This window comes from Paenibacillus residui, assembly GCF_042677205.1.
Taxonomy (GTDB): domain Bacteria; phylum Bacillota; class Bacilli; order Paenibacillales; family NBRC-103111; genus Paenibacillus_L; species Paenibacillus_L residui.
This window is the reverse complement of sequence record NZ_JBHTIU010000074.1, coordinates 1-57,671: the sequence shown is the minus strand read 5'-3', so window position 1 is coordinate 57,671 and position 57,671 is coordinate 1. Positions and strand designations below refer to the sequence as shown.

General features: G+C 53.1%; 41 protein-coding genes (1 of these 41 running past the window's edge). 32 read left to right on the top strand and 9 right to left on the bottom strand.

Features of this window, described 5'->3' with window-relative positions; genetic code table 11:
- Window positions 1-494, top strand: the 3' portion of a protein-coding gene (locus ACFQ03_RS18535; protein WP_150959177.1) for a sugar phosphate isomerase/epimerase family protein. It extends 334 nt beyond the left edge of the window; the window shows 494 of its 828 coding nt (coding positions 335-828); the start codon falls outside the window, past its left edge; its stop codon occupies window positions 492-494.
- A 194-nt stretch (window positions 495-688) separates the two neighbouring features.
- Here ACFQ03_RS18535 and ACFQ03_RS18530 read toward each other — a convergent pair whose 3' ends face one another.
- Window positions 689-1,540: a L,D-transpeptidase family protein gene (locus tag ACFQ03_RS18530; RefSeq protein WP_379290059.1), complete on the bottom strand. Its 852-nt coding sequence runs from the start codon at window positions 1,538-1,540 to the stop codon at window positions 689-691.
- 19 nt (window positions 1,541-1,559) lie between these two features.
- Window positions 1,560-2,339, bottom strand: a complete 780-nt coding sequence (locus ACFQ03_RS18525) for a polysaccharide deacetylase family protein (protein WP_379290057.1) — start codon at window positions 2,337-2,339, stop codon at window positions 1,560-1,562.
- A gap of 193 nt (window positions 2,340-2,532) precedes the next feature.
- Here ACFQ03_RS18525 and ACFQ03_RS18520 point away from each other — a divergent pair, with 193 nt between their 5' ends.
- Entirely contained in the window at window positions 2,533-3,687 is a 1,155-nt protein-coding gene (locus ACFQ03_RS18520; RefSeq protein WP_379290055.1) for a hypothetical protein, read from the top strand.
- 5 nt (window positions 3,688-3,692) lie between these two features.
- Window positions 3,693-4,493: a divergent polysaccharide deacetylase family protein gene (locus tag ACFQ03_RS18515; RefSeq protein ID WP_379290053.1), complete on the top strand. Its 801-nt coding sequence runs from the start codon at window positions 3,693-3,695 to the stop codon at window positions 4,491-4,493.
- Window positions 4,494-4,533: 40 nt separating this feature from the next.
- On the opposite strand, the gene ACFQ03_RS18510 is transcribed toward ACFQ03_RS18515, so the two are convergent.
- Window positions 4,534-5,544 carry a LacI family DNA-binding transcriptional regulator gene (locus ACFQ03_RS18510; RefSeq protein ID WP_379290051.1) on the bottom strand — a complete coding sequence of 337 codons (1,011 nt, stop codon included), beginning with the start codon at window positions 5,542-5,544 and terminating at the stop codon, window positions 4,534-4,536.
- Window positions 5,545-5,783: 239 nt separating this feature from the next.
- On the opposite strand from ACFQ03_RS18510, the gene ACFQ03_RS18505 reads away from it, so the two are divergent.
- The 11 genes from ACFQ03_RS18505 (at window position 5,784) to ACFQ03_RS18455 (ending at window position 22,470) form a co-directional block, all read left to right on the top strand.
- Window positions 5,784-8,201 (top strand): glycoside hydrolase family 95 protein, encoded by a 2,418-nt coding sequence (locus ACFQ03_RS18505; protein WP_379290049.1) that lies wholly within the window; start codon window positions 5,784-5,786, stop codon window positions 8,199-8,201.
- Window positions 8,202-8,303: 102 nt separating this feature from the next.
- Window positions 8,304-11,459, top strand: coding sequence for an alpha-mannosidase (locus ACFQ03_RS18500; protein ID WP_379290047.1), 3,156 nt, complete (start codon window positions 8,304-8,306; stop codon window positions 11,457-11,459).
- A gap of 99 nt (window positions 11,460-11,558) precedes the next feature.
- Complete coding sequence (locus ACFQ03_RS18495) at window positions 11,559-13,766, top strand: helix-turn-helix domain-containing protein (protein ID WP_379290045.1); 2,208 nt, start codon at window positions 11,559-11,561, stop codon at window positions 13,764-13,766.
- Between the two features lie 266 nt (window positions 13,767-14,032).
- Entirely contained in the window at window positions 14,033-14,887 is an 855-nt protein-coding gene (locus ACFQ03_RS18490) for an ABC transporter permease (protein WP_379290181.1), read from the top strand.
- 41 nt (window positions 14,888-14,928) lie between these two features.
- Complete coding sequence (locus ACFQ03_RS18485) at window positions 14,929-15,798, top strand: carbohydrate ABC transporter permease (protein ID WP_379290043.1); 870 nt, start codon at window positions 14,929-14,931, stop codon at window positions 15,796-15,798.
- Window positions 15,799-16,020: 222 nt separating this feature from the next.
- Window positions 16,021-17,637 carry an extracellular solute-binding protein gene (locus ACFQ03_RS18480; protein WP_144933914.1) on the top strand — a complete coding sequence of 539 codons (1,617 nt, stop codon included), beginning with the start codon at window positions 16,021-16,023 and terminating at the stop codon, window positions 17,635-17,637.
- Entirely contained in the window at window positions 17,624-18,784 is a 1,161-nt protein-coding gene (locus tag ACFQ03_RS18475; RefSeq protein WP_379290041.1) for an alpha/beta hydrolase family protein, read from the top strand. Before ACFQ03_RS18480 ends, ACFQ03_RS18475 begins: the two co-directional genes overlap by 14 nt.
- Window positions 18,785-18,882: 98 nt before the next feature.
- Window positions 18,883-19,833, top strand: a complete 951-nt coding sequence (locus tag ACFQ03_RS18470) for an aldo/keto reductase family protein (RefSeq protein WP_379290039.1) — start codon at window positions 18,883-18,885, stop codon at window positions 19,831-19,833.
- A 274-nt stretch (window positions 19,834-20,107) separates the two neighbouring features.
- On the top strand, window positions 20,108-21,388 hold the full coding sequence (locus ACFQ03_RS18465; RefSeq protein ID WP_379290037.1) for a DegT/DnrJ/EryC1/StrS family aminotransferase: 1,281 nt from the start codon (window positions 20,108-20,110) through the stop codon (window positions 21,386-21,388).
- A 442-nt stretch (window positions 21,389-21,830) separates the two neighbouring features.
- Window positions 21,831-22,262, top strand: a complete 432-nt coding sequence (locus tag ACFQ03_RS18460) for a universal stress protein (protein WP_379290035.1) — start codon at window positions 21,831-21,833, stop codon at window positions 22,260-22,262.
- Window positions 22,263-22,317: 55 nt separating this feature from the next.
- Window positions 22,318-22,470, top strand: coding sequence for a hypothetical protein (locus ACFQ03_RS18455; protein ID WP_186328244.1), 153 nt, complete (start codon window positions 22,318-22,320; stop codon window positions 22,468-22,470).
- A gap of 49 nt (window positions 22,471-22,519) precedes the next feature.
- Here ACFQ03_RS18455 and ACFQ03_RS18450 read toward each other — a convergent pair whose 3' ends face one another.
- Window positions 22,520-23,692: an NAD(P)H-dependent flavin oxidoreductase gene (locus tag ACFQ03_RS18450; RefSeq protein WP_379290033.1), complete on the bottom strand. Its 1,173-nt coding sequence runs from the start codon at window positions 23,690-23,692 to the stop codon at window positions 22,520-22,522.
- 1,437 nt (window positions 23,693-25,129) lie between these two features.
- Between ACFQ03_RS18450 and ACFQ03_RS18445 the strand changes: the two genes are divergently transcribed.
- The 4 genes from ACFQ03_RS18445 (at window position 25,130) to ACFQ03_RS18430 (ending at window position 29,402) form a co-directional block, all read left to right on the top strand.
- Window positions 25,130-25,912 carry an alpha/beta fold hydrolase gene (locus tag ACFQ03_RS18445; RefSeq protein WP_379290031.1) on the top strand — a complete coding sequence of 261 codons (783 nt, stop codon included), beginning with the start codon at window positions 25,130-25,132 and terminating at the stop codon, window positions 25,910-25,912.
- An 870-nt stretch (window positions 25,913-26,782) separates the two neighbouring features.
- On the top strand, window positions 26,783-28,204 hold the full coding sequence (locus tag ACFQ03_RS18440) for an NAD-dependent malic enzyme (RefSeq protein WP_144933925.1): 1,422 nt from the start codon (window positions 26,783-26,785) through the stop codon (window positions 28,202-28,204).
- A 153-nt stretch (window positions 28,205-28,357) separates the two neighbouring features.
- Window positions 28,358-28,708, top strand: coding sequence for an MmcQ/YjbR family DNA-binding protein (locus tag ACFQ03_RS18435; protein WP_144933927.1), 351 nt, complete (start codon window positions 28,358-28,360; stop codon window positions 28,706-28,708).
- A gap of 313 nt (window positions 28,709-29,021) precedes the next feature.
- A complete protein-coding gene (locus ACFQ03_RS18430) occupies window positions 29,022-29,402 on the top strand; it encodes a DUF3889 domain-containing protein (RefSeq protein ID WP_379290028.1) in 381 nt (126 codons plus the stop codon).
- Between the two features lie 2 nt (window positions 29,403-29,404).
- On the opposite strand, the gene ACFQ03_RS18425 is transcribed toward ACFQ03_RS18430, so the two are convergent.
- Both ACFQ03_RS18425 and ACFQ03_RS18420 read right to left on the bottom strand, forming a co-directional pair.
- The gene (locus tag ACFQ03_RS18425; protein ID WP_379290026.1) at window positions 29,405-30,631 is read right to left on the bottom strand and encodes a CynX/NimT family MFS transporter; all 1,227 of its coding nucleotides are present in this window, start codon (window positions 30,629-30,631) and stop codon (window positions 29,405-29,407) included.
- Window positions 30,597-31,331: a FadR/GntR family transcriptional regulator gene (locus ACFQ03_RS18420; RefSeq protein WP_186328246.1), complete on the bottom strand. Its 735-nt coding sequence runs from the start codon at window positions 31,329-31,331 to the stop codon at window positions 30,597-30,599. Before ACFQ03_RS18420 ends, ACFQ03_RS18425 begins: the two co-directional genes overlap by 35 nt.
- A 371-nt stretch (window positions 31,332-31,702) precedes the next feature.
- On the opposite strand from ACFQ03_RS18420, the gene ACFQ03_RS18415 reads away from it, so the two are divergent.
- The 3 genes from ACFQ03_RS18415 (at window position 31,703) to ACFQ03_RS18405 (ending at window position 36,289) form a co-directional block, all read left to right on the top strand.
- The gene (locus ACFQ03_RS18415) at window positions 31,703-32,845 is read left to right on the top strand and encodes an FtsW/RodA/SpoVE family cell cycle protein (protein WP_379290023.1); all 1,143 of its coding nucleotides are present in this window, start codon (window positions 31,703-31,705) and stop codon (window positions 32,843-32,845) included.
- Between the two features lie 223 nt (window positions 32,846-33,068).
- Window positions 33,069-34,931 carry an LTA synthase family protein gene (locus ACFQ03_RS18410; RefSeq protein ID WP_379290021.1) on the top strand — a complete coding sequence of 621 codons (1,863 nt, stop codon included), beginning with the start codon at window positions 33,069-33,071 and terminating at the stop codon, window positions 34,929-34,931.
- Window positions 34,932-35,044: 113 nt separating this feature from the next.
- Window positions 35,045-36,289: a CapA family protein gene (locus ACFQ03_RS18405; protein WP_379290019.1), complete on the top strand. Its 1,245-nt coding sequence runs from the start codon at window positions 35,045-35,047 to the stop codon at window positions 36,287-36,289.
- Between the two features lie 69 nt (window positions 36,290-36,358).
- Here the strand turns inward: ACFQ03_RS18405 and ACFQ03_RS18400 are convergent, their stop codons facing one another.
- Window positions 36,359-37,201: a helix-turn-helix domain-containing protein gene (locus ACFQ03_RS18400; RefSeq protein WP_379290017.1), complete on the bottom strand. Its 843-nt coding sequence runs from the start codon at window positions 37,199-37,201 to the stop codon at window positions 36,359-36,361.
- A 167-nt stretch (window positions 37,202-37,368) separates the two neighbouring features.
- Between ACFQ03_RS18400 and ACFQ03_RS18395 the strand changes: the two genes are divergently transcribed.
- The 9 genes from ACFQ03_RS18395 to ACFQ03_RS18355 all read left to right on the top strand — a co-directional run bounded on the left by ACFQ03_RS18395 (window position 37,369) and on the right by ACFQ03_RS18355 (window position 53,103).
- The gene (locus tag ACFQ03_RS18395) at window positions 37,369-38,655 is read left to right on the top strand and encodes a Gfo/Idh/MocA family protein (RefSeq protein ID WP_379290015.1); all 1,287 of its coding nucleotides are present in this window, start codon (window positions 37,369-37,371) and stop codon (window positions 38,653-38,655) included.
- A 121-nt stretch (window positions 38,656-38,776) separates the two neighbouring features.
- Window positions 38,777-40,315 (top strand): tagaturonate epimerase family protein, encoded by a 1,539-nt coding sequence (locus ACFQ03_RS18390; protein WP_313960568.1) that lies wholly within the window; start codon window positions 38,777-38,779, stop codon window positions 40,313-40,315.
- 102 nt (window positions 40,316-40,417) lie between these two features.
- Complete coding sequence (locus ACFQ03_RS18385) at window positions 40,418-41,686, top strand: glucuronate isomerase (RefSeq protein WP_379290013.1); 1,269 nt, start codon at window positions 40,418-40,420, stop codon at window positions 41,684-41,686.
- 300 nt (window positions 41,687-41,986) lie between these two features.
- Entirely contained in the window at window positions 41,987-42,562 is a 576-nt protein-coding gene (locus ACFQ03_RS18380) for a hypothetical protein (RefSeq protein WP_379290011.1), read from the top strand.
- A gap of 218 nt (window positions 42,563-42,780) precedes the next feature.
- Complete coding sequence (locus ACFQ03_RS18375; protein WP_379290009.1) at window positions 42,781-51,345, top strand: GH36-type glycosyl hydrolase domain-containing protein; 8,565 nt, start codon at window positions 42,781-42,783, stop codon at window positions 51,343-51,345.
- Window positions 51,346-51,672: 327 nt separating this feature from the next.
- Complete coding sequence (locus tag ACFQ03_RS18370) at window positions 51,673-51,951, top strand: hypothetical protein (RefSeq protein WP_379290007.1); 279 nt, start codon at window positions 51,673-51,675, stop codon at window positions 51,949-51,951.
- 142 nt (window positions 51,952-52,093) lie between these two features.
- On the top strand, window positions 52,094-52,246 hold the full coding sequence (locus ACFQ03_RS18365) for a hypothetical protein (RefSeq protein ID WP_191964277.1): 153 nt from the start codon (window positions 52,094-52,096) through the stop codon (window positions 52,244-52,246).
- 81 nt (window positions 52,247-52,327) lie between these two features.
- Window positions 52,328-52,771 (top strand): phosphatase PAP2 family protein, encoded by a 444-nt coding sequence (locus tag ACFQ03_RS18360; protein ID WP_186328248.1) that lies wholly within the window; start codon window positions 52,328-52,330, stop codon window positions 52,769-52,771.
- A 170-nt stretch (window positions 52,772-52,941) separates the two neighbouring features.
- Window positions 52,942-53,103, top strand: a complete 162-nt coding sequence (locus ACFQ03_RS18355; protein ID WP_186328249.1) for a hypothetical protein — start codon at window positions 52,942-52,944, stop codon at window positions 53,101-53,103.
- An 86-nt stretch (window positions 53,104-53,189) separates the two neighbouring features.
- Here ACFQ03_RS18355 and ACFQ03_RS18350 read toward each other — a convergent pair whose 3' ends face one another.
- Window positions 53,190-54,086, bottom strand: coding sequence for an AraC family transcriptional regulator (locus ACFQ03_RS18350; RefSeq protein WP_379290004.1), 897 nt, complete (start codon window positions 54,084-54,086; stop codon window positions 53,190-53,192).
- A gap of 161 nt (window positions 54,087-54,247) precedes the next feature.
- Here ACFQ03_RS18350 and ACFQ03_RS18345 point away from each other — a divergent pair, with 161 nt between their 5' ends.
- Window positions 54,248-55,009, top strand: a complete 762-nt coding sequence (locus ACFQ03_RS18345; protein ID WP_150959184.1) for a sugar phosphate isomerase/epimerase family protein — start codon at window positions 54,248-54,250, stop codon at window positions 55,007-55,009.
- Between the two features lie 21 nt (window positions 55,010-55,030).
- Complete coding sequence (locus ACFQ03_RS18340; RefSeq protein ID WP_144933955.1) at window positions 55,031-56,116, top strand: Gfo/Idh/MocA family protein; 1,086 nt, start codon at window positions 55,031-55,033, stop codon at window positions 56,114-56,116.
- Window positions 56,117-56,521: 405 nt separating this feature from the next.
- Here ACFQ03_RS18340 and ACFQ03_RS18335 read toward each other — a convergent pair whose 3' ends face one another.
- A complete protein-coding gene (locus ACFQ03_RS18335; RefSeq protein ID WP_379290001.1) occupies window positions 56,522-57,478 on the bottom strand; it encodes an AraC family transcriptional regulator in 957 nt (318 codons plus the stop codon).
- Window positions 57,479-57,671: the final 193 nt, after the last annotated feature.

Genomic DNA, 57,671 nt, shown 5'->3' with positions numbered 1-57,671 from the left:
ACCCATCCGTGTACCGTGACGAAGTGATGAGAAGACTGAAGGAATTGGTCAAAATAGCCGAGGAAGCGGACGTTATTCTGCTTCACGAGAATGAAAAAGAAATATACGGCGACAACACGGAAAGATGTCTGGATATTCTCACGACCTGCAGCTCCAGTCATTTGCGCGCCGCTTTTGATCCGGCCAACTTCGTACAATGCGGTGTCAAGCCTTTCGATCAAGCTTACGGTCCGCTCAGACCTCATGTGGAATATGTTCACATTAAAGATGCGCTTTTTGCCGACGGCTCAGTAACTGTGGCCGGACAAGGGGATGGCCAGGTTCCGGAGGTGTTGGCGGCTTTGAAGGAATCGGGATACACGGGCTTCATGTCTCTGGAGCCTCATCTGCAGGCAGCGGGAACGTTCCAAGGCTTTAGCGGCCCGGATTTGTTCAAGGAAGCTACCGGCGGACTGAAGAAGCTGCTTTCCGATTTGAACTGGTCCTGGAATTAACGAAAATTTGCTGGTTTTATGGCATTGTTAACGTTTGCAATCGCTGATACGATCCGGTCATCTGCCATGCATTGCTAAGCACGCCGGAGATGCGCGCGTTAAGAATTGTCCCTGATCCGCAGGCTGCGCTATTGATCGGAAAGGTCCAGTCCGGCAGCACAGCATGAAACGGCCTCCATTTTGGGGGCCGTTCGTTATTCCACCAGTCCCATAGCCATATAATCATGCTGGTTGACCACCCCGTCGACCGGAAGGCCATGCGCCTTTTCATAGGCCTTCATAGCCTGTTCCGTAGAGGCCCGGAATTTGCCGTCGCAAGGCCCCTCATAATAGCCTGCACTGCGAAGCCGGCTCTGAATGAGCTGCACATCGGCTCCGCTATCGCCTCTGGCAAGATCCCGCGGGTTGCGGTGAGGTTCACCGAGCGCATGCCCAAGGATGGAGACGGTAGTTCCCACCTTCACCCATTCAAACAGCTCCTCCACCTGGTGGTTTCTCATGCGAATGCAGCCGTGGCTGGCATCCTGTCCAATGGAGGAAGGCCGATTCGTTCCATGGATTCCATAAATGCCCCAAGGCACGTTCAGACCGATCCAGCGGGTGCCGAAGCCCGAGCCCCAATGGGTATATTTGTTAATGACCTTCCAGTCTCCAGCTGGTGTAGGAGTTTGAGGTTTCCCCAGAGCGATCTTGTATTTTTTGTACAGCTTGCCGTCAATCATAACTCTTAATTCGTTACGCAAAGGCAGAATTTCAATCGTTACCTCGCCCGGCGGGTGAGGACTTGGTTTTCCCCCTTGAGCATCGTTCTGAACGATAGCTTGTTCCATGGATCCAATAACTGTCGAGCCCATCCATTCCAGGGAAGAGCAATTCTCCAAGGATTGAGCAGATTCCCGGACTATCCCCCGTTCCCTATCCGGATGCATCCAAACCAAAGCTGTTTTCCGCTCCAAGGGGCCGTCAACATCAGGCAATGACATAGAGGAAAAGGAGAAGGTTTCACACAGCAAGCCGGCGGCTAGAAGCAGCATAATCGGGTTCATGATTCACCTCTGACGACCGTCAAGAATGAACGGATGATTCCATTTTATTAAAGGGAAGCAGTTCGGAGACGGTAACAAAGCGGAAGCCCCGCTGCTTGAGTTCGGGCAGGATTTGCTTTAGAGCCTCAACGGTCTGCGGATTATTCTCCACATGGTCGTGAAACAGTACGATGTCACCATTCCTTGCATTATCGAGTACTTTACGGACGATTTTATCTACCCCAGGAGAACGCCAATCCTTCGTATCCTGATGCCATGACCAGAGTACGGTTAAATAGCCTGCTTCCTTTGAGGCCTCCACTATATTCTCACTATAAAATCCGCCAGGAGGCCGAAATAATCTCGGTTTGTGCCGGGTGAGCGAAGTGATTAGCTGCTCATTTTTCAAGATTTCCTGACGAATCTGTTCGATCGGGGTGCTCTGTTTGAAATACGGGTGATTATAAGTATGGTTGGCCAATTCATGTCCCTCATTCGCTTCCCTGCGGACAAGATCCGGGTACTTCTCCATGCGTTTGCCTACCACGAAAAAGGTCGCCTTGGCGTCATATTGCTTGAGCAAGTCGAGAATTTGCGGGGTTTGTGCCGCATTCGGGCCGTCATCGAAGGTGAGGGCGATGACTTTCTCATCGGTATTGATCTCCCATACGATCTCCCCCCGGGCTTCATAGTATTCCCGGCCTTTATCGTTGCTTCCGCCTTGCTTCTGAGCTGTAACGAACGAAGGGAAAGGAAAGGCGGCCAACACCATGGCGAGCGGCATCAATAGGAGAATTTTTCTAAATATAATGGATCGCATAGCTTCCTCCGGTAGTCTTTAATCTGTTCACAGGTTGTCCAGCCCTTCTCCATTCCATTCCGGGCATGGCTGGGTATGAAGCATAGTATTACCAAGTCCGCTTCCGATAATTTATCCGGCAGAATGTTCATATTAAAAAGCAAATATTATGGCATGGTCATATGAGATCAATGCCCCTTAAAGGTGATACGCAATGAGAATCAGATCTTGGATAGGGTTGCTTCTAATAGCCGTAATATGCACCGGATTGGAGCCGCCAGCTGCTGCCCGGGGACGCCCGGCAGATTCGGCCTTCCTAACGGTCAAGAGCTCTCCCTCCGCTTCATACGAAACGACTGGGGAACTGCCCTTCAAAGGGTTAAAGAAAGCCATTGCCGAAGCCGATCGTGTCCATGCAGGAGCTCTGCCTTATACGGACCGTTATCTGACTATAAGAAGCGGGGGGCAATCTTCGGTGTGGCAGGTAGGGAGAGACGGGAGGTTGTATAATGCGGAATCCGGGGAACGGCTGCAGTTGGCCGGAGAATGGACAGATAAGTTAAAGCAGTATGCCGACGAAATGAGCAGGAAGCATTACGGGGAGCTTGTAGACTGGACGGAGGCCCGTCAAGCGATTTCCGTTAAAAGCACAGTGACGTTGATCGATTTGGAGACAGGTCTGTCGTTCCGGGCACAGCGCAGAGCGGGGCGGCATCATGCCGATGCGCAGCCGGTTACGAAGGAAGATACGAAGGTGATGAAGCAAATTTATAATGATAAATGGAGCTGGAAAAGAAGGGCGGTTCTGATTCGCCATGGAGACAGGCTGTACGCGGCCTCTATGCATGGAATGCCGCATGGGGGAGACGGGATTCCGGATAACGGCTTCTCCGGGCATTTTTGCATTCATTTTCGGAACAGTACCACCCACGGCTCCAAAGCTAGAGACCCTGAGCATCAATTAATGGTTCATAAAGCCTCGGGCCGCCTGGAAGAGTATGTGCGAAGCCTGGGCCCGCAGGAGTTAGCAGATGCCTTCATCGCGGCCGTCCACCTCCAGCAGCATCACATGCTCGGATTATTTTTCAAATCTTCCCGTTCCCCGGAATATGTCCGTCTTATGGAAGAGGTACGTCCGCTGATCTCACTCCGTCCGATCCAACAAAAAAAGGAGATCAGTCAGGAAGCAACGGGATGGGCCGCGGAAATTCCGGCAGAGGTACAAATCGAGAGAGCAGGGCGGAAAGCGGTCCGGCACAAGCTGCTCTTTAGAATGCATAGGGATGCCGCTGGAAGCTGGGTTTTAGCCGAAGTGGAAGGACTTGCGGACGGCAATCCGAATAGGAAATCCAACGAAATAGGAGAGTGATCCTGGTGAAGCGATGGCTGTTCATATTCATATTACAGGCAATTTTGCTCCCGGCTCTGATCCTTGGACCCGACATTGCTTACGCCAAGCCCGATAAGATGAGGCCCAACATGAGATCGGCGGCCGTAGTCATTGACGATTTTGGCAATAACATGAAGGGAACCGACGAAATGATTAATCTTCCTTTTAAAATAACCGTAGCGGTCATGCCTTTTTTGCCCTCGACCAAGCAGGATGCGGAGAAGGCATATAAGGCTGGACATGATGTCATCGTCCATCTTCCGATGGAGCCCATATCGGGGAAGAAGAGCTGGCTTGGCCCGGGGGCCATCACTACCGATTTGACGGATGAGGAAATTTACCGCAGAGTCCATGCCGCCATTGATGATGTTCCGCATGCCATCGGCTTGAACAATCACATGGGCTCCAAAGCGACATCGGACCCGCGAGTAATGAAGGCTGTTCTGGAAGCATGCCGGGAAAGGGGACTCTTCTTCATCGACAGCCATACCCATTACCGCAGCGTTATTGCCCAAGTGGCCGAAGAGGTTGGAATCCCTTGTCTGGTAAATCATCTATTTCTGGATGACGTTAAGTCCAAGAAGCATATGACCAGGCAGTTATCTTATATGAAGGTGCATCTGGATGACCATACGCCTTGTATAGCGATAGGCCATGTGGGAGCCGGGGGCAAGCTGATGGCAGAGGTTCTGGAGGAAGTTATTCCTAGCATGAACAAGAAATTTAACTTTGTCGGAGTATCCGATCTGTTGGCCGAAATGTACCCTATGGTTTCCGATCGTTAACTAAAGCTCCCCGCAGCGGCAGGGGAGCTTTACTGCTGAATTAGGCCAACGGGCAGGTAGACTTCCGGATGTTTAAAGTGCCCGGCAGGACAATTTCCTGAGCCTGCATTCCGGCGGGCTCCTTAACCTGCTGGAACAGCAGCTCCACCGCCATGCCGCCCATTATTTTGGCCGGTTGGATTATGGAGGTGAAGTAATCGACGTATTCTGCCGGCAGCGGGGAATATACATCGTCGAAAGTAACCAGATTTATGTCCTCGGGAATTTGTAAACGATACTCGGCAATCACCTGGACAGCGGTTAACAAATCCGCCGCCTGGGCAATAAAGACGGCCGTCGGCCTGTGCTCCTGATCCAACAGCTTCCGCATCGCCTGCTCCATCGATATTCCGTCTCTGTCGAGATCGATCAGCCGCTCCGGACCGGCCTCTATTCCTCTTTCCAGCAAGGCAATCTGGAATCCGCGGATCCGGTCCTTATAGGTGGAGAAACGCGACGGCGTCACCATGGCGATGTTGGAATGCCCGAGGGAAAACAAGTAATTCGTCAGATTCATCGCCCCGGACAGATTATCGCCGCGAACCAGATGCAGATGTTCTCCTTCCACCCTCTGGTCCACCAATACGCAAGGGATTCCGCTCTGCTTAAGCTGAAGAAGGTGATCGCTCGATTCGTTCTTGCTCAGCAGGATGATCCCCTCGACATCGCGGGCCATCATTTGGCTGACCACCGCTTTTTCTTTATTCGGGCCGCTGGAGTTTCCAACAAGAACCATGTAATCCTTCTCGAAGGCTTTCTCCTCCACTCCCAACAGAATATCCATTCCGAAGGAATTGGCCGCAATGCTGCTCGTAAGAGGCAGCACCAATCCGATCATCATCGTCCCTTCATGGGACCGTTTCATCTCATTGGCGTTCAGATTCAGCTTTCGCATCGCTTCCCAAACGCTTTGTCTGGCGGCAGCGGAGACATTCTCATGATTATTGATGACCCGGGAAACCGTTGCTTTCGATACACGGGCCAAATCCGCAACTTCTTGAAGCTTCGACATTGCCGGTCTCCTCTCTGAAACGTTGCAATTTGATTCTAATCATAACTTAGGATTGTTTTTATTGTCAAAAGGTTGAATGGCAAAAAGGTGCAGCGATATTTAGGGAAACGAGGACCGGCTAAAATTTGCTTGATAGTTCCGGGCAGACCTCTTACAATAGTGAATATGAAACGTTTCTGAAACATAACAATACACATGAATTAGTGACAATTGTCTTTAACAAGAAGGAGGAAACCACTTTGACAAAACATTCGGAGGAACCAAAGCGGCGCAGACACCTGATGAGCATGCGCAAGCCTGCCCTGAAATGGCAGGATGCCTTGCCGAGTGGAAACGGAACAATGGGAGCCATGGTATACGGGAGCATTCAGGAAGAAACGATCCTGTTAAATCATGAAGAGCTGTGGGAAGGAAGCCGTACGAAGCCGCTGCCCGATCTGTCCCGGCATTTGCCCGAAGTCAGAAGATTGCTGGCCGAAGGGAGGTACAGGGAAGCCAATAGATTGTATCCGGATAAGCTTAGAGAAGCGGATTATATCGTACAGACGGCCCGGTTTCACCCCGGGTTCGATCTCAAGCTGTGGACGGAGACACATTATGCGTTCCGCGAATACGTTCGCGAGCTGGACATGGAGACAGGTCAGGTTTCTGTCCGTTGGTTGGATGGTCCCATCCGGTATGAACGCCGCCTGTTTGTTTCACGAAGCGATGATGTGATCGCCCTCGTCATCCGAGCAGATCAGAAGGAAGCAATTTCGGTAGAGATGCGGCTTGAGCCTCATGATTTGAAGGATGCGGTGGATAAGGCCGGACGTCCGCTGGAACTTCCCTTTTCCTTTGAAAGCGCTGTCCAGGAAGAGTTCCTGATGATTACCGGGAAACGGCTGCGGGAAGGAACGGAATTCGGAGCCTTGGCCCGAATCGCTGCCGTTGGAGGAAGCCGCACGATCCGCGGCGATAAGCTCGAAATCACGGGGGCGGACGAGGTTCTGCTACTGATCCGGCTATTCCCGAACGGGGACAGCCGTGCGGAGATGCCGAATCTGAAAGAGAAGCTGCTATCCCTGCCACCTGACTACGACATGCTGTTCGAACGGCATCAGTCCGAGCATAGGGAGCTGTTCTTACGGGCAGAGCTTGATTTGGGAGCCTCGGAATCCGAAAGAGCAGGGGTGAACGAACAGATGCTGCTCGACGCTTACGCTGGAGAGGCCTCACCGGCATTTATGGAACGCATGTTTGATTACGGGCGCTACCTGCTTATGTCCAGCTCGCGGCCTGGGGGACTTCCTGCCAATCTGCAAGGAGTTTGGAACGGTTCCTATGCTCCTCCTTGGTCCAGCGCTTTTTTCAACAATGAAAATATCCAAATGAATTATTGGCAGGCCATGCCCGGGAATATGCCGGAAACGATGCTGCCTTTTTTCGACTTCTTCGAATCGCTGGTTCCCGATATGAGGAAGAATGCGCAAGCTTTCTATGGCTGCCGCGGGATTCTTGCCCCGCTATTTGCCTCACCAGACTCAGGTTTGAAGAAAAATTTGCAGCCCCACGTCGTTTACTGGACCGCCGGAGCGGGCTGGCTCGCCCAGCATTTTTACGATTATTGGCTGTTTACCGGAGACCGGGAATTTTTGCGGAACCGGGCGGTTCCTTTCATGAAGGAGTGCGCCTTGTTCTATGAAGATTTCTTCTATGAAGGGGAGGACGGGTACTACATTTCGTCCCCTTCGAATTCCCCGGAAAACTGGGCGGACGGGTCATTTGACGGGGCTCGGGAAATATCGGTTTGTGTGAACGCGACGATGGATTTCGCCGTGGCCAAGGAAGTGCTGAGCCATCTGTGCGAGGCTTGTAACGAGCTAGGGATAGAGCCGGAGAATGTGGAGAAATGGAAGGCTATGCTTAACAAAATTCCTCCTTATGAAATAAACGAAGACGGTGCGATCCGGGAATGGATGCATCCGGATTTGAAGGATAATTACCACCATAGGCATCAATCACATATTTATCCGCTCTTTCCCGGTCTGGAGGTTACGGAGGAGACGCATCCGGAATGGTTCGAAGCCTGCCGTGTCGCCGTGGAGAAAAGATTGGTCATTGGCTTAAAGGAGCAGACGGGCTGGTCTCTGTCCCATATGGCCAACATTTACGCGAGGCTGGGAGAGGGAGACCGGGCGCTGGAATGTCTGGAAATTTCAGGCCGATCTTGTGTTGGAGACAATTTCCTTACTTATCACAACGATTGGCGGAGTCAGGGGATCACGATGAAGTCGATGTGGGGCTTCAGCGCTCCCTACCAAATCGATGCCAACCTCGGCTGGACCGCGGCGATGCTGGAGATGCTGCTGTTCTCCGCCCCGGGAATCATCAAGGTGCTGCCTGCTCTTCCCGGACGCTGGAAGCAAGGCAGCATACGGGGGATACAGGCGAGAGGCGGAGTGGAGGTCGCGATACGGTGGGATATGGAGGCCGCCCGTGCGGAGGTTCGGCTTCGGTCAAGCAGGGATCAATGGCTGACGGTCAAATTCCCGCGGGCCATAAGGCAGCTTGATTGTACCGGCGGGTGCAGGGATTCCTCCTATGGTCCGCTCTACCGGGAAGTATTTGTTCAAAGAGGCCAGGAGCTGAAAATGGAGATAGAGTTCGACTCTTGAGCAGAAGAAAAGTCCGTTGCATGACAGACATTGGGTTGTCGTAATGATGAATCGGCTCACGCAAGTCATAAGCCCGTTTTCGGATAAAGGAGCGAGTGAAGGATGTTCTTCAGAATAGAACAGTTGAGCAAGCAAGTGGAGGAATTGGCGGAGTATCGTTACCGGGAGCAGAGGCGCCTTTCTCCTCTGCGCCTCAAGCCCGATCCTTCAGGAGAGGCGGCCGCATACCCGACAGAGGAAGGAGATTGGACCGAGGTGCGGATAGGGGACCGCTGGAAAGGGCAGGATGCCTATTTCTGGCTTGCGGCCGATACAGTCATCCCGCTGGAATGGAAGGATAGGAAGGTGATCGGCAGATTTTGCTTCGGCAGCGGGGGAGGAGGAAATAACAGAGGCTTTGAAGCTCTGCTCTTTCTTAACGGACGGCTTTATCAGGGGGTGGACACGAACCACCAAGAGGTCTTTCTTCCGTCTGACTGTGCGGGCTCTCAGGTGTCGCTGAGGTTCAGGCTGTGGACGGGTCTCAACGGCTACGGCGCAAGGAGGCCGGTTGAGCATCAATTGATGCAAGCGGATTTGGCCTGGCTCGATCCGGCGGCCGACGATTTCTATTATACAAGCAGGGCGGTGATCGAAACCGTCCAGGTGCTGCCGGAGCATCAGCCGGAGAGGCATGAACTGCTGTCTGTGCTTCACCGGTCCTTCCTGCTCGTCGATTGGTCGCGCCCCGGCTCCCGGGCTTTCTACGATTCTATAGAAAGCGCCCTGCAGCGGTTGAAAGCCGGATTAGCCAAGCTTCCCAAGCATCATGCGGTAACGGTTCATTGCGTGGGACACACCCACATTGATGTAGCCTGGCTGTGGCGACTGAGGCATACGCGCGAGAAGAGCGCCCGCTCCTTCGCCACCGTTCTGCGTCTCATGGAGCTATACCCCGAATATGTCTTCATGCAGACACAACCGCAGCTTTACGACTATTTAAAGCAGGATTATCCCGAGCTGTACCGGGAAATCCGGGCCCGCATCGAGGAAGGGCGCTGGGAGCCCGGCGGGGCTATGTGGCTCGAGGCGGATTGCAATCTGCCTTCCGGGGAATCGCTGGTCCGCCAGCTTCTGGCGGGAACCCGGTTTATGAAGAGAGAGTTCGGCATCGAATGCAAATATTTGTGGCTGCCGGATGTGTTCGGCTACAGTTGGGCTTTGCCGCAAATTATGAAAAAAGCGGGCATCGAAGTTTTTATGACGACCAAAATAAGCTGGAACCAATACAACCGGATGCCGCATGATACATTCTATTGGCGCGGAATCGACGGAACCGACATCCTGACCCATTTTGTTACGACACCGGACCCCGGCGGGGGAGTAGGTGCCTTCTATTATACGTACAACGGAGGGGTAACTCCCTTCTCGGTAACCGGCATCTGGGAAGGATATCGGGATAAGGAAATCAACCGGGAGCTTCTGCTTTGTTACGGTTATGGAGACGGCGGAGGCGGGGTGAACCGGGAGATGCTGGAGATGAGGCGTCGTCTGGCCGAGCTTCCGGGTATTCCGCACGTAACGACCGGCCGGGCGGATGAATATTTTACCCGATTGCAGGAACGGGTGGGTGCCTCGGAGGAATACGTGCATACCTGGGACGGAGAGCTGTATTTGGAGATGCACAGAGGAACCTATACGAGCCAAGCCTATAATAAGCGGATGAATCGGAAGCTCGAGCTTCTGTATCGGGAAGCCGAGTGGATGGGGGTGGCTGCCGGCCTGCTCGGCAAGGATTGGTCGCACTATCGCCAGGCCGAGCTGGAGGACGGCTGGAAGATCATACTGCGGAACCAGTTTCATGATATCATTCCCGGTTCATCGATTACGGAGGTTTATGAAGACAGCCGCAGGGAGTATGACGAAGCCTGGCGGACAGGGCAGCAAGTGTGGAGGAAGGCGGCTGAAGCCATCGTGGACTTGGTACCCAGCGGCCAGGTGGCCGTAACGGTGTTTAATTCCGCCCCTTGGACACGGTCTGAGCCGGTGGAAATCGAATTAGGGGAGACGGCCGGGCACGGTGTCTGGCGGGATGCCGGCGGGAGCAGGCTGGAAGCCCAGTATGACGGCAGGAAGTGGCGGGTCCGGGCGAAGAACGTTCCTTCCATGGGATGGACGACATTGTATTTTGACGGCCATTCGGCACCGGAACCGGCTTCGGAAGACAACGATGCTTTCTCCGTTACGGAAGGGGGGATTACAACCCCTTATTACGAGATCACATGGAATGAGAGCGGGCAGTTAACCCGCATCTATGATAAAGAGGCCGAACGCGAGGTGCTGCAGGAAGGCCGGCGGGGTAACGTGCTGCAGGTATTTGAGGATAAACCGAAAAGCCGCCACGAAGCCTGGGATATCGATATTTTCTACCAGGAAAAAATGAGAGAAGTCAACGAGCTTGCCGCAGTATCTTACCCCGACCTCGGTCCCTTAAGAGCGGTAATTCGCCGGGAATGGACCTACATGGACTCGAAAATAGTGCAGAATATGATCGTGTACAAATACAGCCGGCGCATTGATTTCGAGACGGAGGTCGATTGGCGCGAGCAAAGACGGCTGCTCAAGGCGGCGTTCCCGGTCGAGGTCCGGGCGACGGAGGCGACCTATGATAGCCAATTCGGAAACGTGAAGAGGCCCACGCATTGGAACACCAGTTGGGATTATGCGAAATTCGAATCGGTAGGCCATCAATGGGCCGATTTGTCCGAGAGGGGCTATGGAGTCAGCCTGATGAACGATTGCAAGTACGGATATGACATTAAAGGCCAGGTTCTTCGCCTATCGTTAATCAAATCGGCGATGGCCCCGGACCCGGTTGCCGACCAAGGACGGCATTCGTTTACTTACTCGCTGCTCCCACATCCCGGGGATTGGTTTGCAGGGGGAACAGTGCAGGAGGCGTGGGCGTTGAATCAGCCGCTTACATATACCAGGGGCCGGTCCGTGACCCCGAGCTTTGCCCTGTTTGCACTTTCTTCCGATCATGTGATGATAGATGCCGTCAAGAAAGCCGAGGACAGCCAACTGGTCGTGCTGCGCTTTCATGAATATGGAGGCAAGCGCGGGGAGGTGGACATCGAGTGCGGATTCCCGGTCGATTGGTGGCAGGAGTGCAATCTGCTGGAGAAGCCGGAGGGCGAACGCTTCTTGAACCGGCCCATCCGGACAACAATCCGGCCTTATGAAATCAAGACGCTGCTGATTTGCTGCCGATTATAGAGATAGCTGTCGTGGGGATTCAGACAGACAGCCGGCTGCCGGAGCGAGTGCTTGTTCTATTAGAGTCGATAAAACCTGCTTCTTCAGGAGGGGAAGGATATGAAGAGAAAAGGATACAGACGCCTGTTATTCTCCTACCTGCCTATTTTTTTCTTCACCACTACGGCCATCATATTTCTTTCCGTGCTGTCCGCAAGCGAGCTTTCCAAGAAGGAGGCCATTCACGCCAACGAAGTCTTTGCGGAGCATGTCATGCAGATGATCGATCACACGATGCGGTCGATAGAGCAGCAAATCATCAAGGAAGTCCAGACGAACGACAAGCTGGCCCGGTTCTATGCCGAAAATTATAACGGGGCTTCGGCTATGACTCTTTATGAAATCTCAAATCTGCTGAGAGAATGGATAGTCAATGTCCCGATGATCGATTCGGTCTATTTGGTCCGTTCCTCCGACCTGACGATTTTGAGCAACCATTTCATGACTTCGGTGAAGGAGTTCGAAGACCGCGAATTTATTATGGAAGCGTTGAACCAGCACACCGCTAGGACTTACCGGTGGACGGATATAAGAAGCTACAAAGTGTTTGAAAATCAGCCGCGTCCCATCAAGGTGGTCACCCTCGTCAAACAAGTCCCTCTTCTGAGCGGTGAACAGGGCATTATTGCGGTCAATGTACAAACCTCCGCCATTGAAAATATGATGGAGGACTTGGCCGCCTCCAGCGTGAACTTTATCCGGCTGCTGGACCGGCAGGGGCATCCTATTCTGGGCCACGAGACGAAAGGGAAAGTATTAACCAGCAAGGAATCGGGCTATACCGGCTGGAAAATCGAGAGCGGCCTGGTCGGCGGCCGCTTGCCGGTCTTCATTTTTTCCTACTCATCCCAGGGCTTTGCCCTGAATCTGCTGCTGATCGGCATCGGATTAGCCTGGATGCTTGTCGTGACCCGCCGCAATTACCGGCCGATTGAAGCCATTGTGGCCCGGATCGATGCCTACGCTGCGCAGAAAACAGGGCCCCTCGCAGGCCAGGACGAATACCGGTTTATAGAAACGGCCCTGGACGATCTGGTGGAAAGATCGATTAATTATCAGAAGCAGAGGGAGAACGATCTGATCTATCGCAAAAGAATATTTTTCAAGGAACTGGTCGAGGGAGCCTCCCTCATAACACCGGAGCAATTCCAGGCGGAGATGCGGCTGCTGGGCTTTCAAGGCCATATCGGACAGATAGCGCTGGCGGCGGTGGAGCTCGACAAATATGCGGAGTTCAGCGGCCGTTACGGCCAGAGGGACCAGTATTTGCTCAAATTCGCTCTCGGCAGCGTCATTGCGGAATTGTTCCAGAAGGACGGGATAACGGTCTGGATGGAATGGACCACGTCTTCGCAATTAAGCGTGATGGTTCATCTTCCGGATGCGGCAGACGACATACGTTTCGCCGAGCAAATATTCGAGAACGTGCTTCAATGGGTGAATGAACATCTGGCTTTCACGGTCACCATAGGGCTCTCCTCCCTGGCGGGAAAGATCGATGACGTTCCCGGTCTGCACGAAGAAGCTTTGGAGGCCTTGAAGTACAAGCCTGTTCTTGGCGGAAACCGGATTATCCGCATGGAAGCTGTAAAAATATGCCCGCAGGGGGAAATTTACAAGCATCTGAATCTACTGCGCTCGGTAGGCCGGAAGTATCGGTTGGGCGATGCGGAATGGGAGCCGGAATTGAAGCAAATGTTCCGTGAATGCGCCGACGGTCTTCTCACCCGCGACAATCTGTCGGCTATTCTCCACAATATGATTTATCATTTGCAGCGGGAAATGATGGAGCAGCCTCCGGAAATTCAGAAAATTTGGAATGATGAGACGCTCCCCCTGCTGAACCGGGCCGTCGAGCGGCTGGATACACTTGAGGAATTGGAGCGGGACCTGCTGTCCATTCTTAAGACGGCCGCCGGCCGGATGGAGCAATGGAGGGAATCCCGGAATCATGACAATCTGATGCTGCGGATCAAAGCATTCACCCATGAGCATTACTCCAACCCGGATCTGTGTCTTACTTATTTGGGCTGTCAATTTGACCTGAATGCCAAATATATCAGTCAGCTGTTCAAGGATAAGCTCGGCATCAATTTCCTTGATTATTTGTCGGCGGTACGGATCGGCCATGCGGAGAAGCTGCTTACGGAAACCGACAAGCCGATTCAGGAAATCGGAGCCATGGTCGGCTACACCAACGCGAGGTCTTTCCTGCGTGTGTTCAAGAAGGTAACGGGAGTAACGCCGGGGGAATATCGCAAGAAATGATGCCGGCAGGGAAAAATGACTCTTGAAGAAATATGACATATAGACTTCCTGCCAGGAGGAAACAACAGCCTTCCGGAAATTTGTAACGCCACGGAATATTGACAATTGTCTGCGGACGAAGATTCAGTTACATTGGTTTTCAATCTTATGGAAGGAGAGGTGAGGCGGTGGAGCAGCCGTTAAACAGCCCGAACATACCTGCAGTGAATCGGAAATTATCTCTGGATCGCAAAAGAAGATTCAAGCAAAACCTTCCTTTGCTCATCATGTTTATTCCCGTCATCGCTTTTTATCTCATTTTTAAGTATGCGCCCATGGTTGGCGTGATCATCGCGTTCAAAAACTATAATTTTGCCGATGGGATTTTCGGGAGTCCGTGGGTCGGCATGAAAAATTTCCAGCTGTTGTTCAGCAACCCGAATTCACTGCTCATTATTCGTAATACGCTGCTGCTGAGCCTGTTGAGTTTGTTTATCGGGTTTCCGTTTCCGATCATGCTCGCGATTTTGCTGAACGAGGTCAGGAGAATGTGGTTTAAGAAGGCGGTGCAGACCCTAGTCTTTCTCCCTCATTTTTTGTCGTGGGTCATTGTCGGGGGCATGGTGGTAACGATTTTCTCCCAGCAATCCGGGGTCATTAACCATCTTCTGGAGCAGTGGATAGGGTCCACCTACGCCTTCCTGTACAACGAGTTCTCCTGGATATCGATCTATGTCGGGTCGGGCATTTGGAAGGAAGCCGGATTCAGCGCCATTATCTATATGTCGGCCTTGTCTACGATCGACCCCAGCCTATACGAAGCGGCAAGCATAGACGGGGCCAGCAAATGGAAGAAAATATGGCATATCTCGCTTCCGGGAATTACCCCGGTCATTGTCCTCATGCTCATTCTTTCCATGGGAAGAGTGATGGAGGTCGGCTTCGATCAGGTCTATACCTTGCAAAACTCGGTGGTGGCCAACGTTTCTGAAGTCATCAGCACCTATATCTATAGCTTCGGCTTGCAGAGGGGGCAGTTCAGCCTGACGAGTGCCATGGGCTTGTTCGAATCGGTCGTTGGCTTTGTTCTCGTTGTACTGGCCAACACGATTGCCCGCAGGTTCGATCGCGGACTTTGGTAGGCCGCAGTTAATCCGAAATTCTTATATTTCAGGAGGGTCCGATGGGAAGAACGTCAGGTGAAAAATGGTTTAATGGAGCGGTCGCCGTACTATTGTTCATTGCCGGCGTCAGTTGCCTGCTCCCCTTGCTGCATGTTGCATCCGTATCGCTCAGCGATCCCCATTATGTCCGGTCAGGGGCGGTGACTCTATGGCCGCGCGGCTGGACGCTGGAATCCTACTCTTTGCTGTTTAAAGGGTCCAAAATTGTTAGCGCTTTAAAAAATAGTGTTATCCTCACCGTCGTCGGAGTTTTGCTGAGCATGCTCTTTACGACGCTGGCCGCCTATCCGTTGTCCCGCAACTATTTTTATTTCCGCCGTTTTTTTACTCTGGCCATCGTGTTCACCATGCTGTTCAGCGGCGGCTTAATTCCCACCTATCTGGTCATCAAGCAGTTGGGCCTGATCAATACATACGGGGCTCTGTGGCTTCCCGGACTCATAAGCACCTTCAATATGCTGATCATGCGCACGTATTTCGACGGAATTCCGGAAGAATTGGACGATGCCGCGCGGATGGACGGCTGTGGGGAGTGGCGTTATTTGATTCAGGTAGTGCTGCCGCTGTCGCTCCCGGTCATTGCGACGCTGTCCGTTTTCTATGCGGTCGGCTATTGGAACGCCTTCTTCTCGGTCCTGATCTATATCAACGATACGAGCAAATACAATTTAACCGTGCTGGTACAGCAGATGATCCAGAGCCAATCTTTAATGCAGGAGCTTAACGCAAGCGATATGCAAACCTTCATTACGCCTGAGGGAATCAAAACCGCAGGAATCGTGGTCATGGTTCTCCCGCTGCTGGCCGTCTATCCGTTCCTCCAGAAATACTTCGTCAAAGGCGTCATGATAGGAGCGGTCAAAGGGTAGCCGGATGCATGGGCGGGCAGGGAAAATGCAGAATGAACGGGCAAGATTGGATTCGCAACAGGCCGGTGCCATGGCGAGTTTTCAAACAAATGTAACCTGTATGGCGGCAACGTTTCAGAGGGCGGATGTTACACGACTGAAGGTTACACGACCGCAGGCGTGGGAAGTGCACGGACGTGGCTGCAGCGCCTATTTATTTCAAAAAAGCGAGGGGTAGATATGATGCAAAGAAGAAGATCCAAATGGATGACCGCCGGAATGCTGCCGGCATTGGCAATGACGGTAGTGATGTCGGGCTGCTCAGGTGGAGGCTCTCAGCAGCAGGGTCAAGAGCCGGGATCGAAGAAGAAAGAGAACATAACGGTTTCGGTTTATGATCGCGGTCTGGTTCCCGAGAGTGAAGGAACGATTGAGAAGAACCGCTGGACAGAGTGGATTAACGAGAACGGACCGGCCAACGTCAAGTTCGTCGCCATTCCCCGCAACGATGCTACCGCGAAGCTGACGACCTTGTTCGCTTCCGGGAGCGCACCTGATTTGATCTTTGAGTACTCCAACACTCTGCGGGATCAGCTTTATTCACAAAAGCAGCTGCTAAGCGTTGACGATTTAATTGAAAAGCACAGCACAACTTATAAGAAGCTGCTTGAGGAATATCCGCTGCTGAAATCGGTCGCCACCATGCCGGATGGAAAAATGTACTCCTTCGGTAAAATCAACGGACTGCAAACGAATCATGCCCTCTATCTCCGGGCCGATTGGCTTAAGCAGGTCAATAAGGAGGTTCCGAAGACGACCGAAGAGCTCTATGAAGTGTTAAAAGCATTTACGGAGCAGGATCCGGATGGCAACGGAATCCAGGACACTTACGGCACATCACTCGCCTATATCACCAGTCATATCATCAATGCGATGTTCCAGAATGTACGCTGGGTCGTCGAGGACGGACAGCTGGTCCGCGATTGGGAAAGGGCCAAGGCAGCCACCGAGTTCAGGAAACGGCTTTATGATGAAGGCTTGGTTGACAAAGATTTTCTGACCGACAAGGGTGGGCAGAAGGCGCAGCAGGACTGGGTTAACGGAAAAATAGGCATGTGGGGGGGACAGACGAACGGTCCGGCCTGGTTTCAAATTTATGAGTCTTTGAAGAAGAACAATCCGTCGGCTGAAGTTATCGTCATTCCACTGCCGGAGAGCCCATTCGGCCAATTCAGTCCCACCATTCAAAACCCGGTGCAGCTTACCGCAATGATTAACGCCCAGGCCAAAAATCCGGAGGCCGTGATGGAGTATATCGATTTCATCTCATCGGAGTCGGCCGGAAAAACTTTGAAGTACGGATTGGAAGGCACCCATAGCACCCAGGGCTCCAACGGCTGTCAAACCTTCGTGGATAAGGACAAGGCCAAAGAGCTGTCCTACACGGATGATTTCAGAATGCTCTATTCCCCCGTATTGGAAGGCAAGTGCGGGAAATATGAAGAGACGTTGAACCAGGATATTCCGGTGGAGAAAGAGTTTTACGATCTGGTTAAAATGGCTGACGAAGCTTATTTGACCCCGGAAAGACCGATCGCGGACATTACGCATGGAGAGCATATGCCAACACCTCCGGAAGATATTCAGATGATTGTCTCCAGCGTCAACAAGCAGATCGATGATCTGTGGAATAAAGCAATCGTCAGCGGCCCGTCCTATACTGCCGATCAAGCCATGACTGAGGCGAAGACTCTGTGGGACAAGGCGGGAGGCAAGCAAGTCGAAGAATGGTATGCCAAATGGTACAGCGAAAACAAGGATACGGCGCTGCTGCGAGACAAATTGTATGAATTCAAGTGATAAAGCAAGCCCCCCTTGGAATTTGCAGGCGCTGTCGCGATGTCCCCGGATTTTTCCGCTGCCGGAATGGGAGGATGGGGACATTAAAGCGCTGTTCTATGAGGGAATGCCTTACCAGGGCCGTTCCACCCGTGTCTTCGCTTACTATGCCCTGCCTGAATCGTCTGCGGGGAAGAAGGTGCCCGCCATCGTGCTGGCGCATGGAGGAGGGGGAACGGCTTTTAAAGAATGGGTGCGGCTGTGGAAGGACCGAGGCTATGCCGCCATTGCCATGGATTTGGAGGGCCAGCTCCCTCTGGGGAAGGACAGCCGGGGGTTGAGACCCGGGCATGAATGGGGAGGCCCGCGCAGGCAGGGAATTTTCGCCGATTATGGTGAATCCCAGGAAGATCAATGGATGTACCACGCGGTGGCGGATGTCATTCTTGCCCATTCCTTTATCCGAACCCTGGAACGGGTCGATGCAAGGCGGATAGGGATTAGCGGAATATCGTGGGGAGGGGTCATTGCGAGTATCGCAGCGGGAGTGGATCACCGCCTGGCCTTCTCCATTCCCGTATATGGCTGCGGATATTTATATGAAGCCGACAACCAGTATGGCGACAGCTTCAGGGAGATGCCGCCGGAGGCCGCCGCCATGGTGAAGCGCCTATGGGACCCGTCCTCTTATTTCCGGCAAGTCTCGATTCCTGTGCTATGGGTCAACGGGGGCGAGGATTCTCACTTTCCGCTGCATTTGACCGGCAAATCATATGAGGCCGCTCATAACGGCATCCCCGGGTCTGCGATGTGCATTCATTTTGGCTTGGGTCATTCCCATCACGCAGGGTGGAGTCCGCCGGAAATTTATGCCTTCGCCGATCATGTGGCCCGGGGCGGAAAGCCGCTTGTACAAGTCATTCGTCAAGATTCGGACGGAAAGCAAGCTCAAGCTGAATTCCGCTCCGACATTGCCGTAACCAAGGCGGAGTTGAGGGTATCCCATTCGGATAAGTATAAAGTCGAATGGGAGCCTCGGGAAGCCCGAATCGACAAGGCTACCGGCAAAATTAGCGCCGAGCTCCCGGAGCAAGCGGCTGCGTATTTTTTTCAAATCGTGGACGAATGGGGAAGGCTGGTGAGCACTCCCCTTGTGAGTCTTCAATAAAGATAAAGGCGGATAAAGCTTTGCCTTCGAACCCGTGCCGGGACAGGTCAACGGGTGGGCATTTTTAAACTCAAACCAAGATGGAGGATGGAATCGGAATGCAGTACAGACGTTTAGGAGCCAGCGGCTTGAAGATAAGCGAAATTGGCTTGGGCAGTTGGCTGACCTATGGAAATTCAATGGAAGAGAAGCAATCGGAAGCGGTCGTGGACAAGGCTTACGAGCTGGGGATCAATTTTTTCGATACGGCCAACATGTATGGCAGAGGTGCCGCAGAACGGATCATGGGCAAGGCGCTGTCAAAATACCCGCGGCATTCCTACGTCATTGCGACGAAAGTGTTCCATCCGATGGGGGACGGGCCTAACGACAGAGGGCTGTCCCGCAAGCATATTATGGAGCAATGCGAAGCCAGTCTGCGGCGGATGGGTGTCGATTATATCGATTTGTATCAATGTCACGGCTACGATTCGAACACTCCTCTCGAGGAGACGCTGCGGGCGTTGGATGATTTGATCACGCAGGGGAAAATTGTTTACGCCGGGGTAAGCCGCTGGAAGGCGGCCCAACTTGCGGATGCCGTCCACACCGCCGAGAAGTATAACCTGGACCGGATCATCTCCAATCAGCCCCAGTACAACATGTTCGCGCGGGGTCTGGAACAAGAGGTGCTGCCCTTGTGCGAACGGCACGGGATCGGGCAGGTCGTCTTCTCTCCGTTGGCCCAAGGGGTGTTGACCGGAAAATACAAGCCGGGCATGGCTCCGCCGGAAGATTCCCGAGCCGCCGATCCGAAATCCAACATGTTCATGCAATCATTCATTCAGGAAGCAAATCTGGTTAAAGTGGAGAAAATGCGGCCGATTGCCGAGCGAAACGGGCTTAGTATGGCTCAGCTTGCGCTGGCTTGGATTCTGAGGCAGGATAATGTGGCCAGCTGTATCATCGGCGCCTCCCGTCCGGAGCAGGTGGAGGATAACGTCAAGGCGGCGGGAGTGAAGCTGCCGGCCGGAGATCTGGAAGAAATCGAAGCCATTTTAAACGGATAATTCGGTTTTTCATCGACGTAGGGCCGTTGACGATAGCCAATCGTGAGAGGCTTCGAGCCGGCAGGCAGGCTGATTAACCGGGAGTGAATTATAGACATTTTATAGTTAAGTCGCTTACTCTCTTTTGCATTATAATGGTCGTAAGTAAGGGGGATCGGTAGAAAATGCAGCCGGAGCCGCCCGCCATCCGATCCTGAAAGGGCTGTCATGGCCTGTCTTGTCAGCTTTGTCGGTCCGAGGCACGAATCCATTATGAGGAAAGAGGGTAAGGACAATGGAAAAGGTTGATTTGGAGAAGCTGGCTTTAAACGGTGGAGCTCCTGCCCGGAGCAAGCCGCTCCCGCCCAATTATCCGGGGGCAGTCGTCATGGGAGAGGAGGAGGCGGTTCACGCCGGTCAGATCATTAGGGCACAGTCTCCTTTTCGCTTCTATGGGCCCGATGTGCGGAATGCGGTAACGACGCTGGAGAGCATGATGGAACGGGACTTGAATGTCCCTTATGCCTTGGGGGTAACCTCCTGTACGGCCGCTCTTGTCGTTGCTTTGAAAGCTTTGGGCATAGGGTATGGGGATAAGGTCATTGTTCCCGCCGTCACTTTTCTGGCTACGGCCGGAGCGGTAGTATCCGCCAATGCGGTACCGGTTTTTGCCGATGTGGATGAGAGCCTGAATCTCGATCCCGCCGACCTGGAGCGCGTCATGGATGAGGAAGTGAAAGCGATTATTGCGGTCCCCATCCTCGGCGTTCCCTGCGACATGGACCCGATTATGGACTTTGCCCGCAAGCATGGAGTTCCGGTTATCGAGGATGTGGCCCAATCCTGCGGGGTACAGTACAAGGGTCGTTACGCCGGCGCTATCGGCGATGTCGGGGTTTTCAGCTTTCAGATGAATAAAATAATTACCGCCGGCGAAGGTGGAGCGGTTGTCACTCACAGTGCGGAACTATATGAGCGTGCGGCAAGGTATCATGACCAGGGGCTGCTGCGGCCGCAGTTGAAGGAGCGTCACGGGCTGAATCCGGATGAGGAAACCGCGGCGTTCATCGGGCAAAACTACCGGATGAGCGAAATTACCGGAGCCGTTCTGATCGAGCAATGGAAGAAGCTGGACGGAATCGTGGCGACGATGAGGAGCCATCACCGGTATTTGAAACAGGCACTGGCTGACAGTGTGCCGGGCATCCGGTTCCGTTCTTCCCCGGATGAGGAGGGTGATATCGGGTCCAATCTCGGGATCATCCTGCCGTCGGCTGAGCAAGCACAGACCTTCATGAAGGCTATGCAGGCGGAAAATATTACTGCCCATACGTTATATGGAAATCTCCCGGTTTACAGGGTTCCGCAAATTTTTCATCAGCGGACCGCAGAGAAGGATAACTTCCCCTTCAATTACCCGTTTCAAAAACCGGTTATCTATACGGAGGACATGTGTCCGCGGGCGGTTGACCTGCTGCCGCGCACCGTCTTCGTACCGCTCAGCCCGGTGCTGGAGCAGAACGATCTGGATGAAATCGTCAGCGGCATAACGAAAGTCTATCGGACCCTGGACTAGACGGCAAGAGCGGGACACCCGCCTTGGAGACAGGGATGAATGCAGTCCGATGACAACGTATATGAAATAGATAAGAAAGCCTGCTTCCCGTTCCGGGCAGCGGGCTTTTTCTCCGGGATTCGAAATCGGTGGTCTGTTCTTTTGCAGAAGGAAGAGGTATTAAGGGGGCTGTGGAAGCTAAAAGAGAGCTGGTGCCGGGGAACGGGATGGAGGCTGAATCAGGTCCGGAACCCGAACCGGAACCCGGAAACCCGGAACCTTGAACCCCGAACCCCGAACCCCGAACTCGGAAATGGAGCCGCAGCCCTGTTTACGAGATTGACATCGGTGCCGGACAAATGCTACCCTTCAAATAAGTGGACTTACTTGTATTGGACAACAAAATTATAAATACGGAACAACCCACCATTCGTTCACGTATTTGACAGGAGAGATGAAGACGATGTTATTTTCAAAGTTACTGGTAGCTTATGACGGGTCCGAGACTTCGAAGAAAGCTCTGGATAAGGCGATCAGCTACGTCAAGGAAAATCCGGCAGCCCAGATGGAGGTCGTCTACGTCCTGAACATGCAAAGCCTCATTATAGGAGAAGCGATGATTAACATTCCGGTTCACCTCGAGAATGAGATGTACGAGCAGGCGGAATCCGTCGTGAAGGAAGTGAATGAGCGGCTGGCCGAGTTCTCTGGAGCGAAGGCGATTCTCAAGCGCGGTGCGCCGGCCCGTACGATTCTGGAGTATGCGGAGGAAGGCGGCTTTGACGTCATCATCATCGGAAGCCGCGGGCTTGGCGGACTTCGCGAGTTCATGCTCGGAAGCGTCAGCCATAGCGTAGCCCAGCATGCCGAAATTCCGGTGCTTATCGTGAAATAACAACGGAGATAACAGTTAGCATGAGGAAGGCCCCGAGGAACCGGGGCCTTTTAGTTTGCGGCGTGCCCAGTCAAGCATGCCGCATCAAAAAAGTGAAGCTCCGCTCACGGCATCCTCCGTCTGGTTGCGGATGGGAAACTATGAGCAGCAGAGACATTCCGCAAGGAGGCTGACGGCGCTGGGGGAAGTGGAGGCGATGAACGCCTGACCGGCATTCCAGGAGGCCTGAGCTACCTGGGCCCGGGCATTCTCTTTGGTCAAGCGTTAAGACGGCCGAACAGCTCCGACACTTGCCGGACGGTCCGGCGGATGATGTCGGCCGCCCCTTCCGTCCGGCACAGGGCGGAGGCCTGTCCCGCCCATAGCGACATGCCTTCGGCATCGCCGGCCCTCGCGGCCGCTTGCCGGATATCGCGCGTCAGGGCATTCTGGACGGGGTAGGGCGGTATCCGCACCTCGCATCGCTCCATGTCCGCGATGAACGAGTTGCGGATGCCGCGCGCGGGCCTGCCCGAGAACGCTCGGGTCAGCGTCGTGCTCTCATCGGTGGACCGCTTAAGCTCCTCCTGGTAGCGGGGGTGAGCCCCGCTCTCCAGAGCGGTCAGGAAAGCGGTCCCCATCTGCACGCCCGACGCGCCGAGAGCGAGCGCAGCGGCTACCCCGCGCCCGTCCATAATGCCGCCGGCGGCGATGATCGGCACGCGGACGCGGTCGGCGATCTGCGGGATGAGCGCCATCGTGCCGACGAGCGCCTGCTCGTGCGGGACGGCAAATGTGCCGCGGTGACCGCCGGCTTCGCTGCCCTGGCCGACGATCAGGTCGATCCCGGCCTGCTCCAGCCGGACGGCCTCGCTCACCGTAGTCGCCGTGCCGATGGTGACGATGCCGCGGCTTCGCAGCCGGTCGATCACATCGCCGGAGGGCTGCCCGAATGTGAAGCTGAACGCCGGCACCCGTTCCTCCAGCACAGTTTCGAGCTGTTCTTCGAACGGTTCACTGTACCGGTCGGGAGCCGGCGGGGCTTCCGGGAGGCCGAGCTTCCGGCGGTACGCACCGAGCGCTTCGTTCATCGCTGCGATGTCCTCGGGCCGCACTTCGTACGGCTCCGGAATGAACAGGTTGACGGCGAACGGCCGGTCCGTCAGCTCGCGGATGCGGCGAATGGCTTCGCGGATTTGCTCCGCCGTCATGTAGCCGGCGCCCAGCGAGCCGAGTCCGCCGGCATTGGAGACGGCGGCGACGAGCTCCGGCGTCGTGCTGCCTCCGGCCATCCCGGCCTGGATGATCGGGTAGCGAAGGTTCAGTTTTTCGCTGACAGCGGTTTGGTACCAGGGCAAGGAAGCGGAGGATGGGGCGGCGTTCGTGTCGGTAGAAAGCCCCGAAGCAGTTTCATTGGCAGAGAATGCGGGCGTAATGTTTGGTTTGGCCATACATATCAGCTCCTTTTTACCGAATGATCTTTAGACTATTGCTCAGCTGTCAGTTCATGGTGGAAAAGCGAAATTAAGATGATTGTGCCGGAGTAAAAGTTCAACGGCTGTGTAGCAGCAATGAAACCGGACAGGCAGCGATGTCACATCCGAGGCCAACGATTCTGTAACGGATATTAACAATGGCGCACAACAAATGGCAGTTGAACAGTACGGGCAACATGGCACAATAGATGGCCCTGAGCCTGTAACGATTAACAATGGCGCACAACAAATGGTAATTGAACAGCACGGGCATCAATGACACAACAGACGGTAATGAAACTGTAGCGGACTTAGGAAGGCTGTCGATTCATTTGGGAAAGGTATTACAACAGGATGTTGTACTAGTGAAAAGTCTGATTGATATAGTATCAATGAAACTAGTTATGGTTAAACAGCGAAAATGTAACGGAACTGGGAGACCCTATTTCGTCAAAATAGGCCGTTTTTTTAAACTAACGGAACCAGGCGCGCTTATTGCTTGGAATTCTCCTACTTTCGCGAGCATTTCTAGGGAATAAGGTCATCTGGTTCCGTTAAAATGACCGAAAGGCCCTTTTGGGGCGAATAAGGTCATCTGGTTCCGTTAAAACCAAAACCCTGCAGGATCTTCGCATGATCTCTGGTTGCATACCATTAATCGACAGCCTCTTAGGGGACCTTATTCTGCCCAAATCGGCCGTTTTTTCGTGCTAAACGGACACAGATGCGCTTATTTCATAAATTTCTGCTGTTTTCGCCTGCGTTTCGTATAAATAAGGTCATCTGAGTCCGGTAAAATCGCTGAAAAGCCTTTCTGGACCGAATAAGGTCTCTGGTGTCCATTGCAACCAATATTGCTAAGCTGGACATGCATCCTAATTATCCGCAACCGCATATGTTTCCGGGCAATTCATCCGAAATCATGGAACGAACAGGCTCGTCCATGTGGATGAAGTGAAAATTCGATGTGCCGCTGGCCGGAAAGCGGGACCTTATGACAAAATGCGGCCGGATGCCGCAATCCGCCCACGCCTTCCCGCGGAGCGGGAGTTCAAACCTATTATAGTCTATAGAAGTTTCCCTCTTCTACTTTTTATCATGAAGGTTGAAGAATCGGGCAGCCAGCCGTCCATTTAATATCCGGCGAGAAGAAAGGTGGTTCGCTCCGAAAAAGATGGCGATTTGCTAGTTTTTGGTGTGCAAAGGCTGGACCCTCGTACCATATGTGCACATTTAACTGTATGATATTTCATACCAAGGAGCCTCACTCACGGAATTAGTACGCCCATCTGTACGGTATTTCATACAAAATGCACCCGTTCGCTTCAAGCTAACACGCATTTGTACCTCTAGCAGGCAGTTTGCTGCCGGGGACGCAGAGGTTGAGAACAAAGGAAAGGGGAAAGTGGAAACTTGAGCAATTATAAAACCTACGGAACGGCTCCATACCAAGTCCTGTTAATTCACGGAGGGCCCGGGGCGGCCGGAGAGATGGCCCCTGTTGCAGAGAGGCTGAGCGGCGAAACAGGTGTGGTTGAAGCATACCAAACCAAACGAACGATAGATGAACTGTTGACAGAATTAGATGACATCATTGACAAAGCATGTGACTCCCCGGTTACATTATGCGGCTATTCCTGGGGAGCTTGGCTGTCCTATATATATTCCGCAACATACCCTGACAAAGTAAGAAAGCTCATACTCATCAGCAGCGGGCCCTTCTATGAACACTATGCCCCTGAGATCGCGGCAGCCAGAAGGAGCAGAATGTCTGAGGAGGACAAGCTGGCTCATGATCGTCTGGTGAGCAAACTCAATCGTAACGGGACTACGAAATCCGATGATTTACGAGATTTCGGCAGGCTGATGACCCAAATAGACAGTTATGCTCCCCTTCCATTGGAAGCCGATTCCATGAATGTAGACATGGAGATTTATCAGAGGATTTGGCCGGAGGCCAGCAGTCTGCGGGCAAGCGGCAAGCTGGCGGAGTATGGAACAAGCATTTCTTGTCCGGTTGTAGCGATCCATGGAACCTATGATCCTCATCCGTATCAAGGCGTTATCGAGCCTTTATCCGGACGCGTTAAAGACTTCAAGTATATTTTGTTGGAGAAATGCGGACATACTCCGTGGATCGAAAGATATGCACGAGACCGTTTTTACGAAGTGCTCCTTCCAGAATTGGAAAAATAGCCCTATCCCTCATCAATAAGTTGCCGTTTTTTAAGTGAAAAACTTAATAAAAGTGAACATTCGGTGAACCCCGTCCTCAAACCGGCAGGGGCATGCTACAATGAAACAAAATACGGTAAAGAGGTGACTGCGTTGTGGGCACAGCGATGGTTGTTTCTTTCATATGCGTGATCATTGTATCCGCTATGACATTCTGGGTGACCCGGCTAGCCTATTCCAGGAAATGGGAGGAATCGGATTCGGATTAATTCCATTCATTTATTAAGACAGCACCGATAATAGTTATAGAGTAATTAACCGGCCATTCTCATGCGAAGCGGCCGGTTTTTTGCATAGGCTGCGATATAAATTAACGAGCCTGTTGTCCGGTGCTCTTATATTCTTTCGCCACATGACGCCGCTGCAGCGCTGCAAGGAGGGCGCCCGGGCACCAAAGCTTGCAGGCATATTTTACTCAAGAAAAATATTTCCAACATATAAACCAAGAACCGGCGGTATGCCGGATGGGGTGTCGAGTCGGTCCCGGCCGGCGCTTCCGCAACCCTTCAAGGCACGCTGCTGCTTTGTCTGGATATCTCTTGAGCGATCCATTCGTCTTTGCTTTCTCACGAACGCATCGGCTTCCCCTTCTCCTTCTCCTTTCGATTTTCAACCCTTCCTATCCGGAAAACGTGAGTGGAGGCTGATTAAGGAGGATTCCGGAAAATGACGGCGATATGGCACCTTTAGCCTTAGCTTGATTATTTTGGCAAAATATTTCACAATAAAAGCAAAGCAGAGCTTCGATTTCATACCGCTGAGTGCTTGACCGATACCGTTGCAAACCGATGAACCTTATGTCAAAAAAAGGGAAGAGGAGGGGCTCAGGCCTTGAAAAACGCAGCAGCCAGTACTAGCATTGTTCTGCGCCTGGAAATCGACAAGGAGCAAACATCCTTCGGACAGATCGCGACCGCAATTGGCGACGCCGGAGGAGATATTATCGCCGTCGACGTTACCCGGGCGGGTAAAACCTCGACGACCCGGGATATCACCGTTCAACTGACGGACGCCTCGCTCAGTCAAGACCTCGTCCGAAGCGTCGCCCAATTGCCCGGCGTCCAGGTAATTAACGTCTCAGATTCGACGTTCTTACTTCATCTGGGCGGCAAAATTGAAGTGACGCCGAAGATGCCGATCAAGAACCGCGATGATCTGTCCCGCGTCTATACGCCGGGCGTTGCCCGCGTGTCGATGGCGATCCACGAGAAGCCATCCCGCGCCCATACGCTGACGATCAAGCGCAATACGGTGGCGGTCGTCTCCGACGGAACCGCCGTGCTCGGGCTCGGGGACATCGGCCCGCTCGGGGCGATGCCGGTCATGGAAGGCAAGGCGATGCTGTTCAAGCAGCTGGCGGGCGTCGATGCTTTCCCGATTTGTCTGGATACCCGGGACACGGAGGAAATCATCCGCACCGTCAAAGCGATCGCCCCGGCCTTCGGCGGCATCAACCTCGAGGACATCTCGTCCCCGCGCTGCTTCGAGATTGAGCGGCGGCTCAGCGAGGAGCTCGACATCCCCGTGTTCCATGACGATCAGCATGGAACGGCAGTCGTGCTCCTGGCAGGCCTGCTCAATGCAGTGAAGCTCGTCGGCAAGCGGCTCGCCGACTGCAAAATCGTGCTGTGCGGGCTCGGCGCGGCCGGCATCGCCTGCACGAAAATTTTGCTTGCCGCCGGCGCGCAGAATATCATCGGCGTCGACCGCTGCGGCGCGCTCGTCGCGGGGAAGACGTATGCGCATGAGGCGTGGAATTGGTACGCCGCGCATACGAATCCCCACCGCGAGCAGGGAGCGCTATCGGACGTCATCGCGGGAGCCGATATTTTCGTCGGCGTCTCCGCTCCGGGTGTCCTGCGGGTCGACGACGTGAAGAAGATGGCGCCGGACGCGATCGTGTTCGCGATGGCGAATCCGACGCCGGAGATCGCGCCGGAGGAGGCCGAGGGCTACGTGCGCGTCATGGCGACGGGCCGCTCCGACTATCCGAACCAGATCAACAACGTGCTGTGCTTCCCCGGCTTATTCCGCGGCGTTCTCGATTGCCGGGCGTCGCGGATTACGGAAGGGATGAAGCTGGCAGCCGCGAAGGCGATCGCTTCGGTTGTCGGGGAGGATGAGCTGAACGAGCTGTACATTATCCCGAGCGTGTTCAACCAGAGCGTAGCCGAGAAGGTAAGAGAGGCGGTCATCGATGCGGCTTATGCAGAAGGTGTAGCCCGCCGCAGGGATTTTCGCGAGAACAAATAGCTGAATCGCTTTGTCGGAATCTATCAGAGCGTGGCTGGCTGGAGAGACGGCTTCCTTGTAACCGATAATGCTCCATAGTTGAGTTACTTTCCGACAGATCGTTTTGTTCGGTATTTATCAGACTTTTTTACGATTGGCAGGAGGACACGGTGAATGAAAGAGTGGATTGAATATGGCTTGGCCAAGAAAGGGGCGTTCAAGGATTACCCCTTCGGAGCGCAGCCGTTGGTTCTGAAGGTGGGCACCCGAATGTTTGCCCTCATCGATGAAGAAGGGAATCCGGGGAGTATGTCCTTGAAATGCGATCCGGAAATGGCCCATCTGCTTCGGCAGCAGCATCCTTCGGTCAGGCCGGGGTATCATCTGAACAAGCAGCACTGGAATACAATCAGCTTGGACGGCACCGTGCCCGAGGAAGATATAAAGTGGATGATGGATCACTCTTATGAATTGGTCGTCAAGGGCATGAAGAAATCGGAAGCCCGCGAGTTGGGTTTACTTTAAAATATTAGAAACTATAGGAGAGTATAATATTCACCTAGTGCCCGAAGCCTTGATTTCGATTGACATTAGCCTGCACATTTGCTCGTCTTTAGCTGATGCTAGCTAAATTTCGTCTAAGCACCTGCATTATTGCACGTGCTTATCCATTAAACTTTCCCCAACGGCACTTCGAGGCAAGGACCGCTGCAGACCATACTGCCGCGGTCCTTCTTTTGGAACGGATTGAAGCCGAATAAATGAGCATGGCCTCCTTCCACATGAATAATTCATTCCATCCCGACAAAAGTTAGGAAAAATGATGGAGGAAACCTGTATGAAAAAAGCATTGGCAGCAGCCATTATTTGTATCGGTGTGGTCATGTTCGCCCCTGAGGCAGCGTCTGCCGACGGGAATCCGGCAAGTCTTGAATGGCAGGGACCGTTCACGTTTTCTTTAGTCCATAATGCGGAGCGGAACGTCCCGGAATACGCCAAGTGGGGAAACCTGGCTATGAGGGAAGCCAGCAAGAAGGGCTATCAAATTTTAGATTACAAATATGTAGGTAAACAAAAAATCAACCCCACGGTTACCGAGCAAACCTTCAAATTCTGGGTTAAGAAAGCCGGTAAGCCGATGGGGCTGTATGTGTCGCTGCGGTATGAGACCGCTACGGAAAGAGTATTGAATATCGATTATCGGGAGACCGCCCGTTAGGCCTAGGCTTGATGCTCTTTGTCCGAGGACAAGCCCACATAAGCATCGCGTCCCGCTCCCAGGCCTAAGATGAGCAGAAGCAAGACGGTTGCCAGAAGCAGAAGCAGCGGAACGGTCCAGTTAAGCGTATAATCATGAATCCAGCCCATGAGCATGGGGCCGACGGCTGCCAGCAAATAACCGATACACTGGGCCATACCGGACAACCGGGAGGTTTGCCGGGGATTATTCGTCCGCAAAGCTATAAACACAAGTGCTAGACTGATATATGCCCCGCCGCCCAGGCCGATGAAGGCTACCCAAAGCGGCAGCAGAGACGCCCCTCCGGCAAACAGGCCGAGGTAGCCGATCGCGGAAAAGCAGAAAGTAAGGACGACGAAGCTGCGTTGACTGGGTCGGCGTCCGGCCAACAACGGCATAAGGAAAGAAGTCGGCAGGCTGCAGAGCTGCATCAGGGAAAGCATCCAGCCTGCAGCGGTAGCGCTGTAACCGCGGTCCGCCACGATTTCAGGCAGCCATGTTACGGTTACGTAGAAGAGCAGGGATTGCAGCCCCATAAAGAAAGTAACCTGCCAGGCTAAAGCCGATTTCCATAAGGGGCTGTTCTGATCGGCTTTCGCTGTCACTTCCGGCCGATGAGAACGCAGTTGAGGCAGCCATACTATAATAGCCAACACGGTAACCCCTGCCCAGCAGACGAGAGCCCCCCGCCAGCCAAGCCCGAGTCCGACGGCCATCGGGACACTGATTCCGGAGGCCAATGCTGCCCAAAGATTCATGGACATGGTATAAACCCCAGTCATAAGTCCGACATGATTGGCGAAATGCTGCTTGACCAGAGCGGGCAGCAGGACGTTGCATACGGCAATCGCAAGCCCGATCAGCAGCGTTCCTGTAAACAAGGTAAGGGTATTAGGAAGCGACCGCAGCACGGTACCGACAGCGAGCGTAATTAAGCTGGCGAACAATGTATTCTCCGCCCCGAACCGATTAGCGATGGACGGTGCAAGCGGAGAGAGAATGGCAAAGGCGATCAGAGGAAGGGTGGTAAGCATGCCGACCAGCGCACCGGATAAGCCGGTGTCCGCTTGGATCGTTCCGATTAAAGGCCCGACGGCCGTAATGGAAGCGCGCATATTAGCGGCTACCAGAATAACGCCGATGACCAGCAAGGCTCCGGTCAGTTTAATAGGTTTATTCATTACTGCAGGTTTTGTCATGTTTCTCATTGTTGGCTTTCCTTCCTTCCCGGTGGTGAAGACTGGTTTGCAGAGCTTCGATGTAAGAACGCACGGCTTCCTCCGCCGCTTCTGGATCGGAGTTGGCAATCGCCTCAACCATATCATGATGCGCCTCATGATGAGGCTCAATAGTTAGCGTTTCGTCCACGGCGGTGTCGATGGATTGAAGAAGCGCATCCGCCATGTGCTCGTATAAATCGATCAGCAGACCGTTATAGGTAGCCGCCAGTACGGCTTGATGCAGCATCAGATCCGCCTTGATGTAAGCGGCCGTATCGTTGCTTCTGAGCGCAGCATTACGACGCTGCAGACATGCGCGCATCTTGTCGATGTCCTCTTCGGTACGCCTCATGGCGGCCAGCCTGGCCGCTTCCCGTTCGAGGCAATACCGGACCTCAAACGTGTCGGCAACGCTCGATTTGCGCAGCCGGCGCTGAATCGCTGCCCTCAATTCACTGGAGGAGCATACATAAGTGCCGTCCCCGGGCTTCGCCTCCAGCAGCCCTGTATGGATTAAAGCCCGAACCGCCTCGCGAATCGTATTCCGGCTGACTCCCAATTGATTCACGAGCTCCGGCTCCGCGGGAATTCGTGAGCCTACCGGCCATTTCCCGGAACTGATCAGCTCTTCCAGCTGGGCCGCTACCTGCTGGGACAGGGTCAGTCGGGTAGGTTGCTGCAGTTTCAATTTTATGACCTCCTTTTTTCCATAAATGTATAGGTAATCACTCAATTGTCTCGATACGAGCAGTGGTTTTAAGAATGGATGAAACTGGCGAAAATAGGCTTGGATAGATGATGTAAACATTATCCAATCATCCAAACGTAGGATGTTTGATACTTTGACCATTATACGCCTCACTTTTGATGGATGCAAGCCTGAAAATAGGCGCCATTAGAGCGATACGATAAACTTTCCCTTAATCATGCTGCCGATCCGGCCGGATGAAACCGGGTCAATTTTGCATTGAATGGCCATCTTGGTTTGCTGTGCCCCCATGGAAATGTTATCCTTTAAATATTGCCCTTTTCCAAAATTTTTTTAATGAGGTTAGTTTTATGGTTTATTCGGTGCTTCACAAATTGAAGAAAGTTGATCCGGTCATTATTTGTATATTAGGCTGCTTCATGATTCTAAGCACGATGGTCATCTACAGCGCGACCTCCGGCACACGGCTGGACGGACTTCATATCAGCAGCCTGAAGCTGTATTTCCTGCTTATGATCCCGCTGTTTTTGACGGCATTTATCAATTATAAATTTTTGATTCGATACGGTACTTACGGGTTATATGTTATAGGATTGGGTTTGCTTGTCTATGTCCTGCTCAGAGGAGTCAATATTAACAATTCGGTTCGATGGATCAGCATCGGCGGGCAACAGTTCCAGCCTTCCGAGCTTGTCAAGATTTTTATGATTCTGATGCTGGCGAAAATATTTTCCCGCAGACAGGGAGAACAGCTCAGACTGGTCAATGATATCCTTCCGGCCGGCTTGCTGACGGCGGTTCCCGTTCTGCTCATTATGAAGCAGCCGGATTTGGGAACAGCGCTTGTATTCGTTGCGATATTTATCGGAATGCTGTGGATGGCAAACGTGCGCCTCGCCCATATTCTTCTGGGGCTCCTATTGGCCGCACTTGCCGTTGGCCTGCTTGTATGGCTCTATTACAATCAATTTGATTTGTTTGCCAAAATTATTAAGCCCCATCAGCTAAGAAGAATAGAAACCTTCCTGGACCCGTCGACAAATCCCCAGCAAAGCTGGCATGTTCTCAATTCCATAGGTGCAATCAGCGTCGGACATTTGCTTGGCAAAGGTTTTTTACATGGGGATTTCGTCCAAAACGGCTTCATTCCCTATCATTATTCCGATTCCATCTTCGTAGTAATCGGGGAGGAATTCGGCTTCATCGGCTCGGCGGTTTTGCTGCTGCTCTATTTTCTGCTTATTTACCGGATGATCCGGATAGCACTCGGCTGTAAAGACTTGTTCGGCTCCTACATAATCATAGGGATCGTCTCCATGTTTACGCTTCAGGTGTTTGAAAATATTGCGATGCATATCGGACTTCTGCCGCTTACGGGTATATCCCTGCCGTTCGTCAGCTACGGGGGAAGCTCGCTGCTCACCTACATGATAGCCATTGGACTGGTGTTTAACGTCAAAATCCATTCCGAGGAAGCTGTTATTCCCGAATAGCCCTAAGCCGTCAGGCGGATTTAAAGGAGGCAAGCAGGTAAAACCATCATTCGTACGGACATCCGTTCTTGCCGTGAAAGATAGAAACGGTAAACTACGGATGTTTTTTTCTGTATGTCTGACCTTCAGCGGCAGATTTCGAAGGAACTATAAGCGCGATTTTTAAGATTACATTAATGTTTCTATGTTAAGTTAAGGAAACGTAGCAGGGGAGGTATCGTAGTTGAACAGTTCAAGGTTCCGTTGGTCTGAGCCGTTCGTCGTTTTTTCCTTTCTGATGGTGTTAAAAATTAATTTAGCCTGGTTCGTCATTTTTGGCGCGGCGAACGTCATTCCTTTTTTGGTCGTCAGTATTCCGTCCGTCTGGGTTCTCTTCGGCTTGATCGAATGGCTGGCGGTCAAGAGAAAGCTGTTGTTTTATATGCTGGCCAATCTCATAACGACATCCATTTATTTTGCCGCGATCATGTACTATAAATATTACGGGGTTATAGTTAATTATAAAGCGCTTCAGCAAGCCAAGCAGGTTGTTCAGGTTAAAGCGAGCGTCTTTGATCTGATGCATCCGCATTATTTGCTGATTTATCTGGATATCGTTATTTTGCTAGGAGTATTTCTATGGAGCAAAAAATCGCGGACCTGGGGAAAAACGCAGTCCCCCATTGCCCGCAAGGGGATTCCGGTCATCCTCTCCGTCTCCTTGTTAACCTGTCTGATGACGGTCTGGTCCAATCGCGGGATAGCCAATGAATTGAAGCAGGCGGAGCAGATGGGGATATTGAATTATCAGGTCTATACGGTATTTGCCAACATGCGGAAGGAAGAGCCGATTCCGGTCGATTTGGATACGATACGTGAGCTTAAGAACATCGAATGGAAGGAAGACGAAGACCGGGTTTATTGGAAAGCGGCGGAAGATAAACATCTTATCGTCGTTCAGCTGGAATCTTTTCAGAACTTCCTGATCGGCCTTACAGTCAACGGCCAGGAGGTCACTCCGGTATTGAACAGGCTGGTGGAGCAATCCCTGTATTTCCCTAAAGTTTACCAGCAGGTCGGACAAGGGAACACATCGGATTCCGAATATATGTCCAATACGTCATTTTATATTCCAGCAGGAGGAGCGGCCTCGGAGGTGATCGGCCATAAGGAGATTCCATCCCTGCCCAAGCTGCTGAAGGAGAAAGGGTACCGCTCGGCCACCTTCCATACGAATAGCGTCAATTTCTGGAATCGTATGGAGATGTATCCTGCCCTAGGCTTCGATCAATATTATGACCGTGAATTTTTTGGGGATGAGGATCCGATCGCTTTCGCGGCATCCGATGAAGTGCTGTATAACAAGGCGGCAGCCGAAATAGCCGATTTGGTGCGCGAAGGAGACAGACTCTATGCGCAGGTTATATCGATGTCGAACCATCACCCTTTTGAATTGCCGGAAGACAAACATCGGATCGAGATTCCCGACAAATACAAGGAAACGCTTGTCGGCAATTATTTGCAGGCAGCCAGCTATGCGGATTATGCGTTAGGTTTGTTTATCGATCGACTGGAGGAAGAAGCGGTCCGCAGCCAAAGCGTAATCGTTATGTATGGAGACCATATGGGGCTGCCGATCTATTCTCTCGATGGACCCGAAAGGGAATATATGGAGGAGCTCCTCGGCAAACCATATGAATATGTGGACATGTTGAACATCCCGCTGCTGATCTATGCTCCCGAAATCGTTGAACCGGGCGTCGTCGATCATCTGGGGGGACACGTCGACATTATGCCTACGATAGCGAACCTGATGGGAGTATCGCTTAAGGATCACATCCACTTCGGCCAAGACTTGATAAATTATACGAGCAATTTACTTCCCGAGAGATATTATTTGCCATCCGGCTCCTATATTTCCGATGATTTTATTTTCATTCCCGGCGTGGGCGTAGAGGATGGAGAGGTATATCCGCTGGCAGGCTATGAGGAAACTGCCTCCGTACAAGAGAGGGACTATGAACGGGCTCTGCGCCTCCTGGAATTGTCGGACAGTTATTTGCAGCAGCTGCCGGACCGAGACCGGGGAGAACAGGCGGATGAATAGGAAGGTGTACTGCTTAGCCGAAATGTAAAAAAATAGCGGATTTTCATTGAAGCCGGGTACCTTTCACGATATGCTTAAGGAGGTAGATAATATTTTAATGATGGGGGCCCAATATGAAACGCACTTCCAGAATCCTCTTATGGATTCTCTTGCTTTGTCTGGCGTGGGGGACAACGGGCTGCGCCAGCCAGCCGGCTCCCGGACAATCCAATAGCCGTCAATCGCTGAACGATGGTGCCTCGGCTTCTAAGGAACCGTCAGGCACGGAGGCACCGGCGAATACGGCAGCACCGGCACCAACGCCTTCTCCAACTCCGGAGCCGGAAGAGACGGTCACTTCCCTCACCTTCGTGGCGGTAGGGGATGTACTCATTCACAGTTCCTTATACAAAGACGCCTACACGACTGAAGGATATCATTTCGATCCGATGTTCGAACTGGTTGCGCAAACCATCAAGGATGCTGATTTCGCCATGGCCAATCAGGAATCCATGATTGGTGGAGTGGAGATCGGGCTGTCCGACTACCCCAGCTTCAACAGTCCGTTCGAAATCGGAACGACTTTGAAGGAAGTAGGCTTCGATGCGGTGACGATTGCCAATAACCATACGCTGGACCGCGGCGAACAGGCCATTCTCAACGCTATCGGGCATTGGGATGCCATCGGGATGACCTATGTCGGGGCTTATCGTTCCCGGGAAGACCAGGAGACTCTGCGAATCGCCGAGCAGAACGGGATTAAGCTGGCACTTCTTGGTTACACCTATGGAACGAACGGAATTCCCGTACCGGAGGGCAAGGACTACCTGGTTAATCTGATTGACCCGGAAGTGATCGTCCGTGACATTCAGGAAGCCTCCCGGAAGGCGGATGCCGTCGTCGTCAATCTTCATTTCGGCCGCGAATACGAACGGATGCCTAATGAGGAACAGAAGAAGCTGGCCGAACGGCTGGCCCAGGCCGGGGCGGATTTGATCATCGGGCACCATCCCCATGTGCTCCAGCCATGCGAATGGATTGAAAGAGAGGATGGAGGCCGGACCTTCGTCATCTATTCGCTGGGCAATTTCCTTTCCGGGCAGGAAGGGGTGTACAAGGAAATCGGGGGAATTCTTCACGTAACGATTGAGAAGCGCGAAAGAGGAGATCAGCGATCTATATCCATATTGGAGCCGGCTCTGCTGCCCACCTGGACCCATAAGAAAAATTGGCGCCAATATAAAATCATCCCCCTCGATCAGGTTACGGAGCAGCAGCTCCCCGGAGCGGCTGAATATCGTGAAAAGATTCGTCGGCATATGACCCAATGGATGCCCGAACTGACCATTCTTACCTCTACCTCTGATCGGTCCGGATAACGAACCGGGGACAGCTCTCCAAGGAGCTGTCTTTTTTTTGCGTTTTCGGGGCTCCCCGGGAAGTACCCGTCACACGGGCTTGTCATCCTTCCACATGACCACTTTACCCTCGGCCCTCTTGCGGTATTCCAGAGGGCTCACTTTGGCCAGTTCCTTGAATACCCGGCCGAAGTGGGCGATATTCTCGTATCCTACCTGCTCCGCAATTTCTATTATCTTCAGACGGGATTCCCTAAGAAGTTTCTGTGCCTCCTTGATCCTCACGGTATTTACATATTCCACGTAAGTAAATCCAGTCACTTCCTTGAATTTCCGGCTTAAATAATACGGACTGATATAATGCTTCTCCGCAACCGAGCCAAGGGTAATGGCGGACATGTAGTGGTTGTTGATATATTCGACGATCTCATAAATTTTAAGCTGCAGCGGATTAGCCTGCTCGGGGGAAGGCTCCGGCTCCGCCAAGCATTTTCTCCCGGCCAGAATGAGCAGTTGAGCCAGCTTCGCCTGCAGGCTGGTCTTCCATCCCGGCGACTTCGTGTCCTCCTCCTCCAGCATCGAGAACAACAGCTCCTCTACGGCTCTTCGGTCCCCGGAGTTTAATTGAAGCCGTCTGGTCCGGCTCTGGAAAGGCGCAAAGCATACCGGATCGGCAAACGAATTCAGCCAATGTTCGTCAAAATGAAGCAAAATCCTCTCATGATCCGCCACTCCGGTATCAGTCGTCTTGTGAAGCTCATATTTATCTATAAATACGATGCCGCCTTCCTTAAGAGGATGCGTCCGGTCCTTTATAAAATAATCCCGCTCCCCGCGCAGCAAGTAGTAGATTTCATAATACGGATGAAAATGATTATCGGACATGGTGTAGTGGCCGGTTCTGCGAATGTGCTCGATAAAGAAGGATTTCAACAGCCGCTCTTCCTTTCTTGTACTGTTTCAGAATATTATACAATATTTGCGCTTGATATGGACAAAAAATGCAAGGTTTTATCCTCTTTAAGCAATAATTGATTAGATTATAATCTATTCTTGCGCTAGAATTAGGAAAAATTGATTATAAAAGAGGAGAATGTCAGATGACGCTGAAGAGGTATGCGCTCGTGGGAACCGGCGGCCGTGCGGAGTTTTTCTATGGCCCGCTGGCTCAAAAATATCGGGAAACCTCCCGGTTAGTCGCTTTTTGCGATATCAATCAAACGAGGATGAATTACGCTAACCGGCTGCTACAGGACAAGTACGAAAGTGCTCCCGTTCCGACTTACAGAGCCGACGAGTTCGACCGGATGATTGCCGAAACCAAGCCGGATATTGTCATTGTGACCTCTATCGACCGGACTCATCATACTTACATTATTAGGGCCATGGAGCTGGGTTGCGATGTGATTACCGAGAAGCCGATGACCGTTGATGAAGAGAAATGTCAGCAAATCATCGATGCGGTGAAGCGGACAGGCCGCCACTTGCGGGTAACCTTCAATTACCGATATGCCCCGCACAATACGAAAATTCGCGAGCTGATTAAAGACGGTGTCATTGGGGAAGTTTTCTCGGTCCATTTCGAATGGCTGCTCAATACACAGCACGGGGCCGATTATTTCCGCCGTTGGCATCGGGATAAGCGCAATAGCGGGGGGCTGCTGGTTCACAAGTCTACGCATCATTTCGATTTGGTCAACTTCTGGCTGGGCAGCCGGCCGGAAACCGTCTACGCGATGGGAGGACTTCGGTTCTACGGGCGCGAGAATGCAGAAAGCCGCGGGGTGACGCAATTTTATCAAAGAGCTCATGGCAGCGAGGCGGCGCTCAATGATCCGTTCGCTTTGCATATGGAGAACAACAGCCATTTGAAGGCTCTTTATCTGGATGCCGAGCATGAGGATGGCTATCAAAGGGATCAAAGCGTATTCGGGGACGGAATCAGCATTGAGGATACGCTGGGAGTCATGGTGCGCTACAAGAACAAAGCGATCATGACCTACTCTTTAAACGCTTACTTGCCTTGGGAAGGGTTCAATGTTGTGTTTAACGGCAGCAAGGGCCGCTTGGAGGTAAATGTCGTGGAGCGCCCTTATGTCAATTCCGGCGGCAATAAAGCCGATGAAGGCGCCCTCAAGCACAAAACCGTGACCGTTCACCCGATGTTCGATGTCCCGTATCAAGTCGCTATCGAGGAGAAGGAAGGCGGGCATGGAGGCGGTGATCCCATTCTGCTGAACGATCTCTTCGGGAATCCGGAGCCGGATCCGCTTAATCGGGCGGCCTCGCACGTGGATGGAGCCATCTCGATTCTGACCGGCATCGCGGGAAATATTTCGCTGCGTACGGGACAGCCGATAAGCATCGATCATCTGGTCCGTTTCTGATTAATAACGCCATGCCGATTATATTCGGTTGCATCTTGTGAGGCAGATAGCGGCCAAGGGCGGAACGTTAATCCAAGCTGAGGGTAGGCGGAGGAAATAATCATGGCGAGGGGGAGCAAGATTGGACCTTTATTTATCTTTGATTGAAAAGTGGAGCGAAGCGGAAAATAATGCGATTACGGAAAATATTTTGCGAAAGAGCCGCTTTCCGGAGACGGGGGATCAGGCGGGGCAGTGGACGGTATACGGGCAATCCTATACATCGCTGGATGGCGCCAGGCTGTTGATGGTCAAGGGCCCGGAAGGAAAGAAAATGCTTGTCTGGGGAGAAGGGGAGCTCTATAGGCAATTAAGCGGGGAGGAAGGCAGCGGCTACAAGCTGTGCGGGCTGACCCACGAGAACCGGCTTGTTCTGAACCGCCTGCTGCCGTTTACCGCTCCCCGGGCGCTGGGCAAACAGACGGCAACGATTGGTCTGGGAGACCGGCTGGGCCTGGCCTCCCCGGGCCATATCCAGACCGTGCGGGGCCGGGAGATCAAGCCGGTTCTTGCACAGCAGAGCATTCGCGAGCTTAATCTGACCAACCGCGATTATAAGCAGGTGCTCGATGCCGCCAGCTATGCGGTGCTTCAGGAAGGCTACCGGGACGGGTATGGTGCGGACGGCGATCACTTGAAGGTGGAGGCCGATATCGAGATGGCACTCGGCCTTGGATTCACCATGCTGACCCTGGACTGCTCCGACCGGATCGATAATACGATTGACGGTAAATCGGAGGAGGAGATTGACCGCCGATATGCGAAACTTCCGGTGCAGGAAAGAAAGCGGCTGGAAGAGACCTACCTGCAGAAGGAATTCCAGGCGGGCTCTTATGTAATTCATTTTGATCCGCTCCATTTAAAAAAGTATGCGCTCATTTACGGAGAAGCTATCCGCTTCACAATAGACATCTATGAACGGTATATCCGTAATCTCGGCCGGCCGATCGATTTCGAACTGTCTATTGACGAAACGATGACGCCGACCGATCCCGCCGCGCATTATATGGTGGCGAACGAGCTTCACGCGGCCGGGCTGGATTTATACAGTGTGGCTCCCCGCTTCTGCGGAGAATTCCAGAAGGGGATCGATTACATCGGCGATCTGGAACAATTCGAGCGGCAGCTTCAGGTTCATGCGGCCATTGCGGATCATTTCGACTACAAGCTGAGCATTCATTCGGGCAGTGATAAATTCAGCGTTTTTCCGATGATTGCCCGGTATACGGGCGGCCGTTTTCATGTGAAAACAGCGGGAACGAATTGGCTGGAAGCGATGAGAACGGTAGCCAGGGTAAATCCGAAGCTGTACCGGCGAATGCATGAATACGCGATGAAGCATTACCCGGAAGCTTTGGCTTATTATCATGTAACCACCGATTTCGATGCGATTGTTCCGCCGGAGAAGCTGGACGACGGACGTCTGCCGGAGTATATGGAAGATAATAATGCCCGCCAGTTAATTCATATTACCTACGGATTGCTGCTGCAGGCCAAGGATGAACAGGGCCGCAGTCTGTTCAAGGAGGAGCTGTATCAGACGCTGGAACAGCATGAAACGGATTATGAGCAGGCGCTTCGCCATCATATCGGCCGCCATCTGGAGCTGTTAGGCAAGTAGGACATATGCCGTTATGAACGGCGCCGGTGTCCTTTACAATACGCATTTGGCTGATTTTCTTATTGGAATGCTGCACTAGTTATGATTTAAGGAGGCATGGATATGATCAGCGAACGTGAAACGTTGAAGGCCGTTGTGCAAGAGGCGGTCCAGCGGCAGAAAGTCACCGACATGCACACCCATTTGTACTCCCCGAATTTTGGCGACATTCTGCTATGGGGAGTAGACGAATTATTGACCTACCATTACTTGGTAGCCGAGGTGATGAGGTGGAGCGACATCCCGATCAGTGATTTCTGGGGGCTCAGCAAGCGGGAGCAGGCCAATCTTATATGGAATAAGCTTTTCGTAGAGCATTCGCCTGTCAGCGAAGCTTGCCGCGGCGTTCTTACCACCCTGCAAGGATTGGGAGCGGATTTGTCGACACGCAATTTGGAGCAGTATCGTGAGCGGATCGGGCAGTCGGACCGGTTCCGCCAGGTGGATGAAGTGATGAGATTGGCCAATGTCGATCATATCGTCATGACGAACGATCCGTTCGATGACCGCGAAAGGGCCGTCTGGCTGGCAGGGACCAAGCCCGATTCCCGTTTTCATGCAGCGCTCAGGATCGATCCGCTGCTGAATGAATTTTCCGCCAGCAAGCATCGTCTTCGAGAGTGGGGATACGCCATCGGGGACGAATGGAATGAGGCGTCTGCCGGGGAGGTCCGCCGGTTCCTGAAGGACTGGATCGGACGGATGGATCCCCTGTATATGGCCGTTTCGCTTCCTCCGGACTTCGCTTATCCGGAGGAGTCCGACCGCGGGCGGATCATTCGCGATTGTATTCTTCCGGTTGCGCGCGAGGCTGGCATTCCGTTTGCCATGATGATCGGCGTCAAGAAGAAGGTCCATCCCGCACTGGGCGATGCCGGAGATTTCGTCGGTCAGGCCGGGATGGAGGCGTTGGAATATTTGCTGTCGCATTATCCCGACAACAAATTTATCGTCACGATGCTGTCACGGGAAAATCAGCATGAGCTGGCTGTTCTGGGGCGTAAGTTCCGCAATTTGATGATTTTCGGCTGCTGGTGGTTTCTTAACAATCCGGTCATTATTAACGAAATGACCCGAATGCGTCTGGAGCTTCTCGGTTTAAGCATCGTACCGCAGCATTCCGATGCCCGGGTCCTCGATCAATTGATTTATAAATGGAAGCATTCGAAGGAGATCATCGCCGAGGTGCTGATTGAGAAGTATGATGATCTCCTCCGGACAGGCTGGAGGATCGATCCGTCCGAAATACGGCGGGATGTAGCGGATCTGTTCCGCAACAATTTCTGGCGCTTTGTCGGAAGGCCTGATCTGGTGGAAGATCCGGAAGAATAAAGCGATATTGCGGTGGAGCGGTTCCTTATGCAGGATTTCCTGCGGGGGCCGCTTTTTTTCTGTTAGACGTGCCATTCCGTTCGCACGGCACCAGCAGAAAATGAAAATAGACGGATTTTCAAGGCTGAGGAAAAAAAGCTGCTGGGACATCGTTCTATCTTCTGATGGTTCATCCCAATGGTTGGCTCTGGAATATGTTTGAATGTGGGAGACAACCATCCATTTTTCTTCATTTGTCTGTCCTTCTCCTAGTACTTGAATATGCTGTAAAGACAAATCTATTACGAGGGAGACCATGGTATGAAAAATCGAGGATCCATCCCCTATTACAACCGCAAAGGCGTCTTTGGCCAGTCTTCCTTCCCGCTTTTTAACGACCGCATTAAAGGAAATATCACGAAGGGGGGGCGGTTAGCCCAACGTCCTGTTATCCGGAAGAGCAATTCGGAGGCCCCACCTGAAGCAGTTGTGGAAGACAGGCAGGACCGGGAAAGAGAAATCGTTCCAAGGAAATCCCCGAATGCGGAAGCGGCCGCCGAGGTTTCCCCGGAGCCGAATGAAACGAATGCTTCTTCATCAAAGGTTGTACAGGAAAGGACAAAATCGACGGCTGTGCCCAGGAAGAGGCAGGGACGGGCCGAACAGAAGCAGCCAGAGGACACAACCGAGTCGCGAACCGTTATCGTTCCGGATCCCAAGAGTGAGGCTCCGCGAAACGGCCGGAGGATCTACGGCAAGAGAAAAGCGGGGAGAAAATTGGAAGTGGAAAGAATGGACAGCTTGTTTAATGAATTGGCCCTGCTCGATGAAGAACCGGAGGATCGGCATAACCGATCGCGAAGCCATTCTGGCAGGCAGCGCTCCGAGTCCACATAACCGCAGTATTTTATAACTTGAAACCAACTATCCATAACAGCAAAAATCCTCAGAAGATCTGGGGATTTTTGCTGTTTTTTGTCGTGTAGAAGGATGGAACGGGATACAGAAATTAATAAAAGCAGGGCAAGATGGGAATATTTAGATTGAACTGGTGCTTCATTGCATGGGCAATGAAATTTTTGTCAAAACTACTGGCCTTCTTCGGGGGGGGACTCATGATTCTTAACAATGATTCATTAAGGCAGAAAGCTCGAGAGCTGGCACTGAAGCACGATACTCGTGCGGCGATGCGTCCAGCTGCGCGGTTATGGAAAAATTTTAATGCGGACGTGGACAGCCTGCGTTCGTTCGTGCGGTCTTTGCAGAATAAGGATACAAATTGTTCGCAGCCTGCGGAAGAATGGCTGTTGGATAATGCGGAATTTATAGAAGAGCAGGAATTAACGGTTCGTGAAGAATTATCCTCCTACGCTTTGCGCCGTCTGCCTTGTCTGCGCAAGAGCGGCGAGCTGCGGATTCAATCGGTCTGTGCGGATTATTTGGAGCATGTGGACGGCATCGCTGATCCGGAAACACTCGCTAACTACATCCGGGCCTATCAGGAGGTCTCGGTCCTGACCATTGCGGAAGCATGGGCCATTCCGCTTATTCTGCGAGTCTCTCTGATGACACGGCTGGCCAAAGAAATGGAGCTTGTTCGCGAACGAAGAGAGGTCTGCGCCCAAGTTCAGCATTTTCTCAAGAAAATAGAACCGGCAAGGCTGGATCCGGAAGTTCTCCGTACAGCGCTGGATGAAGCGGGACAGGATATTCCCTTGTCCGGCCCGTGGATCGTTCATATGGTAAGCCATCTCAGGGAGTGGGCCGACGATGCCTCCATGGTGCGAGAGTGGCTGTTATGCAAGCTCGAGAACGGTCCGGAAAGCTTGGATCGTCTGGTTACTTATGAGCATCAGCTTCAGGCAGGGTTTCAAGCGACAGCCGGTCATCTGATCGGGAGCTTCCGCAGGGTGGAGCGATGGGACTGGAGAGAGACCTTCGAGAAAATTTGCCTCGTAGAGCAAACTCTCCGGGAAGACGCTACCGGCGTCTATCCCCGTCTGGATGAATCCAGCAGAGACACGATACGCAAACGGGTGGAAGAGATCGCCCGCGGGCTGCGGGTGCCGGAGAACCTGGTTGCCAGGCAGGCTGTAGAGCTGGCCGAAGCCGCTTACGCCGAAGCGAAATCCGGTCAAGTGACTCGGGACGGGCCGAATTCTCCGGCAGATGCCGGCAAAGCTACCGAAGCTATCGAAGCGTGCAGCGAATCGCGGGAGGTAGAGGGAGCTTCGGAGGGAACCGTAACCGGGGCGGACCACAGCGCCTCCCGACCTGTACCGGAGCTGCCGAGACAGACCTTCCTCGCTTATTACTTGTTGGAGAATGAAGGAATTAAGAAGCTGCGTCAGGCGCTCAAAATGTGCAGTGAATCTCGTTTGCGGATGAGGCCGCAGGGGATGACTCGCCGGGGAACCGGCTCTTATTTTTCTCTGCTGTCTGCCTCTTTCTTCATCGTCCTACTAGGTTTCACCCTATGGATGGGGGCGGGTTATGATTTACGGCCCGTCCACTGGATAGTCGTTGCCCTCTTGCTGGTTCTGCCGGCCAGCGAATGGGCCGTAACCGCGGCGCACTGGCTGATTGAACGCTTGACGCGCCCGCGCCCTTTGCTGAGATATGATTTTTCGGCGGGAATCGCCGAGGAAGCGGCGACGATGGTCGTCATTCCCGTCATCTGGTCCACGGCCGAGGAGGTGCGGGAGCTGGCGGACCGCTTGGAGCTTCACTATTTGGCTAACCGCGATCCCCACATCCACTTCGCTCTTCTGGGTGATTTTACGGATGCCGAGACGGAGAGCACGCCACAGGATCAAATCATCCTGGAAAGCGCCAAGGGCCATATTGAAAGACTGAACCGTCTGTATTCCCGGGAGGGAGGGACGACCTTCCATCTCTATCAGAGAAGAAGACAATGGAACGCCTCCGAAGGAGTTTGGATGGGATGGGAAAGAAAGCGCGGCAAGCTGGTCGAATTCGTAGAGTACCTGCAGGGAAGCCGGGACACGAGCTATCAGTACACCATCGGAGATGACTCCGTGCTGCAGCGAATTCGTTACATTATTACACTGGATACGGATACGCAGCTTCCGCTCGGGTCGGCCCAGCGAATGATCGGCACGATCCATCTGCCCTATAACCGTCCCCGACTTAACGAGAGCAAGTCCCGGGTAATTGAAGGGTACGGTGTTCTTCAGCCGCGGATCGGAACCAGTCTGGAGGCGGCCATGCGTTCCCGCTTGGCCGGTCTATGGTCGGGGAACCCCGGCATCGATCCGTATTCCTTCGCCGCATCGGACCCTTACCAGGATGGATTGGGGCAAGGAATTTTTACGGGAAAAGGCATCTTCGACGTCCAGGCGTTCCATCAGGTATTGTGCGAACGAATTCCGGACAACCATGTGCTCAGTCATGATTTGCTGGAGGGCGGGTTTCTGCGTGCGGGCCTGCTCTCGGATATTGAATTGGTGGATGATTATCCCTCCACCTTCCGCTCGTACCAAATGCGGCTGCACCGCTGGGTGCGGGGAGACTGGCAGTTGGTCTGCTGGTTGTTTCCCCGTATATGTGACCGGCGGGGCACGCTCAAGCCCATCGATTTATCCGCTTTGACCCGATGGCAGATGATCGATAATTTGCGGAGAAGCTTGATGCCTCCGGTTCTTTTTCTTATCCTGCTGCTGGGTCTGACCATTCTCCCCGGATCGCCCGTCCGTTGGCTGGCCGTCGTATTCCTTACCTTCATGCTGCCGGTCATACGTCAACTGGCAGCCTTGGGAAGAGGGCTGCGGATCAGAGGCCTGCTGGCATCCATCGGCCAAGCTTTGCTGGCGATTGGAACGCTGCCCTACCAAGCGGTAATAATGGCTGATGCCGCGGGAAGAAGTCTCTACCGGCTGTATATTTCCAAGAAGCATCTATTGGAATGGGTCAGCTCTGCGGAAATCGAACGGCGCAGCTCTGGAAAAGACGGCGCCCCTGTATTGGGGATGGGCCGGGGATTGGCTTGCACCGCACTTTTTGCCGTGGTTTCGCTCTTTGCGCCGGGCTACGGGCCGGCTATCGGGCTTATTTTGTCGCTTATATGGGCGTTGGCTCCGCTGGGCATTCGCTGGCTGGACGAGCGTCCGTCCCGTTCGGCCGTTTCCTTCACCCGTGAGGAAGAACAGCATTTGCGAACCTTGGCCAAGCAAATCTGGATGTATTTCGAAGACTTCGCCGGGGAACGGGATCATTGGCTGCCGCCGGACAACGTGCAGTTGGATCCGCCGAACGGAGTTGCTCATCGCACCTCCCCGACGAATATCGGTTTTCTGTTAACCTGTACGTTAGCGGCAAGGGATTTCGGGTTTATCGACACCCGCGGAATGATGGAAAGAATAGGGAGGACCTTGGGGACGCTCGAGCGGATGGATAAATGGAACGGTCATTTGTACAACTGGTACGATACCGTTACGCTGGCTCCCCTGCCTCCGTTATATGTATCGACTGTCGATTCCGGTAATTTTGTCGCCAGTCTGATGACGGTGAAGGAAGGCTTGGCGGAGTGGCTGCGGACAGACTTCGGGCTGCAGGGCTTCTCCGGTAAGGAGCAGGTCGACAGGGGCCGTTATTCAAAACGGGAGAACGATAGAAGACAGAACACGGAGGCAGGTATCGGCAAGCCCACTCTTTCCGTCCATGAAGAATTTGCCGTGGAGTGGGAGCCGACGGAGAGAAGTGAGGTCGATGAGCCCGGGCTTCCAATAGGGGAAGGCCCCTTCGCTCCTTCGGAGGATGATGAAGGTTCCGGGGAATCTGCTGCGGAGGCGGCCGACCGGGAGCAGTGGCTCGCATACGGTCACCAGCTCCTGGCCCGGCTGGAAACATTAATCGAGGAGACGGATTTCCGGCCTCTGTACGATCATCGGGCCAAGCTGTTCTCGCTCGGCTATCATGTGGCCGCGGGAGAGCGGGAAGGGATTCTCTATGATTTGCTTGCCTCCGAAGCGAGACAGGCCAGCTTTGTCGCGATTGCCCTCGGCCAGATTTCCGTATCTCACTGGTTCGCGCTTGGACGGACCATGACGAAGATCGGCAATGAAGCGGCATTGATCTCCTGGTCGGGGACCATGTTTGAATATATGATGCCGTGGCTGATCATGCGAACCTATCCGAACACTATATGGGAACGCACGTACCGCAGTGTCGTCCGTAAACAAATACAATATGCTCACAGCCGGGGGGTGCCGTTCGGAATTTCCGAATCCGGATACTACGCGTTCGATTATGACCTTAACTATCAATATCGGGCGTTCGGTGTTCCCGGTCTCGGATTCAAGCGGGGACTTGAACAGGATTTGGTGCTTGCCCCGTACGCGACGATTATGGCACTGCCCTACGCCCGGGATCAGGGGCTTGAGGATCTGCGAAGGATGGAGAAGCTAGGTGCCCGGGGCAAATATGGGTACTATGAAGCGATCGATTTTACACAGGAAAGGATGCCCAAGGATCAGGAATATCAGATCGTCCGCAGCTTTATGGCGCATCATCAGGGAATGAGTCTGCTCACCCTGGGAAATTTGCTGCTTCCGCATAAAATGTATGACCGTTTCCACAGCGACAAGCGGGTGCGGGCAGCGGAATTGCTGCTGCAGGAACGGGCAGCGGCGCGACCAAAAGTTATTGAGAGACTGGTCATGGAACGAGTGCCCCGCCCGGCCGCCAAGCTCGAGGGTGTCCCTGCGACGCGGGAATTCTCCTCTCCGGATACGCCTTCTCCGGAAGTCTGTGTATTGTCCAATGGGACCTTCACGACCGTTCTGACCAACAGCGGCAGCGGGTTCAGCAGATACGAGGGAATAGCGGTCTCCCGCTGGCGTGAGGACCCTGTTGCCGATGACTGGGGAAGCTATATCTATATTCGCGATGTCGCCGAGGATGCCGTCTGGTCGGCGACACATCAGCCTTGCCTAGTGCCGGTCAAGGAGCAGTTGACTCAATTTATGCTGGAGAAGGCCGTGTATACCCGCGAGAATAAGGAGCTCGCCACCCATCTCGAGGTCTGTGTCTCTCCGGAGGCTAATGCGGAAGTCCGCAGACTTACCCTCACTAATCGGGGGAAGGAAATCCGGACGGTTGAAGTAACGACTTTCCTGGAGGCTGTCCTTGCTCCGCCCGATGCGGACGATGCGCATCCGGCCTTCAGCAAGCTATTTGTGAAGACGGAATACTGTCCGGATGCCCAGTGCCTGCTTGCCCAACGAAGGCCGCGGGACGGGGGCGAGCAGGCTCTGTGGGCCGCTCACGCCCTAATTGCTTCCGAACATGGGCCCGTGGAGTACGAGTCGGACCGTGCGGCTTTCATCGGTCGCGGGCATACTTTGGCCGATCCGCAAGGTCTTCGCTCCAGGCTTGGCGGTACCTTGGGGGCGGTCGCCGATCCTGCCTTCATCATGCGGAGGCAGTTGACGCTGAAGCCGGGAGAGCGGGTCCAATTGTTTGCCGTAACGGGAGTGGCAGACTCTCGGGAAGAAGTGATTGAAATGATGAAGCGGTTCGGCAGCGGCCACCAAGTCGAGCGCAGCTTCCAGATGGCCTGGACACGCAGTCAGATTGAACTTAGGCATCTGCATCTGAAAGCGGCGGATGCGGCTCTGTTCCAACAGCTTGCCGGCCGGGCTCTGTATGCCCACACGCTTGCCGAGGAGCAATCCCGGAGGATTGCGGACAATGTCCGGGGCCAGTCCGGCTTGTGGTCCCACGGAATTTCCGGAGACCGGCCGATCGTGCTGGTCCGCATTGACGATACGGCTAACCTGGCCTTCGTTACGAAGCTGCTTGTCGGCCATGAATACTTGCGCCGTTTGGGGATGCCGCTCGATCTGGTTGTTCTGAACGAATCCCAGGGCGGTTATCAGCAGGATCTGCAGGAAGCGATCCGGCGTATAGCGGAGCAAGGAGCGGTCCGCTTCGGCAATGACCGCGGGGGCATCTTCCTGGTAGCGGCCAATCAGCTTTCGGAAGAGGACAAGACGCTGCTCCTGGCTACGGCGAGAGTGCTTCTCCGTGCAGGGGGGCCGAGCCTCAAGGCACAGCTTAAGCCGGCTCGCGGAAGCGGCCAACAGGAATGGTCGGCTTCTCCGGTGCCGGCGAAAGAATCTTGGCAGCAGCGGAATCCTTCGATTACGACGACGCGGGATCAACCTTCTGCCGAAGCCGCCGAGCCGCTCACATTGTTTAACGGGTGGGGGGGCTTCAGTCCGGACGGCCGGGAGTACCGGATCGTCATCAAAAATGGAAACCACTTGCCGGCCCCTTGGGTGAACGTGATCGCCAACCCTCGATTCGGTACGGTTCTGTCCGAATTGTATACGGGCTATACCTGGTGGCGTAACAGCCGGGAATGCAAGCTGACCCCATGGTCCAACGATCCGGTTGTCGACCGGCCCGGGGAAATTTGCTATCTGCGCGATGAAGAAAGCGGCCAATTCTGGCAAATCCCGCATGGCCGGACGGAGGCGGGAAGCTCCCATACGGTGACGCACGGCAGGGGATTTACCCGCTACAACCAGGAAAGCCACGGGCTGTCTCAGGAGATGACGGTATTCGTACCGCTTAACGATCCCGTGAAAGTCATCCGCTTAAGCCTGACGAATCGGACGGAGGAGAAGCGCCGTCTGTCGGTAACGTACTATGCGGACTGGGTGCTTGGGGTGCGCCGCGAAGCAACGTCTCCTTTCATCGTGACGGAGTGGGACGAGCGCGCCTCCATGCTGTATGCCCGCAACACTTATCAAGAATCGTTCCGCGAGGCGACCGCTTTCCTGACCGTTCTGACGGATTCCGATGATTTAACCGGAACGGGGGATAAGGAGATGCCGGCAAGCGCCCGTAAGGAATTGTCATGGACAGCGGACCGCGAGGAATTTATCGGGCGCAACGGTACACCGGCGCGGCCGGCCGCGATGGGCCGAAGCAGATTATCCGGCCGGACGGGACCGGTGTATGACAGCTGCGGGGCCGTACAAGCCAAGCTGTCCGTTGAGCCGGGCGAGCAGGTGACGGTCTATACGCTGCTGGGCTGCGAGGATTCTCGGGAATCCGCCATGGAGCTGGTCCGGAAGTATAAGCAAGCAAGTCAATGCGAGAAGGCATTCGGCCAGGTCGCAGCCTTCTGGGATCGGGTTCTGGAGCAGGTTCAGATCTCTACCCCCAGTCCGGAAATGGATCTGATGATGAACGGCTGGCTGCTCTACCAATCCTTGTCCTGCCGCATGTGGGCACGCACGGCCTTCTATCAGGCTGGCGGCGCCTACGGCTTCCGGGACCAGCTGCAGGATTCCCTGTCCTTGCTGCACAGCCTGCCCCATCTGACCCGCTCGCAAATTATTCTGCATGCCTCCCATCAATATATAGAAGGGGATGTGCAGCATTGGTGGCACGAGGAGACACATAAAGGGATCCGGACGCGATTCTCCGATGACCTGTTATGGCTCCCCTATGCGGTTACGAGGTACCTGGAGCATACCGGGGATGAGAGCATCCTGGAAGAGACTGCGCCCTATCTGCATAGTGATCCGCTGGGAGAAGGCGAGCTGGAACGGTATGAGCCGACTGTCGTCTCGGAAGAGAGCGGGACCATCTATGAGCACTGCCTGCGCGCCATTGACCGCTCCCTGAGCTTCGGAGAGCACGGGCTTCCGCTCATCGGAATAGGGGACTGGAACGACGGGCTAAGCCGCGTAGGGGATGCCGGAAGGGGAGAAAGCGTCTGGCTGGGCTGGTTTATATGCTATATTTTGGACCGGTTCGCCGACCTGTGCGCCCGCCGGGGAGAGCCGGACAGGGCGGAGCGTTACCGGCAAGTCCGCGGTGAACTGGCCGCATCCCTCAACGAGCATGCCTGGGACGGTCAATGGTACCGGAGAGCCTTCACGGATGACGGGCAGTGGCTGGGCTCGCTCCATAACAACGAGTGCCGGATAGACGCCATTGCCCAATCCTGGTCGGTTATTTCGGAAGCGGGCGAGCCCGACAAGGCGCATCGCGCCATGGAGTCGTTCGACCGGAATTTGGTGGACCGCAGCCTGTCCGTTGTCCGGCTGCTCACCCCGCCGTTCGACCACACCGATCCGTCTCCCGGGTATATTCAAGGCTATCCGCCGGGGATTCGCGAGAACGGGGCGCAGTACACGCACGGCGTTCTCTGGGGGATTCTGGCCTGGTGCCGGCTTGGCAACGGGGACAAAGCATTCGAGCTGTTCCATATGCTGAACCCGATCACCCATACCCGGACGCCCGGAGAGGTGCGGCGCTATGTCGGCGAGCCTTACGTGATGGCGGCAGACGTCTACACGACGGACCCGCATAAGGGGCATGCCGGATGGACCTGGTATACGGGTGCCGCCGGCTGGATGTATCAGGTCGGCCTCGAGGGCATTCTCGGGCTGCAGCGGCGCGGCGCACGTCTGTATATCCGGCCCTGCATTCCGTCAGACTGGCCGGAGGTCACCATCCGTTATCGCTATGGAGATGCCTCATACCGGATCACGATCCGCAATCCGGAGCGCAAGTGCAACGGTGCGGCGGTCTTTGAGGTGGACGGCCGGAAGATCCCCTTAACCGAATTCGGGGAGGAAGGTCCTTTCGTCGATTTGAGTGATGACGGCAAGGATCACGAAGTCGTCCTAACCCTGTAGAACGAATACAGCAATTGAAGATGTGTTGGCTTTAATTTAACACGAACGGGCGCGGGTGACGTTCAGGGCCGTTCCATCAGCGGGCAACCGTTGGCGGAGCGGCCCTTTTTCAATTCAGGGGGGTTCCCCGCAAAGTACCATGAATAGGCTTAGAAGGTTATGCGTCACTTTGTGGGGGATTTAACAGGGCTCCCCAAAGTGTAATGTATAAACCTTTATCGAAGTAAAGCAAGAGGAACTATCGTATTTAGAGGAAGGTTTAGACGCCGTTAATGCAGGCAAGAATTCCTGCGATAATACATCCATTTAGAAGCGGTTCAGACACCTATGGAGAAAAGCCTGCGAAAATACATTAATTTCGGTCTCCAATCACCCGATCCCCCCCTGGAATTAGAAAAAAGATGTATTTTTTCAGGCATTGCTGCGGACTACGGGCAAAATGGCCAAAAGCATGCACAATTGCAGGCTTTCTGTCCGCCGCTGCGTTTCCGCTGCGTTAACATGGCGTCAACATATATTTTTACCGGCATAAAACCTAACTTTAGATTGATTTCTGCTGGAAGGAGGGAGACACCTGTGCTCTCCATTGCAAAATGGGTGAAGTGACGGGAAGCGAGCCAATTCTCGAAATTGGATTGTCCTTCGTTGTATGTCTTTCGAAACTTTTACAGTGGATTAATATCCCTATAACATAAGCTTGAAAATCGCGTGAGATAATGAGAAAAAAGGCTGAATGGAGGAGTAATTTATGGGGACCATCCAAGTTGACCGATTAGTCAGGCTGCTGATCGTCGCCCTGTCGTTCCTGACTCTGCTCATTACGCTGTACACAATGACTCATCCGGAGCCGTCTGCCAACCGAAACGAACACTCCAAGATCATACGAGAGAAGGTGGTCTGATTGCAGCATTGGATTGGGAAAATAAGGGAAAACGAAATTCGTTTACTGTACTTTATTAACGGGAAAATGAGATCCCGATGGATGGATAGAACCATGTCCGCCATTACTCATCTGGGAGGGGCTATGTTTACGGTCGCCCTGCTGATGGCTCTGCCGTTGGCCTTCCCGTTCGGATGGGACGGAATCGTCTCCTTGACGGCGAGCCATCTGGCGGTGCAGGCAGCCAAAAGATCCTTCGGCCGGACAAGGCCATACGTTACGCTTCCCCACCTGCAGGCTCCGGCCAAGCTTCTCTCGGACCATTCCTTCCCATCCGGCCATACGACAGCCATCTTCTCGGCCGCCACTTCCATCAGCCTGGCTGTTCCTTCGATTGCTCCGGCTATGTATCTAGCCGCGTTTGCCGTAGGCTGGTCCAGAATATATCTCGGACATCACTATCCTTCGGATGTCGTCTTCGGTGCGGTGACCGGCACCGGATTTGCCGTGGCTGCCCGTTATGCTTTCCAGCATTTATTCGGATAGCGCGGATGAACGGGCTTCTCTGTTTTCTTAATTTTTACTGCAAGAGACGTCCAGAAAAAGGAGATTCACTCCAACGCTTGTGAACAATCCGCAGGAATGATTGCGGCCGGCAGCGAATAAAAATAGAGTGGCATTTCATTCCCCGGATATTCCGGAGAGGAGGGCGGGGGTTGGAGACTTTTGGCAGGGGCTGTTTGTATATTATTATTGGCATCGTTCTATTGCTTTTGTTGGCGTTTCTGATAGGGGGCAGCATTACGATTCCGTGGTTTATTGCCATTCCGCTGATTGTTCTGGCATTCTGGGCTGCCGGCAGGAGAAGCGGAAAGTGACGTCGAACACTGTCGGCCGCCGAATGCTGTCGTTGAAAAATTCCGCCTTTTCCATAGCATTTGAAGGCTTGCTGCACCCCTTAATGTCAGCGCTTATCGTCTCGGGGAGGGGACTTTCGGGAGCCGGGAGACAGCGGCGAGTTGGTTTCCCGGTCCATTCGTTCCCGGTATTCACTGGGGGAAATCCCCAATCTGGAGCGAAATACACGGTGGAAATAGGAGTAGCTCTGGAAGCCGCAAAATTCCGCAATCTGCTCAAGCGTCATGGAGCTGTATTCCATCCTTTCCCTGGCAATGGAGAGCCGGACCTCTATTGCGTAGTCGATGATCGATTTGCCGTGAGTTTCTTTGAACAAATGGCTGGCCCGGGACGGGCTGATCCCTACCGATTCGGCGACTTGCTTCAACGTTATCGGCTCTGTCGCATGCTGCTCGACATATTCTTTCAGCCGGTAAGGGATGGAAGACAGAGAAGATTTCTTCGGTGATTGTCTGGTTTCATCCAGCAGCCGGTCGATGGTCAGGCACAGAATTTGGCTGTAGCAGGTCAAGATTTCCTCGCTTTGGTCGTTAACTCTTCTTTTCTCTTGTACGATCTGTCTCCAAATCGCTAACAGCCGCTCATCGGGTACTATATTTACTTTCGTAGGGCGATCACGAATCCTCCACCATTGATCGAACCATTCCCCGACGACCATCAAATAATAGTCCGAGCTGTGGATTTTGCTTAATCTCTTCAAAGAGTTCGGATTCTGGTAGCCTACGATCAATTCATAAGGGTCCGAAGGACGCAGAAGAAGCAGGTCTCCGGGCTGGATCCATTCATATTTGTCCCGTACCCATACGAAACAGTTTCCCTGGGTTTGCCATCGTAATAAGTAGCAGTTTAATCCTTTTTTCTCGCTAACGGTATGAGGCTTGTTATGTCTGGAATAGCCTGCCGTGAGCACATGCCTCTCTGCAAAATATGCCGTTCCATGCATTGCAGCAACTCCTTCCAGGTTATTATTATAGCAAGATAGTTCATGATATAGTGAGATCATTCATTCTCATTATAGTTAACCCGGGTTTAGAATGAAAGCAAGGTTCGGGGCAAATCAGTAGATTAAATGGCGTAAAATATTTCATGTAGAGGAGAATGGCCATGGGGCGAATGGGGATCGGCCTGCAGATGTATACTTTGCGGGACGAAACGGCGCGTGATTTTCCAGGCACACTGAGAAAAGTAGCCGCACTCGGCTATGAAGGCGTAGAGTTTGCCGGATATGGAGGAATGACACCGCCACAATTAAAAAACCTATTGGAAGAGCTTCAGTTGAGAGCAATTGGAAGTCATGTTTCCGTCAGCGATTTGAAGGACAGGCTGGAAGAGGTTGTTGAAATGAATGCCGCTATCGGCGCCTCCTATGTTGTATGTCCTTATTTAACCGTGGAGCAGCGTTCCGAGGGAGCCCTTGCGGATACGGTATCCTTATTCCAGAAGGCCAGCCGTGAATTGGCCAAGCACGGGATTCGCTTCGGATACCACAATCACGACTTCGAATTGACCGAGACCGTTGGCGGCGAGAGGCTCTTTGACCGGCTGTTCGGCATGATGAGTAACGAAGAATGCTTTGTCGAAATGGACGTATGCTGGGTGCATCACGGGGGACAGGATCCGCTGGAATATATTCGCAAATATGCGGGAAGAGTACCTCTAATTCACTTGAAGGATATGCGGACTCTGGAGAATGGCAAGGCTCAAACCGTTGAACTGGGCCAAGGAGAAATTGACCTTCCGGCGGTCATATCGGCGGCAGGCTCGGCCGGTGCCGAATGGTTGATCGTGGAACAGGACCATTGTCAGAATCCGCCTCTGGAGAGCATTGAAACCAGTATGCGCTGGCTGAAAACCAATTACTTATAATCAAATGATTGGAGGATTACGATGACGACTAAATATCGGGTAGCTATTATTGGCTGTGGCGGGATTGCCAACGGCAAGCATATGCCAAGTCTCGCCAAGATCGACAAGGTAGAAATGGTGGCGTTTTGCGATATCGATCTGCAGAAAGCGCAGGAGGCCGCTCAGAAATTCGGCACTGCGGATGCGAAAGTTTATGAGGATTATAAGGAGCTGCTGGCCGACGGTTCGATCGACATCGTTCATGTCTGCACACCTAACGATTCCCATGCCGATATTTCCATTGCCGCATTGGAATCCGGAAAGCATGTCATGTGCGAGAAGCCGATGGCCAAGACGGCAGCCGACGCCAGAAGAATGGTGGAAGCAGCCAAAAGGACGGGCAAGAAGCTGACGATCGGATACCAGAACCGTTTCCGCACCGACAGCCAATATTTGCACCAGGTTTGCCGGGACGGCGAGCTGGGTGACATTTACTTTGCCAAGGCTCATGCGATTCGCCGCCGTGCCGTGCCGACGTGGGGAGTCTTCCTGGATGAAGAGAAGCAGGGTGGAGGCCCGCTCATTGATATCGGTACGCATGCTTTGGATTTGACCCTTTGGATGATGAACAATTACAAGCCCAAGGCGGTTCTCGGAACGGCTTTCCATAAGCTGTCGAGCAAAGCGGATGCGGCGAATGCCTGGGGCCCTTGGGATCCTCAGAAGTTTACGGTCGAGGATTCGGCTTTCGGCATGATTACGATGGAGAACGGCGCAACGATCATACTGGAATCCAGCTGGGCGTTGAACATGCGTCAGGTCGGCGAAGCCAAATGTACTCTCTGCGGGACCGAAGGCGGAGCGGACATGTGGGACGGATTGACGATCAACGGCGAGAAGCGGAGCCGGCTTTATGAAAATAAAATTTCGCTGAACAGCGGCGGAGTCGCTTTCTACGAAGGAAAATCGGTCAGTGAAGCCGATCTGGAAGCCAGACTGTGGATTGAGGCCATCGAGAATGATACCGATCCGGTAGTTACACCGGAGCAAGCCTGCGTCGTTTCGGAAATTTTAGAGGCGATCTATGAATCTTCCAAGTCAGGCAAAGCAGTTTACTTCGATAAATGATTTGGAAAATGGGGCTGTCCTTGTTAAAGAGGACGCCCTTTTTCTTACCACATTAGAAAGTTTTGTTCATTAAAGCGTTAAAATGGGACAACTTTCTAATTGGCATAAAAAGCTACCTTTAAAACCGGGTTATTCGTCTTCGAAGAGGCTCCGTTAGGAGCTTTTTTTAAAATATAAGAAAGTATAAGTTTTCATCTATACCTGTTCTTATATTTCATCGGTAAACGCTCCCGTCCTAAGGACGGCGATAGCCGTTTATCCTTGTCCCTGGTTGTCGCAACCATGAATGCACCGATAGAATATCGTGCCGATGCCCGGAATAAGCGCGTATATGCATTTTTATTTAAGCCGTTCTTTACCAAAGCCCGGCAAACCGATCACTCTTACACCTGAGAGGAGCGTCTCTTATCCCTCCGCTTCGCCGGACTCCTTGGAAATGCTGGGCTTGGGCCGGAATTGGGTAGGGGGCATGCCGGACCAGCGGCGAAATTGTCTGGAGAAATGACTAATGGAGCCGAAGCCGAGCCGCGAAGAAATCTCCTCTATCGTCATGTCGCTGTTCACCAGCAGCTGCTTGGCTTTGTTCAGCTTTAACCGGCTTAAATACTGGCGCGGCGGGATACCGTAAACGCGGGTGAAAATTTTGCTGCATTGACTCCGGCTAAGGTGAAGCTCTTCTGCTATATCCGAGATGGAGCCGGAGGCAAATATCATGGAACGCAATTTCTCCTCAATCGCGTGAGCGGTATCCGCTTCCGATTGGGTAGCTTCATTAGGGATAGACGGAGAACTCTGCTGGACGGCGGCGGCACCGGCTGAGGAGAAACGGATAAATTCTCTCACGATCAGCAAGGTATAGGCTTGCAGAGCCATTTGATTATCCGAGGTAAGCTCTATGCGCCCCCCGTCGGGTACAGCTTCCAAAGTGCCGTTAGCGGCAGACTGTCCGTTAACCGGAAGTAAGCTTCGTAACAGCAGCAGCTCCATTTCTTTCATATACAGGGGCAGACTCGAATGCTCCGAATCCTGCTTGGTGATATGTCTATATTTGGAGCCGCTTAACAGCTTGCGTAGCTTGGGGTCATCGATATCAAAATGAAGATTGAAAAAGGAATAAGTTTCTCCGGAGACGTTCTGCATCTGATGCCGGACCCCCGACTGCAGCAGCAGCCAATCGCCCGCATGCAGATCAAGCTTTCTTCCGTTGATCATATGAGTAACGCTTCCGCTCCAACAGTACAGAAGCTCAAAAAGATAATGATGATGGTTAGGGAAAGACCAGCCCGGAGGCTTGACACTGAAGTGGCAGCCGACGATTTGCAGCGTACTGGTTATGTTTGGGAAATGGACGTCGATATTCACCGCAATCCTCCTAACTGACGGAGCGACTATAAGATTTCAACTAAAGTGATTATACCACTGCCGCAGCAAAAATGTGCAAAAATAAGGATGCTTTGCTAATTGTACAAATGTCCCGGGCTTTCTATTATACTGGACAGTGAAAAGTTCTTGTCGAAAAATTCATGGGAATAAAGGTTAAAGGTGCATACAGGAA

What these genes read in the sequence shown, in the direction of transcription:
- ACFQ03_RS18375 (WP_379290009.1), top strand. Translation starts at nt 42,781, where the DNA reads ATGATTCTTAACAATGATTCATTAAGGCAGAAAGCTCGAGAGCTGGCA.
- ACFQ03_RS18340 (WP_144933955.1), top strand. Translation starts at nt 55,031, where the DNA reads ATGACGACTAAATATCGGGTAGCTATTATTGGCTGTGGCGGGATTGCC.
- ACFQ03_RS18385 (WP_379290013.1), top strand. Translation starts at nt 40,418, where the DNA reads ATGATCAGCGAACGTGAAACGTTGAAGGCCGTTGTGCAAGAGGCGGTC.
- ACFQ03_RS18525 (WP_379290057.1), bottom strand. Translation starts at nt 2,339, where the DNA reads ATGCGATCCATTATATTTAGAAAAATTCTCCTATTGATGCCGCTCGCC.
- ACFQ03_RS18510 (WP_379290051.1), bottom strand. Translation starts at nt 5,544, where the DNA reads ATGTCGAAGCTTCAAGAAGTTGCGGATTTGGCCCGTGTATCGAAAGCA.
- ACFQ03_RS18490 (WP_379290181.1), top strand. Translation starts at nt 14,033, where the DNA reads ATGTTTATTCCCGTCATCGCTTTTTATCTCATTTTTAAGTATGCGCCC.
- ACFQ03_RS18495 (WP_379290045.1), top strand. Translation starts at nt 11,559, where the DNA reads ATGAAGAGAAAAGGATACAGACGCCTGTTATTCTCCTACCTGCCTATT.
- ACFQ03_RS18350 (WP_379290004.1), bottom strand. Translation starts at nt 54,086, where the DNA reads ATGCATGGAACGGCATATTTTGCAGAGAGGCATGTGCTCACGGCAGGC.
- ACFQ03_RS18430 (WP_379290028.1), top strand. Translation starts at nt 29,022, where the DNA reads ATGAAAAAAGCATTGGCAGCAGCCATTATTTGTATCGGTGTGGTCATG.
- ACFQ03_RS18460 (WP_379290035.1), top strand. Translation starts at nt 21,831, where the DNA reads ATGTTATTTTCAAAGTTACTGGTAGCTTATGACGGGTCCGAGACTTCG.
- ACFQ03_RS18480 (WP_144933914.1), top strand. Translation starts at nt 16,021, where the DNA reads ATGCAAAGAAGAAGATCCAAATGGATGACCGCCGGAATGCTGCCGGCA.
- ACFQ03_RS18520 (WP_379290055.1), top strand. Translation starts at nt 2,533, where the DNA reads ATGAGAATCAGATCTTGGATAGGGTTGCTTCTAATAGCCGTAATATGC.
- ACFQ03_RS18415 (WP_379290023.1), top strand. Translation starts at nt 31,703, where the DNA reads ATGGTTTATTCGGTGCTTCACAAATTGAAGAAAGTTGATCCGGTCATT.
- ACFQ03_RS18395 (WP_379290015.1), top strand. Translation starts at nt 37,369, where the DNA reads ATGACGCTGAAGAGGTATGCGCTCGTGGGAACCGGCGGCCGTGCGGAG.
- ACFQ03_RS18485 (WP_379290043.1), top strand. Translation starts at nt 14,929, where the DNA reads ATGGGAAGAACGTCAGGTGAAAAATGGTTTAATGGAGCGGTCGCCGTA.
- ACFQ03_RS18425 (WP_379290026.1), bottom strand. Translation starts at nt 30,631, where the DNA reads ATGAGAAACATGACAAAACCTGCAGTAATGAATAAACCTATTAAACTG.
- ACFQ03_RS18370 (WP_379290007.1), top strand. Translation starts at nt 51,673, where the DNA reads ATGGAGAAAAGCCTGCGAAAATACATTAATTTCGGTCTCCAATCACCC.
- ACFQ03_RS18500 (WP_379290047.1), top strand. Translation starts at nt 8,304, where the DNA reads ATGTTCTTCAGAATAGAACAGTTGAGCAAGCAAGTGGAGGAATTGGCG.
- ACFQ03_RS18530 (WP_379290059.1), bottom strand. Translation starts at nt 1,540, where the DNA reads ATGAACCCGATTATGCTGCTTCTAGCCGCCGGCTTGCTGTGTGAAACC.
- ACFQ03_RS18380 (WP_379290011.1), top strand. Translation starts at nt 41,987, where the DNA reads ATGAAAAATCGAGGATCCATCCCCTATTACAACCGCAAAGGCGTCTTT.
- ACFQ03_RS18365 (WP_191964277.1), top strand. Translation starts at nt 52,094, where the DNA reads ATGGGGACCATCCAAGTTGACCGATTAGTCAGGCTGCTGATCGTCGCC.
- ACFQ03_RS18465 (WP_379290037.1), top strand. Translation starts at nt 20,108, where the DNA reads ATGGAAAAGGTTGATTTGGAGAAGCTGGCTTTAAACGGTGGAGCTCCT.
- ACFQ03_RS18475 (WP_379290041.1), top strand. Translation starts at nt 17,624, where the DNA reads ATGAATTCAAGTGATAAAGCAAGCCCCCCTTGGAATTTGCAGGCGCTG.
- ACFQ03_RS18450 (WP_379290033.1), bottom strand. Translation starts at nt 23,692, where the DNA reads ATGGCCAAACCAAACATTACGCCCGCATTCTCTGCCAATGAAACTGCT.
- ACFQ03_RS18360 (WP_186328248.1), top strand. Translation starts at nt 52,328, where the DNA reads ATGGATAGAACCATGTCCGCCATTACTCATCTGGGAGGGGCTATGTTT.
- ACFQ03_RS18345 (WP_150959184.1), top strand. Translation starts at nt 54,248, where the DNA reads ATGGGGCGAATGGGGATCGGCCTGCAGATGTATACTTTGCGGGACGAA.
- ACFQ03_RS18405 (WP_379290019.1), top strand. Translation starts at nt 35,045, where the DNA reads ATGAAACGCACTTCCAGAATCCTCTTATGGATTCTCTTGCTTTGTCTG.
- ACFQ03_RS18470 (WP_379290039.1), top strand. Translation starts at nt 18,883, where the DNA reads ATGCAGTACAGACGTTTAGGAGCCAGCGGCTTGAAGATAAGCGAAATT.
- ACFQ03_RS18435 (WP_144933927.1), top strand. Translation starts at nt 28,358, where the DNA reads ATGAAAGAGTGGATTGAATATGGCTTGGCCAAGAAAGGGGCGTTCAAG.